The 57671-nt window shown below is 59.3% G+C and carries 52 protein-coding genes and 1 pseudogene (1 of these 53 only partly in view); 25 read left to right on the forward strand and 28 right to left on the reverse strand.

From position 1 onward, the window contains the following. Positions 1 to 166: 166 nt before the first annotated feature. The 5 genes from EOW68_RS00760 to gatC all read right to left on the reverse strand — a co-directional run bounded on the left by EOW68_RS00760 (position 167) and on the right by gatC (position 5278). Positions 167 to 2653: a heavy metal translocating P-type ATPase gene (locus tag EOW68_RS00760; protein WP_128223265.1), complete on the reverse strand. Its 2487-nt coding sequence runs from the start codon at positions 2651 to 2653 to the stop codon at positions 167 to 169. A 120-nt stretch (positions 2654 to 2773) separates the two neighbouring features. Then, the gene (locus EOW68_RS00765; protein WP_128223266.1) at positions 2774 to 3190 is read right to left on the reverse strand and encodes a hypothetical protein; all 417 of its coding nucleotides are present in this window, start codon (positions 3188 to 3190) and stop codon (positions 2774 to 2776) included. Positions 3191 to 3229: 39 nt separating this feature from the next. After that, entirely contained in the window at positions 3230 to 3652 is a 423-nt protein-coding gene (locus tag EOW68_RS00770) for a CBS domain-containing protein (RefSeq protein ID WP_431358680.1), read from the reverse strand. A gap of 69 nt (positions 3653 to 3721) precedes the next feature. Further along, positions 3722 to 4996 (reverse strand): Asp-tRNA(Asn)/Glu-tRNA(Gln) amidotransferase subunit GatA, encoded by a 1275-nt coding sequence (gene gatA / locus EOW68_RS00775; protein ID WP_128223267.1) that lies wholly within the window; start codon positions 4994 to 4996, stop codon positions 3722 to 3724. A 3-nt stretch (positions 4997 to 4999) separates the two neighbouring features. After that, a complete protein-coding gene (gatC, locus tag EOW68_RS00780; RefSeq protein ID WP_128223268.1) occupies positions 5000 to 5278 on the reverse strand; it encodes an Asp-tRNA(Asn)/Glu-tRNA(Gln) amidotransferase subunit GatC in 279 nt (92 codons plus the stop codon). A 167-nt stretch (positions 5279 to 5445) separates the two neighbouring features. Here gatC and EOW68_RS00785 point away from each other — a divergent pair, with 167 nt between their 5' ends. Continuing rightward, on the forward strand, positions 5446 to 6420 hold the full coding sequence (locus tag EOW68_RS00785; RefSeq protein WP_128223269.1) for a transcription initiation factor IIB: 975 nt from the start codon (positions 5446 to 5448) through the stop codon (positions 6418 to 6420). Positions 6421 to 7206: 786 nt separating this feature from the next. Here the strand turns inward: EOW68_RS00785 and EOW68_RS00790 are convergent. From EOW68_RS00790 to EOW68_RS00800, 3 genes are all read right to left on the reverse strand, one after another. After that, positions 7207 to 8115: an ABC transporter substrate-binding protein gene (locus EOW68_RS00790; protein ID WP_128223270.1), complete on the reverse strand. Its 909-nt coding sequence runs from the start codon at positions 8113 to 8115 to the stop codon at positions 7207 to 7209. 187 nt (positions 8116 to 8302) lie between these two features. Next, positions 8303 to 8602, reverse strand: a complete 300-nt coding sequence (locus EOW68_RS00795; RefSeq protein WP_128223271.1) for a hypothetical protein — start codon at positions 8600 to 8602, stop codon at positions 8303 to 8305. 321 nt (positions 8603 to 8923) lie between these two features. Beyond that, positions 8924 to 10288, reverse strand: coding sequence for an adenylosuccinate synthase (locus EOW68_RS00800; RefSeq protein WP_128223272.1), 1365 nt, complete (start codon positions 10286 to 10288; stop codon positions 8924 to 8926). 169 nt (positions 10289 to 10457) lie between these two features. On the opposite strand from EOW68_RS00800, the gene EOW68_RS00805 reads away from it, so the two are divergent. Beyond that, positions 10458 to 10763 carry a hypothetical protein gene (locus tag EOW68_RS00805; RefSeq protein ID WP_128223273.1) on the forward strand — a complete coding sequence of 102 codons (306 nt, stop codon included), beginning with the start codon at positions 10458 to 10460 and terminating at the stop codon, positions 10761 to 10763. 16 nt (positions 10764 to 10779) lie between these two features. Here EOW68_RS00805 and EOW68_RS00810 read toward each other — a convergent pair whose 3' ends face one another. Continuing rightward, the gene (locus tag EOW68_RS00810) at positions 10780 to 13221 is read right to left on the reverse strand and encodes a DUF7527 domain-containing protein (RefSeq protein ID WP_128223274.1); all 2442 of its coding nucleotides are present in this window, start codon (positions 13219 to 13221) and stop codon (positions 10780 to 10782) included. A 105-nt stretch (positions 13222 to 13326) separates the two neighbouring features. Further along, the gene (locus EOW68_RS00815) at positions 13327 to 15027 is read right to left on the reverse strand and encodes a methylmalonyl-CoA mutase family protein (protein WP_128223275.1); all 1701 of its coding nucleotides are present in this window, start codon (positions 15025 to 15027) and stop codon (positions 13327 to 13329) included. Between the two features lie 126 nt (positions 15028 to 15153). On the opposite strand from EOW68_RS00815, the gene EOW68_RS00820 reads away from it, so the two are divergent. The 5 genes from EOW68_RS00820 to EOW68_RS00840 all read left to right on the forward strand — a co-directional run bounded on the left by EOW68_RS00820 (position 15154) and on the right by EOW68_RS00840 (position 19960). Further along, positions 15154 to 16125 (forward strand): beta-ribofuranosylaminobenzene 5'-phosphate synthase family protein, encoded by a 972-nt coding sequence (locus EOW68_RS00820; protein ID WP_128223276.1) that lies wholly within the window; start codon positions 15154 to 15156, stop codon positions 16123 to 16125. Between the two features lie 894 nt (positions 16126 to 17019). Then, positions 17020 to 17865, forward strand: a complete 846-nt coding sequence (locus EOW68_RS00825; RefSeq protein ID WP_128223277.1) for an RAD55 family ATPase — start codon at positions 17020 to 17022, stop codon at positions 17863 to 17865. A 129-nt stretch (positions 17866 to 17994) separates the two neighbouring features. Continuing rightward, on the forward strand, positions 17995 to 18909 hold the full coding sequence (locus tag EOW68_RS00830; protein WP_128223278.1) for a magnesium transporter CorA family protein: 915 nt from the start codon (positions 17995 to 17997) through the stop codon (positions 18907 to 18909). Continuing rightward, positions 18906 to 19580 (forward strand): DUF8135 domain-containing protein, encoded by a 675-nt coding sequence (locus EOW68_RS00835; RefSeq protein WP_128223279.1) that lies wholly within the window; start codon positions 18906 to 18908, stop codon positions 19578 to 19580. Before EOW68_RS00830 ends, EOW68_RS00835 begins: the two co-directional genes overlap by 4 nt. Positions 19581 to 19639: 59 nt before the next feature. Beyond that, entirely contained in the window at positions 19640 to 19960 is a 321-nt protein-coding gene (locus tag EOW68_RS00840; RefSeq protein WP_128223280.1) for a transcription factor S, read from the forward strand. Positions 19961 to 20019: 59 nt separating this feature from the next. Here EOW68_RS00840 and EOW68_RS00845 read toward each other — a convergent pair whose 3' ends face one another. Further along, entirely contained in the window at positions 20020 to 20733 is a 714-nt protein-coding gene (locus EOW68_RS00845; protein WP_128223281.1) for a hypothetical protein, read from the reverse strand. A gap of 212 nt (positions 20734 to 20945) precedes the next feature. On the opposite strand from EOW68_RS00845, the gene EOW68_RS18355 reads away from it, so the two are divergent. Beyond that, on the forward strand, positions 20946 to 21122 hold the full coding sequence (locus tag EOW68_RS18355) for an HVO_0416 family zinc finger protein (RefSeq protein WP_431358681.1): 177 nt from the start codon (positions 20946 to 20948) through the stop codon (positions 21120 to 21122). A gap of 48 nt (positions 21123 to 21170) precedes the next feature. On the opposite strand, the gene EOW68_RS00850 is transcribed toward EOW68_RS18355, so the two are convergent. Next, the gene (locus EOW68_RS00850; RefSeq protein WP_128223282.1) at positions 21171 to 21611 is read right to left on the reverse strand and encodes a hypothetical protein; all 441 of its coding nucleotides are present in this window, start codon (positions 21609 to 21611) and stop codon (positions 21171 to 21173) included. 71 nt (positions 21612 to 21682) lie between these two features. Further along, complete coding sequence (locus EOW68_RS00855) at positions 21683 to 21952, reverse strand: hypothetical protein (protein ID WP_128223283.1); 270 nt, start codon at positions 21950 to 21952, stop codon at positions 21683 to 21685. A gap of 79 nt (positions 21953 to 22031) precedes the next feature. On the opposite strand from EOW68_RS00855, the gene EOW68_RS00860 reads away from it, so the two are divergent. Together EOW68_RS00860 and EOW68_RS00865 are read left to right on the forward strand one after the other, a co-directional pair. Then, positions 22032 to 22706, forward strand: coding sequence for an HAD family hydrolase (locus EOW68_RS00860; RefSeq protein ID WP_128223284.1), 675 nt, complete (start codon positions 22032 to 22034; stop codon positions 22704 to 22706). Then, on the forward strand, positions 22706 to 23671 hold the full coding sequence (locus EOW68_RS00865) for a phosphotransferase family protein (RefSeq protein WP_128223285.1): 966 nt from the start codon (positions 22706 to 22708) through the stop codon (positions 23669 to 23671). Before EOW68_RS00860 ends, EOW68_RS00865 begins: the two co-directional genes overlap by 1 nt. Before the next feature lie 5 nt (positions 23672 to 23676). Here EOW68_RS00865 and EOW68_RS00870 read toward each other — a convergent pair whose 3' ends face one another. Continuing rightward, on the reverse strand, positions 23677 to 24312 hold the full coding sequence (locus EOW68_RS00870; protein ID WP_128223286.1) for a cyclase family protein: 636 nt from the start codon (positions 24310 to 24312) through the stop codon (positions 23677 to 23679). Positions 24313 to 24412: 100 nt separating this feature from the next. On the opposite strand from EOW68_RS00870, the gene EOW68_RS00875 reads away from it, so the two are divergent. From EOW68_RS00875 to EOW68_RS00885, 3 genes are read left to right on the forward strand one after another with little or no spacing between them, the layout of a single operon-like run. Beyond that, a complete protein-coding gene (locus tag EOW68_RS00875) occupies positions 24413 to 24826 on the forward strand; it encodes a hypothetical protein (protein WP_128223287.1) in 414 nt (137 codons plus the stop codon). A gap of 36 nt (positions 24827 to 24862) precedes the next feature. Next, positions 24863 to 26032 carry a glycoside hydrolase family 27 protein gene (locus tag EOW68_RS00880; protein WP_128223288.1) on the forward strand — a complete coding sequence of 390 codons (1170 nt, stop codon included), beginning with the start codon at positions 24863 to 24865 and terminating at the stop codon, positions 26030 to 26032. Between the two features lie 56 nt (positions 26033 to 26088). After that, positions 26089 to 26397, forward strand: coding sequence for a cupin domain-containing protein (locus EOW68_RS00885; RefSeq protein ID WP_128223289.1), 309 nt, complete (start codon positions 26089 to 26091; stop codon positions 26395 to 26397). A gap of 125 nt (positions 26398 to 26522) precedes the next feature. Here EOW68_RS00885 and EOW68_RS00890 read toward each other — a convergent pair whose 3' ends face one another. From EOW68_RS00890 to tnpA, 4 genes are all read right to left on the reverse strand, one after another. After that, positions 26523 to 27386, reverse strand: a complete 864-nt coding sequence (locus EOW68_RS00890) for a DUF2250 domain-containing protein (protein WP_128223290.1) — start codon at positions 27384 to 27386, stop codon at positions 26523 to 26525. Between the two features lie 545 nt (positions 27387 to 27931). Further along, positions 27932 to 29137 carry an NAD(P)/FAD-dependent oxidoreductase gene (locus EOW68_RS00895; RefSeq protein ID WP_128223291.1) on the reverse strand — a complete coding sequence of 402 codons (1206 nt, stop codon included), beginning with the start codon at positions 29135 to 29137 and terminating at the stop codon, positions 27932 to 27934. 478 nt (positions 29138 to 29615) lie between these two features. After that, positions 29616 to 30974, reverse strand: a complete 1359-nt coding sequence (locus EOW68_RS00900) for an RNA-guided endonuclease InsQ/TnpB family protein (RefSeq protein ID WP_128223292.1) — start codon at positions 30972 to 30974, stop codon at positions 29616 to 29618. Then, positions 30971 to 31411 (reverse strand): IS200/IS605 family transposase, encoded by a 441-nt coding sequence (gene tnpA / locus EOW68_RS00905; protein WP_128223293.1) that lies wholly within the window; start codon positions 31409 to 31411, stop codon positions 30971 to 30973. Before tnpA ends, EOW68_RS00900 begins: the two co-directional genes overlap by 4 nt. Before the next feature lie 350 nt (positions 31412 to 31761). Between tnpA and EOW68_RS00910 the strand changes: the two genes are divergently transcribed. Continuing rightward, positions 31762 to 32469: a DUF1028 domain-containing protein gene (locus tag EOW68_RS00910; protein ID WP_128223294.1), complete on the forward strand. Its 708-nt coding sequence runs from the start codon at positions 31762 to 31764 to the stop codon at positions 32467 to 32469. Positions 32470 to 32616: 147 nt separating this feature from the next. On the opposite strand, the gene EOW68_RS00915 is transcribed toward EOW68_RS00910, so the two are convergent. From EOW68_RS00915 to rdfA, 3 genes are all read right to left on the reverse strand, one after another. After that, on the reverse strand, positions 32617 to 33471 hold the full coding sequence (locus tag EOW68_RS00915) for an NAD-dependent epimerase/dehydratase family protein (RefSeq protein ID WP_128223295.1): 855 nt from the start codon (positions 33469 to 33471) through the stop codon (positions 32617 to 32619). A 712-nt stretch (positions 33472 to 34183) separates the two neighbouring features. Further along, positions 34184 to 36256: an archaea-specific SMC-related protein gene (locus EOW68_RS00920; RefSeq protein ID WP_128223296.1), complete on the reverse strand. Its 2073-nt coding sequence runs from the start codon at positions 36254 to 36256 to the stop codon at positions 34184 to 34186. Between the two features lie 57 nt (positions 36257 to 36313). Next, on the reverse strand, positions 36314 to 36961 hold the full coding sequence (gene rdfA / locus EOW68_RS00925; RefSeq protein WP_128223297.1) for a rod-determining factor RdfA: 648 nt from the start codon (positions 36959 to 36961) through the stop codon (positions 36314 to 36316). A 528-nt stretch (positions 36962 to 37489) separates the two neighbouring features. Between rdfA and EOW68_RS00930 the strand changes: the two genes are divergently transcribed. From EOW68_RS00930 to EOW68_RS00940, 3 genes are all read left to right on the forward strand, one after another. After that, entirely contained in the window at positions 37490 to 39280 is a 1791-nt protein-coding gene (locus EOW68_RS00930) for a pentapeptide repeat-containing protein (protein WP_431358682.1), read from the forward strand. Between the two features lie 138 nt (positions 39281 to 39418). Then, entirely contained in the window at positions 39419 to 41176 is a 1758-nt protein-coding gene (pyk, locus tag EOW68_RS00935; RefSeq protein WP_128223299.1) for a pyruvate kinase, read from the forward strand. Positions 41177 to 41293: 117 nt separating this feature from the next. Beyond that, positions 41294 to 42520 carry an FAD-dependent oxidoreductase gene (locus EOW68_RS00940; RefSeq protein WP_128223300.1) on the forward strand — a complete coding sequence of 409 codons (1227 nt, stop codon included), beginning with the start codon at positions 41294 to 41296 and terminating at the stop codon, positions 42518 to 42520. A gap of 53 nt (positions 42521 to 42573) precedes the next feature. On the opposite strand, the gene eno is transcribed toward EOW68_RS00940, so the two are convergent. Together eno and fba are read right to left on the reverse strand one after the other, a co-directional pair. Next, complete coding sequence (eno, locus tag EOW68_RS00945; RefSeq protein WP_128223301.1) at positions 42574 to 43776, reverse strand: phosphopyruvate hydratase; 1203 nt, start codon at positions 43774 to 43776, stop codon at positions 42574 to 42576. 142 nt (positions 43777 to 43918) lie between these two features. After that, entirely contained in the window at positions 43919 to 44911 is a 993-nt protein-coding gene (gene fba / locus EOW68_RS00950; protein ID WP_128223302.1) for a class II fructose-bisphosphate aldolase, read from the reverse strand. Between the two features lie 199 nt (positions 44912 to 45110). Here fba and EOW68_RS00955 point away from each other — a divergent pair, with 199 nt between their 5' ends. The 3 genes from EOW68_RS00955 to EOW68_RS00965 all read left to right on the forward strand — a co-directional run bounded on the left by EOW68_RS00955 (position 45111) and on the right by EOW68_RS00965 (position 47938). Beyond that, a complete protein-coding gene (locus tag EOW68_RS00955) occupies positions 45111 to 45503 on the forward strand; it encodes a CBS domain-containing protein (RefSeq protein WP_431358683.1) in 393 nt (130 codons plus the stop codon). A 140-nt stretch (positions 45504 to 45643) separates the two neighbouring features. Next, positions 45644 to 46654 (forward strand): type I glyceraldehyde-3-phosphate dehydrogenase, encoded by a 1011-nt coding sequence (gene gap / locus EOW68_RS00960; RefSeq protein ID WP_128223304.1) that lies wholly within the window; start codon positions 45644 to 45646, stop codon positions 46652 to 46654. 69 nt (positions 46655 to 46723) lie between these two features. After that, complete coding sequence (locus tag EOW68_RS00965; protein WP_128223305.1) at positions 46724 to 47938, forward strand: phosphoglycerate kinase; 1215 nt, start codon at positions 46724 to 46726, stop codon at positions 47936 to 47938. 8 nt (positions 47939 to 47946) lie between these two features. Here the strand turns inward: EOW68_RS00965 and lpdA are convergent, their stop codons facing one another. Beyond that, positions 47947 to 49362 (reverse strand): dihydrolipoyl dehydrogenase, encoded by a 1416-nt coding sequence (gene lpdA / locus EOW68_RS00970; protein ID WP_128223306.1) that lies wholly within the window; start codon positions 49360 to 49362, stop codon positions 47947 to 47949. A gap of 312 nt (positions 49363 to 49674) precedes the next feature. Between lpdA and glpK the strand changes: the two genes are divergently transcribed. Next, positions 49675 to 51210 carry a glycerol kinase GlpK gene (gene glpK, locus EOW68_RS00975; RefSeq protein WP_128223307.1) on the forward strand — a complete coding sequence of 512 codons (1536 nt, stop codon included), beginning with the start codon at positions 49675 to 49677 and terminating at the stop codon, positions 51208 to 51210. A gap of 210 nt (positions 51211 to 51420) precedes the next feature. Here the strand turns inward: glpK and EOW68_RS00980 are convergent. Further along, positions 51421 to 51879, reverse strand: a pseudogene (locus tag EOW68_RS00980) (helix-turn-helix domain-containing protein); the annotation flags it as partial. Positions 51880 to 52013: 134 nt separating this feature from the next. Here EOW68_RS00980 and EOW68_RS00985 point away from each other — a divergent pair. Next, complete coding sequence (locus tag EOW68_RS00985) at positions 52014 to 52601, forward strand: DUF302 domain-containing protein (RefSeq protein ID WP_431358684.1); 588 nt, start codon at positions 52014 to 52016, stop codon at positions 52599 to 52601. Between the two features lie 15 nt (positions 52602 to 52616). Here EOW68_RS00985 and EOW68_RS00990 read toward each other — a convergent pair whose 3' ends face one another. After that, positions 52617 to 52973, reverse strand: a complete 357-nt coding sequence (locus tag EOW68_RS00990; RefSeq protein WP_128223309.1) for a 4a-hydroxytetrahydrobiopterin dehydratase — start codon at positions 52971 to 52973, stop codon at positions 52617 to 52619. Between the two features lie 39 nt (positions 52974 to 53012). Beyond that, positions 53013 to 53792 (reverse strand): SDR family oxidoreductase, encoded by a 780-nt coding sequence (locus EOW68_RS00995; RefSeq protein ID WP_128223310.1) that lies wholly within the window; start codon positions 53790 to 53792, stop codon positions 53013 to 53015. Between the two features lie 301 nt (positions 53793 to 54093). On the opposite strand from EOW68_RS00995, the gene EOW68_RS01000 reads away from it, so the two are divergent. Continuing rightward, positions 54094 to 54732 (forward strand): RNA 2'-phosphotransferase, encoded by a 639-nt coding sequence (locus EOW68_RS01000; protein WP_128223311.1) that lies wholly within the window; start codon positions 54094 to 54096, stop codon positions 54730 to 54732. A gap of 121 nt (positions 54733 to 54853) precedes the next feature. Here the strand turns inward: EOW68_RS01000 and EOW68_RS01005 are convergent, their stop codons facing one another. Beyond that, positions 54854 to 56440, reverse strand: coding sequence for a class I adenylate-forming enzyme family protein (locus EOW68_RS01005; RefSeq protein ID WP_128223312.1), 1587 nt, complete (start codon positions 56438 to 56440; stop codon positions 54854 to 54856). A gap of 394 nt (positions 56441 to 56834) precedes the next feature. Between EOW68_RS01005 and EOW68_RS01010 the strand changes: the two genes are divergently transcribed. Both EOW68_RS01010 and EOW68_RS01015 read left to right on the forward strand, forming a co-directional pair. After that, positions 56835 to 57143 (forward strand): hypothetical protein, encoded by a 309-nt coding sequence (locus EOW68_RS01010; protein ID WP_128223313.1) that lies wholly within the window; start codon positions 56835 to 56837, stop codon positions 57141 to 57143. A gap of 99 nt (positions 57144 to 57242) precedes the next feature. Beyond that, positions 57243 to 57671 carry the 5' end (the start) of an alpha/beta fold hydrolase gene (locus tag EOW68_RS01015; protein WP_128223314.1) on the forward strand. The gene runs 447 nt beyond the window's last position, so only the first 429 of its 876 coding nucleotides appear in the window; it begins with the start codon at positions 57243 to 57245; the stop codon falls past the right edge of the window.

Genomic DNA, 57671 nt, shown 5'->3' on the forward strand with positions numbered 1-57671 from the left:
GGTGGGTTTTCTCTATAACACACCCCCATCTTTGTGTGGGGGCGGCCCCCCCCCCCCCCCCCCCCCGCTCCTCGAGAAACGTGGGCGAAAAAGGCTGCGCCTCGCTTTGCTCGGCGCAGGGAACCACGCTCACTTCGTTCGCGCGGATGCTTCTACCGGCGGAATATCACTCCGACAGCAACGGCCGCGAGGAGTTGAAGACGACGAGCAGACTCGAAAAGCCCATCGCGACGGCCGCAAAGAGCGGGTTGAGCAAGCCGGTCACTGCGAGCGGGATCGCGATCGCGTTGTAACAGAACGCCCAGCCGATGTTCTGCTTGACCCGGCTGTTCGCTGCCGCAGCCAGATCGAACACCGTCTCCAGTGAACCAAGCGAGTTCGTGGTGATCGCCACATCTGCCGCGTCGGCGGCGATTGCAGTGCCGCTTCCGAGGGCGATCCCGAGATCAGCCGTCGCGAGTGCTGGCGCGTCGTTCGTCCCGTCTCCGACCATCACAGTCTGCTTGCCCGCACCGTACCGACGGACAGTTTCGGCCTTCGCCTCCGGCGGAACGCCCGCGAACACCTGGTCGACTGCCGGATGGTTTGCGAACTGCTTCGTCGCCGTCTCGTTGTCGCCCGTGAGCACGGCAATCTCGACGTCCTGCTCGTCGAGGGTTTCGAGTGCCTGCTCCCATCCCTCGCGTGGTTCGTCGCCGACGACTGCGACTCCCTCGGCAGCGCCATCGGTTCCGACGACGACAGCCACGTTGCCCGCGTCTCTGGCCGTCGCTGCCTGTGCTTCGATCGCTTCCGGTACTGTCCAGCCCTGCTCGGTGAAGAGATCGACCCGTCCGACGAGCACCTCGGTCCCGTCGACTGTCCCCTCGACACCACTCGCGTGGCTTTCGAATCGCGTCACTCTGCTCTCCCTCGGAGCGGGCTCCGGTTGCGCAGACTCTTGGGACGCCTGGGGGCGATCGGCCACACCGCCATCGGTCTGTGCCTCGGCGGTGTCTTCCTGTTTCGGGCGGAACTCCTCGGCGATCGCCTCGGCAACCGGGTGTGCAGATCTACTTTCGAGTAGCGCTGCTTTCTCGAAGACGTCAGTCGGCCCGCTGGCCTCCTTGACTCGCATCTCACCGGTTGTGAGCGTCCCAGTCTTGTCGAAGATAACCACGTCGACATCGCGCAGTCGCTCGAAGATGGTCTCGTCGAAGACGACGATCCCCTTTTCGAGGGCTTCCCGGACACTCGATGCGATCGCGAGCGGCGTCGCAAGTCCGAGTGCACATGGACAGGAGACGATCAGCACAGTCAGCGCGACGAGCAGCGTCTCCGAGAAGGAAGCACCGAGGACGAGGTTCGCGACACCGACGACGGCGGCGAGGACGAGCACGAGCGGGACGAAGACGGTTGCCAGGCGGTCGGCCAGCTGCTGAATTCCGTGGTTCGCACTCTGGAGATTCCAGACCATATCCGTGATCCGGTCGACACTGCTCGTTGCACCCTCGCCGACCGCGACGACCAGCGACCCCTCCTGCAGAACCGAACCGCCGATCACCTCGTCACCAGCCCGCTTCCCGACGGGCATCGACTCGCCCGTGACGACCGCCTCGTCGACAGTCCCCTCACCCTCCGCGACGGTGCCGTCGACTGGAACGCGTTCTCCTTCCCGGACCAGGATCTCGTCACCTTCGACCAGTTCGGTCAGATCGACTGTCGTCGTCGAGCCATCGGTTTCGTACAGTCGTGCCTCGTCGACCTGCGCCTCGGTCAGCCCGGCGAGTTTCTCCGTCGCCTTCCCCTTGATCTGATTCTCGTAGTAGCTGCCCCCGGTGACGACGAGGATGATACCGACGGTTACGTCGTAGTAGATGTGAACCAGCCCGCTCTGGGTGATGATTGCGATAGTGCTGTACACCCACGCCGCACTCGCAGCGATCGCGACGAGCAGATCCATGTTCGGCTCGCGGGTTCGCGCACTGACGTAGGCTCCCTTCAGGATCGGTCCACCAGTGTAGAAGAGGACGATCGCCGAGACGAAGCCGACGGTGAAATAGAAGTAGGTCGCGGAGGTGCTCGCGAGCATCTCCGAGAGAAACTCTGCTGTCGCCGCGGGGTAGTACAGCCCACCGAAGTAGGTCGGATAGATGACGGCGACGTACTGCAGCATTACCATCATCCCAAAGAGGAGGCCGACGATGAGCCGCATCAGAATCTCGTCCTCCGCGCGGCGCTCTCCGAGCGGATCGCCCCGGGCGTAGGCCCGGTACCCCAGTCCGGTCAGCCGGTCGATCAGCCCGTCCTCGTCGACAGCATCGGGGTCGTGGTCGACACGGACGGTATCGGTGATGTAGCTCGCGTCGACAGCCCCAACGTCGCCGTCTTGCTGTGCGCGGGACTCGATGAACGTCTCGCAGGTCGCACAGTGCATCCCGTCGATCCGGAGGAACGTGGTCTCGTAGCCCTCCGGTGTTTCGACTTCCTCTTCCTCCAGTGCGTCCTTGATCTCTGTTTGATCTGCATCCGCGGAAAGGTCCTCACGGTCTTCGAGGGTTTCGTAGACCTGCGAACAGCCACGACAACAGAACGTCTGGCCGTCGTCGTTCGTGACAGGGGTCTTCGAGACCGGGAGATCACAGAGCGTACAGGGTTCGTGTTCAGTAACCATCTGGTGGTGTGTCGATCAGCGTTGTCTGGCGCAATCGATGCGGTCGTGTCGTCGACCGGCTTCAGTCGTTACTGGAGATTATGGGTGGATAATAAATACACTGTCGGTCCAGGGAAACACTCACACCGGCGTTTCCCGTTCAGAACTCTCCTCGTTACCGTTCCTACCGGAGAGGAAGAGGACGAGCAGATACAAGATCCCGAGCAATCTGGCTGCAGGTTCGACCCACGAACGGAGTTCGAGTTCACTGGAATTCTCGTAGGCAAACGACTGGCTGATCCGGATCAGTGGCTTCGGATACACGACTGCAACTGTGCCCGCGAGACCGAGTAGTTTGCTCGTGATCGGTGCGTTCTCGCGCCCTCGGACGAGCAGCCAGACGAAAATGACGCCCTCAAGACGAGCCAGCAGATCGGCACCAGGACGAAGAGTCGCCTCGTCTGGGTTTTCGAGCCCGATCCGTTCACACGCGTCGATCACCGCCTTCGGCAGGATAATTTCGACGACGCCGAACAGGATGAGGAGTGTGCGAATCATACACACGAAACGTCACGGAGCGGCTATAAATTAGTGCTGCTAGTTCGACCAGTCGTCCTGTCGTTTGATGTTGGCTCTGGCTTCCCGGACCTGCTCGGGCATCGTCTGTGCGATATCAGTCATCGTGACGATTCCGATCGGTTCGAAATCCTCGACGACGGGCAGTTTTTTGATGTTTTTCGTCTGCATGGTCTGGAGTGCACTCCTGACGGTGCGTGATCGCTTCGTCGTGAGCAGATCACTGGACATCGCACGCTCGACTGGGATCTCTTCGAGTTTCCCGCCTGCGTGATAGGCCCCCCGGAGTGCGTCCGATCTGGTGAGGATCCCCACTGCGTTGCCGTCGACAACGACCACGACACAGCCGACCCTGTGTTCGAGCATCTGCCCCATTGCATCGTGGATGGTCGTCTCCAGCTGGACGGTCACAGCAGGTGAAGACATCACCGCCTCGATCTGCATGATACCGTCTAACACGAACCGATACGTAACAGTTCGGGCCGTCTGTCGGTCCGGTAATGTCTCAACAGCTCAGGCGAGCGCACTCCCAGCACGGATGATCTGCTTCTCACCGAACGACTGACCGACGATCTGTAGACCGACGGGCAGTCCGGAGTCGTCACCGACCGGCACCGAGATCGCCGGCAGATTCGCCAGGTTGACAGGCGTCGTGTTCGCGTCGGCGAGGTACATCTTGAGCGGGTCGTCGAGACTCTCGCCCATTTCGAAGGGTGTGATCGGCATCGTCGGCGAGGCGAGCACGTCGGCGTCCTCGAAGGCCTCGTCGAAATCCTGCTGGACCCAGGCGCGGGCATCCTGTGCCTTCTTGTAGTATTTGTCCTGGTAGCCAGCAGAGAGTGCGTAGGTCCCGAGCAGAATCCGGCGTTTGACCTCCTCGCCGAAGCCCTCTTCCCGGGACCGGGCGAACGATTCGTTCCAGTTCCCGTCGTAGCCACCCGATTTGCCGTAGCGGACGCCGTCGAACCGGGCGAGATTCGAGGAGGCCTCGCTCATCGCGATCACGTAGTAGGCCTCGACAGCGTGTTCGAGACTCGGCAGGCTCACCTCGTGGTAGCTGGCACCCTGCTCTTCTAACTCTTCGACCGCGGCCCAGAACTGTTCGACGACGGTATCTTCTGCCCCATCGAGCAACTCCGTCGGAACGCCGATTTCGAGTCCCTCGACATCACCGTCTGCTGCGGCCGCGAACTCGTAATCAGTTCCGTGGTCGCGGGCGTCGTGAGTGGTGCCGTCGCGTTCGTCCGGGCCGGCGATCACTTCGAGCAGTTCGGCAGCATCCTCGACAGTCGGGGCGATCGGACCGATCTGTTCGAGACTGTTCGCGTAGGCGATCAACCCGTAGCGCGAGACGAGCCCGTAGGTTGGTTTGATGCCGACGACACCGCAGAACGCGGCCGGACATCGGACCGAACCTCCGGTGTCGGTCCCGAGTGCGAGATCGGCATCACCCGCGGCGACGACGGCAGCCGAACCGCCCGAGGAGCCACCAGGGACGTGACCCGGTGCGGCAGGGTTCTCTACCGGACCGAACGCCGAGGTTTCCGTCGTCGTTCCCATCCCGAACTCGTCCATGTTGGTCTTGCCGGGGATCGTCGCACCGGCATCGAGCAGGTTGTCGACAACGGTCGCGTCGTACGGCGGGACGTACTCTTCGAGCATCGCCGAGCCACAGGTCGTCCGGACGCCCTCCGTGGAGATATTGTCCTTGACGGCGACCGTCTTCCCGGCGAGTGGGCCATCCTCGCCGGCGATCTCTTCTTCTGTTATGTAGCCGTTGTGACTCATCTATCAGGACACCCGTGGACCCTTGAACTGCCCATCTTCACTCTCCGGTGCGTTCTGCAGTGCCTCTTCCTGGTCGAGACACTCCCTCCGTTCGTCCGGCCGCATCACGTTCGTTAGCTCGGGTTCCCGGTCCGTCTCGGGAACCTCGTCGAGCGTCTCGAAATACGAGAGAATATCGGCGAACTGCTCGGCAAACAGGGCTCGTTCCTCCTCGTTCAGTTCGACCCGGGCGAGTTCGGCGATGTGTTCGACCTCGTCGGGTCCGACGTCAAAATCGCTCATGCCTGTCGGGAGTGTTCACCGCCCACTAAGCGTTTCGATACAGCTTTGTGTTTCACAAAAAATAGCTGTTGTCAACAAACAGATTTTGCCGATAGTTTTAAGTTGCTCGGCATCTAATATAAATACACCGAGGGCATTTTCCCGCTTCCACCCTGGCCGAGACCAACATGACTGATACGACCACGAGACGGTACACACGCGAACGTGACGAAGAGGAAAACGAACAGTCGACGGAGGACGAGACGCTCGTCTGTCCGGAGTGTGGTGGCAAACTGGCATCTGACAGCGAACACGGCGAGACAGTCTGCAAGGAGTGTGGGCTCGTCGTCGAGGAAGACGAGATCGATCCCGGACCGGAATGGCGCGCGTTCGACTCCAAAGAAAAAGACGAGAAATCCCGTGTCGGTGCACCGACGACGAACATGATGCACGACAAAGGGCTGTCGACGAACATCGGCTGGCAGGACAAAGACGCCTACGGCAACGCTCTCTCCAGTCGCCAGCGCGAGAAGATGCAGCGACTGCGCACCTGGAACGAGCGGTTCCGAACCCGTGACTCCAAAGAGCGAAACCTCAAACAGGCACTCGGCGAGATCGACCGGATGGCCTCCGCACTCGGACTGCCGGAGAACGTCCGCGAAACCGCGAGTGTCATCTACCGCCGCGCGCTCGAAGAGGACCTCCTCCCGGGACGCTCCATCGAGGGTGTCGCGACGGCATCGCTGTACGCCGCAGCACGAAAGGCTGGCACGCCGCGCTCGCTCGACGAGTTGACGACAGTTTCGCGGGTCGAGAAAGACGAGATTGCCCGCACGTATCGCTACGTCGTCCGAGAACTCAATCTGGAGATCAAACCCGCAGATCCAGAGAGCTACGTTCCAAGATTCGTTTCGGATCTCGACCTCTCCGAGGAAGTCGAGCGCCGGGCACGCCAGCTCCTCCAGAACGCCAAACAAGAGGGCGTTCACTCCGGTAAATCACCGGTCGGACTCGCCGCAGCGGCCGTCTACGCGTCGTCGCTGCTCACGAACGAGAAGGTGACCCAGAGCGAGGTCAGCGAGGTCGCCAACATCTCGGAAGTGACGATCCGAAACCGGTATCACGAACTCCTCGAAGCCGAAGAGAGCGTCCCTGGACTGTAGCTGTTTTTTTAGCTGATTACAGGCGCGAAGCCCCCGTCCTCACGGAGCGAACGAAGTGAGCGAGTAGGGCGGGGATACAGCGTCCCCAGAAATCTTAGATTTCTGGTGTGCGAACGAATCGCTCCGCGATTCGTCCACGCCGTCATCGTTTAATATTCACTGCACTGCATAGCCTTACTACCCCTGCGGCCGATGTCGGTAGTACGATGCTCGCCACGCTTCCGATGGTGTGCAAGCGCGACAAGAAGCGCGCACTGTCGGTTGTGGCCGAGTGTCCACTCGGTAGGAGTGGGACACTCCGTACCGCCTGTGAAGGGAAGTCGCCTGCAGAGTCTGGAATCCCTCTGCCCACGTCGGGTATAAATTCCGACACAGAAACAGGAAGCCCTGTCCTCAACAAGCGAGGGGCAGGTAGCCCCGAGCGCGGTAGGTCAGGGTAGTTCACCCGAGCTTACGGTCTTCATCCTCGGGGTCATTCAAAAATCGAAGATTTCTGTGGACGCTGTATCCCCGTCCGACTGCGCTCCTTGTCCGCTGGCGTGGACTGCGGTGCTCCTTGAGGGAGGGGGCTTCGTGCCTGCAATCAGCTTTCGGTGTTGTGATACTGGTGGCTGTAAGAAATGAACGAATTTCGACCCGACGTGGGGTGGAATATTTGTCCGAATTGACAGCCACCAGTATGAGTGCTACGACGAACCCCTTGCCAGACGGAATATCGACAAACAGGTGACGAGTTGGATCGAGGACCGCGAACAGCACCGGGAGAGATTCGTTCGTGCTGTGGTTTCACGCTCCATCTGCGTTCCAATCCTCGGGGACGTACTGCTGGAAGTTGGGATCCTCCGAGACTGCCTGGGGGAAAAACAGCTGTTCACCCTCGACTGTGTACTCTTCGATTATTTTCTGTCCCTCACGGGAGGTCAGGAATCCGATGTACGCCATCGCGAGATCGTAGTTGACGTTTTCGTGAACACCGGGATTGACAGCGATGACCCCATATGGGTTCGCGAGGAGTTCGGGGCCGCCCTCGATCGGACCCTGGACGTAGATCGAGAGATCGAGTTCGGATCGCTGGGAGAGAAAGGTTCCCCGGTCGGACAGCGTGTATCCAGGTGTCAGATTCGCCTGGTTGAGCACCTGACCCATCCCTGAACCGGCTTCCCGATACCACTCACCGCCGGGGTCGACCCCTGCACTCTCCCAGATCGCGAGCTCTTTGGTATGCGTTCCGGAGTTGTCACCGCGTGAAATAAAGACAGATTCGCTGTCCGCAATCATCCGGAAGGCGTTCGTGGCCTCACTCATTCTGTCGATGCCAGCGGGGTCGTCCTCGGGCCCGACGACGACGAAATCGTTGAACATCAGATCCCGTCGGTTGATCCCGTTGCCGTCCCGCATGAATTCGTCTTCGAGAGAGCGGGCGTGGACCATGACCACGTCCGAGTCCCCCCGCCTGGCTGTTTCGAGTGCTGCTCCCGTCCCCTGTGCCACTGCTTCGACAGCTGCACCGAATCGCTCCTCGAAGGCAGCGTTGACCTCGTCGAGTAGTCCTGTATCGTAGGTACTCGTCGTGGTGGTGAGTGTCAGTGTTTCGTCGAGGATATCTGCACGCTGTTCCTGACCACTCCCGAGACAGCCCGCAAGCACGGTCGCAACCCCGCCAGTAGCAGCAGCGAGAAATGAACGCCGTTGCATGAGTTACGACATAACCAAAATACGTAACAAACTTAATTATTTTCCCGGCAATGTAACGATAATACGTCACACAACTCATATTTTCTACTCATCTTCGTTAACGTAACTGGTACTGGTTACAATGCATCAAAACGGAATACAAAAGTGGGCTCCCCGTCGCGGGTGGACGGTGGATCGAGGAACAACATCATTCGTCGTCCTCGTAATAGGAGAGTTCACGCCACGGTTCTTCTTCGTCCGGGTTGCGATAGGTGAAAAACGAATAGGATATAAAGGCGAGCATGAGTGCGAGATTCAGAACGAGGAGACCGAAACCAGCAGAAAAGTCCAGTGACGGGTTGTCTACCTGATACTCGTCCCACGTCTGCTGGTGATCGGTCTGTTCAGGAATCAGAGTCGGCCCCGGACCAGCAGGGACGATGACAAGTACTGCAACTGCCAGGACCACGAGCGCGAGGATCCCAATTACAGGCGTCGAGTCAGCCATTTTTTCGAATGGCGCTTTCTTGTTCGATCATGTGGGTATCTACCGTATCTCAGTGGACGATACCCCAACAGGATTTCGCTTGTGACGACGGAAAAACAGATCAATCGGCTGTATGCGGTAAACAGAGCCTTCTAGAGATGAGACGGGTACGATGGTGCCACTCGAATTATCAAACGTTCTGTCCATCGGTATCGCTCGGGCGATGTAGCGGCGATCAGAGTCAAGCAGTATCACCGATACTGTTAGATCCACCGTAGCGGCCCGATCAGGCAGAAAAAGGCCGCTTACGTCGACAGCGTGGCGTCCTGTCGCCGGCTACTATCATTCGAAGGGGTGTTCGACGACGATCGTCTCCTCTCGGCTCGGGCCGACACCGACGGCGTAGACCGGTGTGTCGAGTTCGTCACTCACGTAATCCAGATAGATACGTGCGTTCTCTGGAAGGGCGTCGTAGCCTTCCGAGGCTGCTGCTTCCCAGTCGATATTTTCCCAGCCGTCGAAGCGCCGGTAGTTCGGCTCGCAGTTCGCCCACTGCTCGGTCGTCGCCGGGACTGTCTGCAACTCATCGCCGTCGAGTGTGTAGGAGTGACAGATTTTCAGTTCCTCCAGCCCGGCCAGTGTGTCGACGTGGTTGACTGCCAGGCCGGTAAACCCACTCGCTCGGGTTGCGTGACGCAGGATCGGCATATCGAGATAGCCGACACGTCGTGGGCGGCCAGTCACAGTGCCGTACTCGCCACCCTCTTCACGGATGAACTCCGCGAGTTCCTCTTCCTGCTCTCCCGCCTCTCCCTCGTAGCCGGGCGTATCGCCTTCGACGCCGGCGAGTTCGGTCGGCATCGGGCCACTGCCGACCCGCGAGAGATACGCCTTCACGATCCCGATCACTTCACCGCCACCGACGACGCCGGGACTGATCCCAGTTCCCGTGGCAGCACCGCCTGCGGTCGGATTCGAGGAGGTGACGTAGGGGTAGTTGCCGTGGTCGATGTCGATGATCGTCCCCTGTGCTCCCTCGAAGACGACCTTTTTTCCGTCGTCGAGGGCGGAGGCGATGAAATCGCCCGCGTTGACCAGCATCCCTTCACGTTCGAGACGGTTTCCGTACTCGCGGTACTCCTCGTACAGCGCCTCGATATCGAACGCCTCGCCGGCCTCCACACCGAAGACATCCTCCGCGAGTGCCCGTTTCTGCGGGACAGCGTACTCCAGACGCTCCTTCAGTATATCGGGGTTTGCCAGATCACCGGCCCGGACCCCCCGCCGACCGGCCTTGTCCTCGTAGGTCGGACCGATCCCGCGACCGGTCGTTCCGACCTCCTGATCGTCCTCGCTTTTGGCCTCTTCTTCGATCCCATCGAGTCGGCGGTGGTACGGAAAGATAATGTGTGCACGCCGTGCGACCCGGACGTCGGGGTCGAGCCCGCGCTCCTGCAGCGCATCGATCTCCTCGAACAGCGTCCGGGGGTTGACAACACAGCCGTTGCCCAGCACGCCGGTTTTCCCGCGGACGACGCCGCTTGGAACGAGTGATAGTTTGTACTCTACATCATCGTGGACGACAGTGTGCCCGGCGTTGTCGCCTCCCTGGTACCGGGCAACGATGTCGGCGGGTTCGCCATATAGATCGACGATTCCGCCCTTGCCCTCGTCGCCGAGTTGTGCGCCGACGATTGTAACGGTCATCAGGGCCTAATTTCCGCCATTGCGGTAAACCCATTTCGGTCCGCTCTCGCCGAAGCTTTTATTACTGCTATCGACGAATCCTCTGCTCGTAGGCTGACCGCCGAATTCTCTCTGTTGTCCCGATCCGACAACAACCTTTAAATCCACCCATCACAAGTTAACAATTGCCATGATAGACAGACTCGAAAAAGAAGTGGATATGCTGGAACGCCATCTGCAGGTACTGCGGATGGTAATCGAAAACGAGCCGATCGGCATCGTCAAAATGTCCAACGAGACTGGCTACCCACACCACAAGGTTCGCTACTCGCTTCGCGTCCTCGAGGAAGAAAACCTCATCGAGCCGTCGAGCCAGGGTGCGATTACGACAGAGGATACCGAGGATTTCGTCGGCGATCTGGACGGCAAGATCGACCACATCGTCGAGAAGCTCGACGACATGAAAATCGACGAAGTTGCCGAAGTAGAAGGCTAACTGTCAGTCTTTTGCCTCAGAGTTCGGGCACGGCGAGATGGAAGTTTTCGGAGCGCGCCTCGACCAGACAGAGGTGATAGCCCTGTTTGCGCGACAGGTTGACGAAGCTTTTCCGTTTGTCACGGCTCAACAGCCCACCCTGTGTCGCCTGACTCGTCACTTCGAGCGCACCGGGGTCGAAAAAGCTCTCCGTCACGAGGAACGCACCCGAGAAGTCGTCGTTCGCCTGGCCGACACGTTCGGCCGAGGTGATCAGCCGCTCCATCATCGCCTGGGTGGTCGCCTCCCGTGTATCGTTGAGATTCGCCGCGAGCAACGGGTGGCCCATCCGATCACGGAGCACCACGTCGAAGGTCACCTGACTCTGGGTCTCCTGGCCGTCTTCGGTGTAGGTCACCTCGATCACGCCGGATAGCTCCGCCCTGTCGATCAGCGGGAGCACGTCGTAGAGATTTCCGAGTGCCTTCTCGTGACCCGTCTCCCGGACCTCGAAGAGGAGATCTCGGACGACCCAGCGGACGAACTGGAATTCGAGTGTCCCCTCCAGGAACTCGTCGTAGGCCTGCGCGCCGACGGAGACGGCGCTGGCGTCGAACTGCGTGTGTTTTTCGAGTCGCAGGTTCTCGTTGACCTCGTCTTTTCGGGTGCTCGCGCCGTGGGCTTTCTTCAGGGTGGCTTTCCCTTTCGAACGGTACCGGACGAAGATATCGGTGCCAGCGAGTGCTTCGTCGGCCGTCAGCCGGCGTTCGGCGTCTGCGGCTGCCCCGAGTTCGTCTTCCAGCCGTTCGATCTCGGTTTCGAGCCGTTCGACTTCCTCGGCCAGTTCGTCGCGTTCGGTCCGGACCGCGTCGAGTTCTGCCTCGAGTTCCTCGCGTCGCTCGGTGGCAGTGTCGAGTTCCGTTTCGAGTTCGTCGATCGTCTCCTCTCTCTGTTCCAGTTCCGTTTCGAGTTCCGACAGGCGTCCGTCGTCGGCCGCGGGCGGTTCCCCCTCGGCTGGCTGTGTCTGACGGGTCGACTCCTGGACAGGCGGTGACTGCTGGGCCCCTTGCTCCGGCCGCGGCTCCTGCTCCGTGGGCTGTGCCCGCGGGGTAGCGGGCTGTGTGCTCGACTGAGACTGTGTGTGCGATTCCTGCAGTGGGTCCTGACCAGCAGTTCCCTGTCCGCCACTCTGGTCTGGCTCCGGACTGGAGACGACAGCCGACTGTGACGATGTCCGGGCTGTCGACGTGTCGTCGGGCACAGACGTGTTGGACGGATCGATCGACGGAATCGACCTCGTTTCGAGATCACCACTCCCGGTTGCAGCTCCGGAGCGGCTGTTTCGAGTACTGGGTGCCTGACGACCCCCGGACTGCTGGGACTTGCCAGCACGTGAGTCGGATCGTGTCCCCTGCTGCCGAGGGGATTGTTCGGCCTGCGATCTTCTATTCGTCTGTGCACCCCGGCCCGGATCGGGCTGTGTGGTTCCCCCTCTCCGGGATTGCTGTGTCGAGTCCTGCCGTGGTTCGCTCTCCGACTGCTCGGTCCGGCCGGCGGCCGTCTGTGAGTTGTCAGTCGTGTCGGTCTTGGCCGTTCCGACGTTCTCTGTCGGGGTCGTTTCGGACGCTCGCTCCGCGACGGCCGCGGGATTTGCCGCACTCTCTGCGTCGGTTGCCGGCCCGGAGTCGCGGTCTGCGGTAGCCGTCTCGCCTTCTTCTGTGGTCGGAGTCCCGGCACTGTCGTCGTCTGTGGCCGGAGTCTGTTCGACCTGTGTCTGTCCACCGCGACGATCTGTTTCCCTGTCACCGCTGTCGGCCGTCTCCGGTTCGGACGCCACCGATTCCTCGGCTGTCTCCGTACTCGGCGCTGACTGCCCGGAGTCGTCGGCTCCATCGTCAGTTCCACCGTCTGCGGGGCCGGAGCCTGCCGGCTGACTCGTTGGCTCTGGTATCTCGACCGGCTCGATATCGACCTGTCGGACTTTGAAGATGCCGACCTCGTCGTCTGCTGTTTCGAAGGCCTCGTCGTCCTGGAGGAGTTTGCCCGACTCACCGACGTAGGCGACACTCATCGATTTGCCGGCCTGGTAGACGAGATAGTAATCCCCGCTGAGAACGTTCTCGGAGAGTTCGATGTAGCCGGTGAAACCGCCATCAGAGAGGGTCTTGTCGACTTTCGAGATACTGGTCTTCTCGGAGTAGTATTTCGCCCGGACCTCCTCGCCGCGTTCCTGCATGATCGCCAGCAGCGGGAGCGGTGGTGCTGGTGCCTCGTACACCGTGCCCGACGCGTCGTCGAAATCCTCGATCTCACCCATCCGAACGCCGACGACGACACCGTGTGTCATGTACAGCTCCGCCCCGCCGGCCCGGACGACGCCGGAAAACTCCCGGTCTGCGAGGTCGTGTAACTCGCGATACCCAGCCGAGAACGACTCCTGCGTCCAGTCGTCAATCTGGTCGACTACGCGCGTGCTCATTGTTTCCCACAAGTTTGATCCGAAACATATACTTTGCGGGCGCCTGACTGTCGCTGAACTGTCAGAATAGGCGGTCGAAAGAGTGCCTGACAAGGGCCGGTCAGGTCACGAAACATGGACTGTCTCCCGGTACGAGCCGTACTGCTGTTCGAACACGCTCATGATCTCTCCCATGGTCGCGTAGGTCTTCACTGCCTCGATTACTGCGGGGACGACGTTCTCGCCCGCTGCCGCTTTCTGTTCGACCGCTTCGAGCGCCGCTTCGACTGCCGCCTCGTCACGCTCGTCTTTGACAGATCCCAGTCGGTCACGCTGGCGTTCCTGAACGTCTTTATCGACTGTCAGGAGATTGGCCTCCCGCTCTTCCTCGATCGTGTACTTGTTGGCACCCACGACAGTTTCCTCGCCTGCCTCCACCCGTTTCTGGTACTCGAAGGCCGAGTCCTGGATTTCCCGCTGGAAGTAGCCATCCTCGATCCCCTGGAGAACGCCCGCTCGCATCGAGCCATCGCCCATCGATTTGATCTCCTCGATGTACGCCATCGTTTCTTCCTCGACCTGATCGGTGAGCGCCTCGACCGCGAAGGAACCGCCGAGGGGATCGATGATATCCGCCGCACCGGATTCGTCGGCGATGATCTGCTGGGTCCGGAGTGCGACCCTGACTGCTTTCTCGCTGGGGAGGGCGAGTGCCTCGTCGTAGCTGTTGGTGTGCAGGCTCTGTGTCCCGCCGAGAACGGCGGCGAGGGCCTGGATCGTGACACGGACGATGTTGTTCAGCGGCTGCTGTGCGGTCAGTGACTGGCCGGCAGTCTGTGTGTGGAATTTCAGTTTGCGCGCGTCGTCGCTCTCTGCGTCGTACCACTCGGCCATGATCCGCGACCAGATCCGCCGGCCAGCGCGGAACTTCGCGACCTCCTCGAAGATGGAGTTGTGCGAATTGAAAAAGAACGAGAGCGTCGGACCGAATTCCTCGACATCGAGCCCGCGAGCCAGGCAGTCCTCGACGTACGCCATCCCGTCAGCGAGCGTGAATGCGAGCTCCTGAACGGCAGTCGAGCCGGCCTCGCGGATGTGATAGCCCGAGACCGAGACGGGGTTGAACTTCGGCGTCTCCTCGACGGAGAACTCGATGATATCGGTCACGAGTCGCAGGGAGGGTTCCGGCGGTACGACCCACTCCTTCTGGGCGATAAACTCTTTGAACATGTCGTTCTGGAGGGTGCCCCTGATCTGCTCGCGCGGGACACCTTTCTTGTCTGCCAGGGCGAGATACATGGCGTAGATGACGACTGCGCTGGGATTGATCGTAAACGAGGTCGAGACCTCTCCGAGGTCGATCCCCTCGAAGAGGATCTCCATGTCCCGGAGTGTGTCGACGGCGACCCCCTCTTTGCCGACTTCGCCGTTGCTCATCCGGTGATCCGAGTCGATCCCCATCAGCGTCGGCATATCGAAGGCCGTCGAGAGCCCCGTCTGGCCCTCGTCGATCAGGTAGTGAAATCGGTCGTTGGTCTCCTCCGCAGTCCCGAAGCCGGCGAACTGGCGCATCGTCCACGTCCGCCCACGGTACATCGTCGGATAGACGCCGCGCGTAAACGGGGGCTCACCGGGAAAGCCGAGATCGCCGTTAAAATCCAGATCACCCACGTCGTTCGGTGTGTACAGCCTGTCGACGTCCATATTCGAAACGGTGGCGAACCGATCCTGGCGCTCGCCGTGTTTTTCGAGCACCGGATCGAGTCGTTCCCGTTCGAACTCCCCCCTGGCCTCGCGGATCGATTCGAGCTCCGCTTCGTCGAACATACTCTAGGGATAGGCGGCCACGACTCATCAAAATACCGGCAGTATGCGTGTTCCGCGCGGACGGACAGTCCGAGCCAGGGCTATCCGGACCGACGGTCTGATACTGTGGGCCGCCAAACACGGGGTATGACGACTGTCGAGGTCGAAACCGGGGCCAGGCTCCACTTCGGCTTCCAGAATCTCTCGCTGGCCCACGAGCGGCTGTACGGAGGGATCGGAGTCGGACTCACCACGCCGAAAATCAGGGTGTCAGCCGAGCCTGCGGACGGAGTTCACTGTGACGACGCTGCTATCGAGCCGTATCTACGCGATGTCGTCGAGGTGCTCGGTGTCGATGGAGTCGATCTCACAGTGCACGACCGGTTCGAGAGACACGTCGGTTTGGGCAGCGGGACACAGCTCGCACTCGCGGTCCTCGTTGGGACGGCACGAGCCCACGATCGGACGGTCGACCCACGGTCGCTGGCTCCGGAACTCGGCCGCGGCGGTCGCAGCGGCGTCGGCGTCGGAATCTTCGAATCGGGTGGCTTCGTCGTGGATGTCGGTCATCCGACGGAGCGATTTACCACTGCGCCGCCGGGCGCTGGTAGCTGGACGGTTCCGGAGCCGATCAATACCTGGACACTGCCGGACTCCTGGCGGTTCGTCGTGCTCACTCCGGAGGCCGAACAGGGTCAGAGCGGGGAGGCCGAAGACGAGAGCATCCGATCGATCGTCGAGCGTGCCGACGCCGGGATCGCCGACGACATCGCGACACTGCTGACCCGACGACTCTTGCCCGCCGTCGTCGAGGGTAATCTCGCCGCCTTTGGTGCTGCTGTTGCCCGACTCGGCCGACTCAACGGGGCGTGGTTCGCGGACGAACAGGGTGGTGTCTACCGGCCACCTGCCGGCGCTCTCATCGACTATCTCGACAGCGGCCGGTCAATTGTTGGGGCCGGGCAATCCTCCTGGGGACCGACTGTCTACGGTGTGACAGATCAAACGCGGAGCGAGCAGGCTGTCGAGCGTGCAGCGGACGCTCTCGACGAAGCGGGCGTGGCTGGACGCGTTCGACTCGTCGCACCGAGTGACTCGGGTGCGACGGTTCGTGACTGATACTGGTGGCGATATGTTCGTGAAGATAATTGAGAGGGCGTCTGTTGCACTGTCTCCTGCCCAACGCGTGCAATGTCTACGATGTGATCTCAAAAGAAAGAGTCCATTCGTTCAACACACTGCCCTCAGACGTACGCAACTGGAGCGTTGCATCTGACGACTCACTGGGAACGCCGAAGATCAACCAGCCAGTAGCGCTACTGTCCTCCGAAAGTTCTGTTGTAGGCGGAAACAGGGGCCCACTGACTGGATCGGAGATTGCTGAAGCAAGGCCATCCGGATCGTCTTGAAAAGTGACTTGATATGGCTCCCGAGTTTCTGCGCCTACTTCCAGACTGATACTGCCGGCTGTAAGAAACTGAAGAATTGCGTCACCCCGGGGTAGCGCATATCTTCACGAATTTACAGCCGGCAGTATGAACTGTGACGGTGTGGGGAGTTGTACTTCTGTATCTGCGGTGTTTTCCGCGGAGAGCTGAATGAGGAGTGTGTGAGATCCACTTCGTGAGGTGAATGGTGTTTCCTCATCGAGGACAAATTCGTCAGTCGATTCGATGCGATCAACAGTCAGACCGATTCCACTGTCGGTTGTATAGGCATCTTGCGAGGAATCGCTCTCCTGACCAGTAAGCTCAGAACACCCAGCAAGCGCTGTTGACAGAACAAGACCCGCGTACGTTCGTCGTCGCATACCAATGGGTTTGAACACACAGTATTGAATTGCTAGTATAGTTAGTCAACTAGGTAGTAAATGAGTTCTAATTCGATCTACGGATCCGCTGTAGTCGGCATACGGTTTCTATCAGTTCTGCGGGTGTCACCGGGCCCGAATACATCTCAAACCACGCCCAGATCCACCCGATACTTTAAGCGTTCAGGTGCGCACAACCGGGTATGAAGCGGCTACCATTCGGAATCAACCGGCTCGATAGCACCATCGGAGGTGGGGCGCCGCGGGGGAGCGTCGTGTTGCTCTCCGGCGAAGCCGGGGCGGGCGCACGGGAGTTCATGTCCACGACGGCAGTGATGAACGGGCTCGCACAGACCGGCGACGATCTGTTCGATCTCCACTACGGCGACATTGCAGACAAAGCGACGCTCCCCGACGAAATCCATTACATCTCTTTTACCGCCGAAGAAGACCAGCTACACAACGAGATCGAGATGACGATGGACGGCGAGATAGCTAGACGTGGCCTCGATGCCGTCGAGTTCAAATCACTCTCGAAGAATTACTTCCACGTCAGTCCCGTCCCGCGAAACTGGTACGCCGAGCAGACGACTGATATCACGAGTCTCCGGAAACGCCACGAGGATCGTGAGGGACTGTTGAGCGCGCTCGGCGATACGCTCAGCGAACGCGCCCCCGGAAACCTGGTCGTGATCGACTCGCTGTCCGATCTCGCCAGCGCAGTCGGCGACGGCGACACCCTCCAGTGGTCGGACGTAAACTACCTGATGAAAGGGCTGGAGAAAGCCAGCCACACCTGGGGTGGACTCATCCTGGTCCATCTCAACCACGAGACGGTCTCGAAGACACAGCACGGACAGTTGATCGACGCCTGCGGCGGAACGCTCAGATTCGAGTGGGAAACAGGTGGCTCCACCCGGGCCCGAACCCTGGTCGTCAAAAACTTCCGTGGCGTCCTCTCACAGATCGAGGCCGAAAACATCGTCAAATTCGAGACCGACTTCGGTGATGCCGGGTTCGATATTAGCGACGTGCGGAAGATACGGTGACAGCGGCCGGTACGCTCTCGGACACTGACAGCTGGACCTGAGATAAATAGTACTACATTGAAACTAACTGCTATCGAAAGCTGAAATTAGCGGCAAACGCTTAACTACGTCGTGGTAAAATAGCCGACAATGGCGAGCGAGTCGAGTTCAGAGCAGACGGTGTCGATCAGACTGCCCAGTGAACTCGGCGAGTGGCTCGACGAACAGCCCGATCTCGACCGTGAGAAACTCGTCGTCCAGTTGCTGGCGTCCTACCGGACCGCGAGCGAACTCGACGACGACGCTGGACTGGAGTTTCTCCTCGGAGAGGGGGTCGTCTCGGAGGCCGTCGAAACCGAACTCTCGGACCAGCTTCCAGCGGCCATCGACGGCCAGATCGCCGGTCCTTCCGCCGAAGAACTGGAAGAAAAGATCCAGGCAGAAGTCCACAACGTTGTCGAAGAGGCGCTGGCGGGGCAGGTTTCGGAGGCGACGAACACCGTCCAGCGTCGACTCACGAACCGGATCGACTCGGTCGAAGCCGAGTTCGACGGGAAGATCACCGACGTCCGCGAGCGCGTCGTCCAGATCAAAAAAGAGACCGACAAGAAGGCCCCGGCGGATCACACCCACGAGGAGCTATCGGAGATCGACGAGCTTTCGGCCCAGCTCGCGGAGATGGAGGTCGAACTCGACGATCTCCGGACGGAGTTCGACGAGCACGTCCCGGAACACGAGGACGCGCTCGAGGACGTCGACAGCCGACTCGGGCAGCTCCAGGAGCGGATGCAAACTGTCGCCTGGGTAGTCAGCGATCTACGGGACGCCTACGAGTCCAAAGGCGGGCTCGAGACAGTCGAGCGGATCAAACGGGCTGCAGCGAAGGCGAACATCGAGCGAGCCAACTGCGAGAACTGTGGCGACGCCGTGACGATTTCGCTGCTGACCGACCCCACCTGCCCACACTGTGATGCGACGGTGTCGAACGTCGAACCGTCCAGTGGCTGGTTCGGGAGCCCCACCCTGCTGACTGCCTCACAGCTCGAATCCGGTGAGGATAGATGAGTGAGAATCCAGACGACGACTCCGAGCAACGCCGCGGCGATCCCTTCGAGAAACTCGACGAGTCGGTCGTGGATCGGGAGGGAGACCCCTTCGAGCGCCTCGACATCGAAGGGGACGATGGGGCGGAGGAGACACGATCGGCACCGACGCCCGATACCGAGTTCGACCCCGAGGAGTTCGACCCCGAGCCAGATAGCGGGGACGAGAGCGGGATGAATGACGAATACCCCGATCACGAGGCACCCCGACCGGGGACGCCGGGCGGTAACGACGACCCGGAGATGAGCTTCGGAATCGGACGCCGCGAGTCGGCCGAACCAGGCGAGACCCTCTCTTTTGAGGGCACTGCAGACCGTGAGGGAGATCCGTTCGGAAGCGTCGACAGCGCGTTCGCGGAGATGGATGTCGACCAGATCGATCCCGATACCGTCTGGCAGGAGTTGACGAGTGCGCAGTCGCGGGGATCGGTCGGCGACGTGCAGGATCGGACCTACGCAGACGTCTCGAAACACAGCTACTGCGAGCAATGCGAGTACTTCTCGGAACCGCCGGCAGTCCACTGCAATCACGAAGGGACTGAGATCGTCGAATTCCTCGATATGGAGACGGTCCGTGTCGTCGACTGCCCGGTCGTTACCGAACGAGAGAAGCTAGAAAAGAGAGACGACTGACCGGCAGCGATGGCCGGAACGGGAAAGATTGATCCGTTACGTCGGCGGAGATACGACCAATGCAATTTTGCGACGAATGCGGCTCGATGATGAAAAAACAGGACGGCGTCATGGTCTGTGATAGCTGTGGCCACAGTGCGGCCCAGGAAGGAGACGCCGAGGATTTTGTCACCACGACCGAGCAGTCCGGTGACGAACTGATCGAGACCGAAGAGGGCGCGAACTTCGAGGGGAAACCGACGGCAAACGACGTGACCTGCGACGACTGTGGCCACGGCACGGCCTGGTACACGATCAAACAGACCGGTGCCGCCGACGAACCACCGACCCGGTTTTTCAAGTGTCAGGAGTGCGGGAATCGCTGGCGAGAGTACAACTAGCCCGCCAGAAGTCCAATACCGGACGTTTCTGTGCCATAGTGGTTGTTGAGAGTCTACTATCAGGAGCCGCTGCCACTGATATCCTGGCACTGCATATCCGGTGGCTCGATCGGATCGACTTCGCCCCAGGAGTGGTAGTCGATCGTTCCCTGGTCGAACTCGACACGTCGGAGGTGGCCGGTCTGAACGCTGACGGACAGGGTAACAGTTTGCCCCTCCGAGGTGTACTCGTAGACGTACATCTCCTCGCCGTCGATCGTACCCCGGCCCGCCGGTGAGATGTCGTCCTGGCCGCTGGTGACTGCCTCCTCGTCCCGCGGGTCGATACTGTCGTCGGGTTCCGGAACCTGGCCACCGGGATTCAGGATACAGCTCCCCTGCTGGACCAGATAGGTGTCGCCGTCGACGCTGTAGATTTCGAAGGTACCCTCCTCGGTTTCGAGCGTCTGGCGGTAGTTTCCACCGTTGCTACGGATAGTTACCTCACCCACTGTCTGGCCCTCCAGGGTCATCTCTGCAATGAAGGACTCCTCCCACTGGAACACTTCCCCGAGGGTTGGGGACTCCTGGCCGGTTCCGTCGTCCCCATCGTCACTCGCTCCTCCGGTATCGTCGTCGGTCGATCCGCCGTCTGCCGATCCGTCGTCAGCCGATCCGTCGTCGTCAGTCGACCCACCGTCGGCAGAGTCGTCTTCTTCGCCGTCCCCCGAACAACCAGCCAGCCCGACGATCCCCCCGGCTGCGACAGACAACAGGAATGTACGTCTCTCCATACATGTCACCTACAGTACTCATAATTAAGTTATACACAAACTACAGATGTGTACTCGACAGAGAGAGCACACAACAGTCGGAGAGGAACCGACACGACAAATTCCTCACCGAATCACCCGACAACTCAGATATATACCGATTAGTGTGTGAATAGGCAACACTCGACTGATACCAGAAAAACTATATACTGGTGTGTCATAACATAGCATGTATGTCCCAGGCACCGGCTGAAGACGATCTGTTCGACGAGTTTCTCACGCAGCGTGGTCACGAAACGGGTGACGCGGGATGGGAAGAAAGCTATAACAAAAAGCAGTGCCCCGACTGTGGGGGGCTTCACGACCGGGGCGCGTCGAAGTGTACAGTCTGTGGCTGGACACCGGTATAGAAACGACTAACGGGTTATTCTGTTTGGGATCCGATTGTTGCCAGATCCTTAGTAGCTGATGGGTCCGCCGTGGTCACTGTCGGGCTCTTTCGGCATGATCACGTCGGCGTCGGTAAGCTCCGAAACGGTCTCTTCGACGAGTTCCGGGCAGTGTTTCGCCCGCAACGATTTACCGTCCATGAGGACTTCACAGCAGTCGTCGTCCTCGGGAATCTGTTCCTCGACTCCGTAGTTGTGTGAGGCACGCATGATGAAGTGGATATTCGGCCCCTTCCCGGCGAACACCCACATCCGGAAATCCAGCGGGTCGGGGTCTTTCGCGACCACGTAGGTATCCTGTACCTCAGACGACGCCTCGGCATCGAACTGCCAGATCCACAGCTCGTCGGTCTGGAAATCGGGCTCGCCCTCGGGCTGTCGCGGTGCTGGGTCCTCGGGCCGAATATCGTTTTGCGCCGCGTACGAATCGAGATCGTCGACACCAACCATTAGTTGTTGCTCGGACCCTGAGAAGAATATAGCTTGCGTCACGGCCGTGACTGACGAGACTCACCTTCGACTCAGTCGATGTAGCCGTCGATCTCGTCGTTTGCCAGTCGCGTCTCGGCTTCGGCCATCGTGTCGACTGTCTCACCGCTGTCCCCCGCGTCACGGGACCGCCGCTCGAAGGCGTTGACGAGGACATCGCTCGTCTCCTCGTCGACGACTCTGATAACGCGGTCGACACCCATCTCTACCAGTTCTGTCTGGGCCCGCTTGATCGACTTCGCTGCCTCGGGCGTCGGCGGCCGAAACCCCCGCAGATCGTTGACGATGTCGAACCTATTCACAAGTATTGACAATATTCTAAATTGACAGGCCAAACTTCAGTGGCGTGAAGCTTTTGTTTCAGCCGGCCAACTGAGAGCCGTGTCAGACTTCGATGCCGTCCTCTTCGATCTCGATGGGACGCTGTGCCGGCGAACGCAGGATACGGGGGCGATGTACGCGGCGGTGTTCGAGCGTGTCGGCGAGGAGCCGTTCGGTGCGCCAGCAGAGCTGTGGGCGGCACTCGACGGGCCACCGGATCACGACGACTGGATCGGCTATCTGGGCGCGGGCTTCGCACGACTGGCCGCACGACACGGCCGAACGGATGTCGACCCACTCGAACTTGCGGAGGCGCTCACGACCGTCAGCGACGAGACGGCGGTCGGGCTGTTGCCCGGGGCCAGAGAGGCCATCGACAGTGCGATCGAGAACGGCCCGGTCGGAGTCGTAACGAACGGACCACATCGGCGCCAGCAGCCGAAGCTCGATACGCTCGAACTGACTCACCTGTTCGACGTGATCGTCTACGGCGCTGATCGGGGGCGACAGAAACCGCACACCGACGCCTTCGACCACGCGCTCGCCGAACTTGGACTGCCGGCCGATCGAGTGCTGTACGTGGGTAACTCACTGGAATACGACGTTGCCGGTGCACACAACGCCGGGCTACCTGTCGCCTGGCTCCGGGATCCCGACGAGGAGCCGGGCGCGTACAGCCCCGAGTACGTGATCGAGTCACTGGCCGAGTTGTCGGGGATTCTCGGGGATGAGTAATGACCGGGGAACAACTACAGGGCGCATTCGAGAGCGAGAAACTTCGTGCGTGTGCCGAGCAGGCTCTGGCGAGGGTCGCCGAGCCAGTCCAGAACGTAGCGCGTATCGAGCGTGGCAACAGAAAGCAGACTGCGATCGCACGGTTCGCCGACCACGATCCGGTCGTCGTGCAACTGTGCACCGAGCAGACGTGGCTCCGGAGCGAGGCGACACTGCTCGCCCAGATACAGGATCGGACCACCGTACCGGTACCGCCGGTGCTGGCCTCGGGAACCCACGACGGTGTCGCGTACATGCTCACCGCGTACGTTCCCGGTGAGGACCTGCACACACGGTTTACCGGTCTGCCAGCGGCGACACAGCAGGCGCTCGTACGTAGATTCGGGAGCTATCTCGCACAGTTGCACGACCAGTTCAGCTTCGAGAGCTACGGCACGCTCGTCGTGACTGGAGAGGGACTCGCAGCCCAGCGGCCGGACTGGGGAACCTGGCTCCGGGAGTACGGCCGACGCGTCGTCAGCCGACTGCCACCGGCCTTCGAACCGATCCGAACAGAATGCAGAGAGCTGTACGCCGATCCGCCGACCGACGCCACACCGACGGCACGACTCTATCCCTGGGATTTCCGCCCCGGAAACGCACTGATCGCAGACGACGACGTGGCGGCGATCCTGGACTGGGAGGCGCCGCTTGCCGCGCCGGCGTCGCTGTCGGTAGCCAAAGCCGAGTATCTGGTGGCGGACTGGTACGTTGCCGACCCGGAACTGCTTCGTGAGGCGTTCAGGTCGGGATACGATTCGGTCAGGCCGTACCCGTCGATTCCGACGACACACCGGGTCGCTGCGATCGCCGATACCGCTGTCGATTCCAGCGGTGCTGTCACCAATCCCGGCTATCCGGAACTGGGACGTGAGGCGGCCGTCGCCTTCCACAGAGAAGCGCTCGAAGCTGCAACGGAGGCCTGACACGCTTATTCCTGGGGAACACCAACCGCCCGGACAGGAGCGCCGTCGCCACCGAGTGCGAGTGGGTAGGCGCGCAACTCGAATCTGGCGGGGAGTTGCGAAAGTCCCCGAAGGTTCTCGACGATCAGACAGTCGTCGCCGAGCAGTTCGTGGTGTGCGCGAAAGCCCGTCGGTTCGTCGTCGCCGGCCCGCGGTGACGGCGTCGGATCGGGGTTCAGCGCGTCGATCCCGACATCGTAGCCAAACTCGGCACACCGGCGGGCCGTCTCGGGGGCGAGATACGGGTGATCGAGATACTGTTCGGTACCCCAGTGGTCGTCCCAGCCAGTCTGAAAGACGACGCAGTCGGCATCTGTTTCGGGAACCAAGTCCGCTGTAATCGGCTCCCTCACGCTCAGATCCCGGCAATCGACCCGGATGGCCTGCACGACGAATCGATCGATCGGGAACGCATCGAGCGATTTTCCGCCTGGTTCCGTGTGGGCAGGAGCGTCGACGTGGGTGCCAGTGTGGCTGGCACAGCCGAGTTCGGTCACACGGTAGCCGTCGCCGTCGTACGTCGCTGCCGGGGAGAGGCTGACAGCCGGATCACCCGGAAACGTCTGCATCCCGTCTTCGATCGGGTGTGAGAGATCGAACACAGCGGAGTATTGCCGTGGCCACCCAAAAGACTGCTGTCAGGGTGGGCCTTTCCCAAACATCTTAGCCGCCAGAGCACGTACCATCGGTATCTCTCCTTCCATGCTACCACCAGATGGCCGACAGCCAGATCAGGACGATCCAGCGTCGGCGATTCCGTGTGATGACTGCCAGGCAGCACTGCGCTCGCCAGGACGAGAGACCATTTCATTCCTCCTCGTCGACGAACTGACGATCCCTCTCGCCGGCTGTGAGGAGCATCTCGACCAGTTTTCCAGCGCGTGTGAACTGACTGCACAGCAACGGTCCGATCTGCTGGATTTCCTGCCGGCCGGCGGCATCAGCTGTCCGGCCTGTCGGCTCGCTCGCCACAGCGCCGAACAGCCGGTGATCCCGGTCGACGCCGGTGCAGTCGGCATCATGGCCTGCCAGGAACATCTCTCCGAAATTCTGACCCGGTTTCAGACGGGAATACAGACACAACACCAGTTGACGACCTCGCTGGACACGTCGTAGCACGGTGTTTTTGAGCCAGGTCGGTAAAGCACTTTTATGAGTGACTCGTTGCCAGCACGAACACCGCCGCTTGGCTGGAACTCCTGGAACGCCTACAGCTGTGCGGTTACCGAAGACGACATTCGAGACGCTGCGGATGCGCTGGTCGAGACTGACCTCCGGGATGCAGGCTACGAGTATCTCGTCGTCGACGACTGCTGGATGGCCGATGAGACAGCCGACGGGGTGCTGCAGGCTGACCCGACAGATTTTCCAAGCGGAATCGAGACACTCGCCGACTACGTCCACGACCGCGGACTGAAATTCGGACTCTACTCCTCCGCTGGATCGCACACCTGTCAGGGGTATCCAGCGAGTCTCGGACGGGAACAGCGCCACGCCGAGCAGTTCGCGGCGTGGGGTGTGGATTATCTCAAGTACGACAACTGCGGGGAGCACCACGGACGGGATGCGATCGACCGCTACGCAGCGATGGGGCAGGCCCTGGAGAACGTCAACCGGGAGATCGTCTACAGTATCTGCGAGTGGGGAACGAACGAGCCATGGCAGTGGGGTCGAAACGTCGGCGGCGAACTGTGGCGTGCGACCGACGACGTCATCGCCAAGTGGCAGGCCGACGACGACGAGTTCGGGCTTGGAATTCTCGATATCATCGACCGCATGGCCGAACTGGATATCGCTGGCTTCCACGGCCCACACGGCTGGAACGATCCCGATATGCTCCAGGTGGGTAACGGCCCCGAATCCGGGCAGTCACAGCACGAACCCACGAATATCGAACGCCCGCTGACCGAGGCGGAAAATCGAACACACCTCGCGTTCTGGTGTCTGCTCGGCGCACCGCTGATGATCGGAACGGATCTGCGCTCGCTCGGTGAGGCCGAACACGAGATTCTGACCAACGAGCGATTACTGGCGATCGATCAGGACCCCCTCGGAATTCAGGGAACGCCCGACCGCCGCGAGGGTGTCGAGGAGGTCTGGAGCAAGCGCCTCGCAGATGGCGGAGCCGCCGTCGCGCTGTTCAACCGTGGCCCAGAGCGAACCGACATCCACACCCACGTTCCGAACACCGCGGCCCCAGTCGATGCTGCCAGCTACCGCCTGCGAGACTGCTGGAGCGGGTCGGAGTTCGAAACGAGTGGTGAGATATGGGCTGGCGTCGAACCACGCGACACTGCCCTATTTCGCGTGACACCGCAGTAACGAAAACCGACATTCCGTCGGCAGGTATTATAAGCGACGGCACCGACGCAGGACGTATGGATCTCTACGAGACACTCGACCCCGACGCCGGCGAGGTAATCGACACAGAAGTAGTGGTTTCAGACGACGTACTCGTGAAAGCCTTCGCGCTCGGCCCCGGCGCAGAGCTGCCCGCCCACGAACACGCGGATTCGACGAACGTCTTTCACGTCGTCGAGGGAACAGTCACGGTCATCCAGGGCGACAGCGAGGAGACGATCAGCGCGCCCGGAGTGGTCAAAAACGACCGCGGCGTCGCACACGGTGCTCGCAACGAGAGCGAGGAGAAAGCCGTGTTGACCGCCAGTCTCTGCCCGATGCCGTAGCGTCCGTGCTGACGTCATAGTGATTAGTGCGGTAATTTTCAGGACGGCAGCGAAACCGAGGCTGTTTCGGCCCTGATAGACCGGTTCTATCGGAACCCGGCGGTAACAACTCGCAATATTCACTATCAGTCGTCCAGTTCTTTCAGGAGCTCTTCTGCCCGATCAGTCGCGACGTAGTAGGTGTGTTTGCGGTGGGTCTCGTCTTTCGGTTTCAGCTTGCGTTCGGTCCCCTTGATCGTACTGCCCTCGTACTCGGTGACGAGGCCGACTTGCCGGAGCGCCCGGTAGAGATGCCGGACGTACTCGAAGCTCATTTCGAGTTCCTCGGCGGTCATCCGGGGGTAATCCGGTCCGCCGCGGGCGACCCGGCGGACGAGTCGCTGGCCGTCGGAGAGATGCCGCAGGACGTTCAGTTGCCCCTCGCGGTCTGAGAGAAATCGCAGCAAGTGATCCCCCTCTCGGCAGAGGCGGTAGTAGGTGTGGTGCTGGCGCACCTCGTCGGCCTGCTTGGCCTTGACCCGGCGTTGTTTGACCGTCCCCGATTCGACACGTTCGAGCAGCCCCGCAGTCTCCATCTCTTTGCAAAGCTTTTCGACATGCTTGCGCTCTGCGTCGAGATGGCCGGCCATCGATCTGGGATAATTTCCTTCGACAGCGTCGAGATGATAGCAGAGCAGGTACGCGACGGGATCGGCCGGGAGCGGAGCTAGCTGGCCGACGATCTGTTCTTTCCGTTCGAGTTCAGCTTCGAGTTCTTTCGCTCGTTCGTATCGTTCCTGGGCGTTGCTCGCGGTGTCGGCATCGAGATCCAGCGTGAGTTCGATTTCCTCGCCCTGCGGGGTTTCGAGGGTGACGACGAGTTCGCCCGTCTCCCAGTGCTCGCCCTCACTGGATTTCGCGTCTTCGAGTACTCGTTCGACCTGCTGGTAGCGCGTCATTATCGTGTCTGCTTCCAGCCGGAGCCTGTCGATTTCGGCCTGGGAGACCATCGATACAGAAGGTGTTCGGGACGGCGTCCAATTAATCCGTAGGATGTCATCGAAACGTTCACAGCCGATTTGTTGCGATGCAAAACGGGTGGGAAAACATGCTGACCGAGTATGAGTTCAGAAGGTAGTGCAAGATAGAGAGTGAATTCAGCAGCCAAGCGCATGGAGATAGTAACGTCATAATGAGTTTAAAAATCGATGCTGGGCGAAGAAATCAGTGCATTTTTTGCTAATTGATGCCGGTCCTCCGGGTCAGATATCAACTCAGATAAATGAGAAAATCCTGGGAGGGCTCGCTCGTCGTAGAGTCAGATTAGATAAGGAGGGATATTCACCCAGAATAGTCCCAGAACAGAAACATAAGGGAATGTTGTCGAAATCGACGTCCAATGCAGAATTGTATACGAAATCGCAATGAGATCCCATAGAGCGGCAAATTTTAATGTGTCTACTATCATAGGGTTTGAGACTCCGAACAGTCCATTTTGAACATGATGACTAATCCAGTGAGTGTTATGACCAAATCGTTCGTACATTGGTTGAGGTTATGCCGATTTCAGAGAGCTATATTCCCAAGAGTCGGTATAGGCGTCAATAATCCGTTTAATCATGCCCGTGTCCGATACTAACTGCATAGCAATGGTGGGATGCCGCAACATGCGACTAATAACGCGCGTTGGTCGCCGGGTGATGTCATCAATTGTTAGGCCTTCCAGCGCTTCAGCGACTCCTGCAAGTAGCGCTGGATCTTCATGTTCAACCCAAGCACCACGCATAAGATGAGCTAAGCGATATTCAGACTTCATCTCATCAAACAGTCGGTCCGAGTACTCTGCCTCGCGCCCATCAGCAATGAGTTCACCAAGTAAGTAAGCCGAACGGATTCCTTGGCAGATTCCCTCTCCTTGATACCTATTTGCAATGCCAGCGGCGTCACCAACTAAGAAGATATTGTCTTCGGGAATCTGTACATCGTTTGGATTGAGACTTGGGCCTCGTGGGATCGTGTATACATTCACGTCTTGTCGGTCAGGAACCGGGAAGCCATTACGTTCTGCTGCTCGCTTGAGAGCGGTCATATAATCGTCCGGTCTCTGTTCTCCTGCCCACCCGATACCGACGTTGGCATGTTGACTGGATTTTGGAAAGGACCACGAATATCCCACGTAACCTTCAAAGAAAATTCGAGGTTGATCCACATATTCGTCAAAATCCCCACTCACGGTCGCATTTAACGCAATCATATCGCCTGTGTAGTCCTCAACGGTATCTCGAACTTTATGTGTCAGTGATGGTTGGCCGGTAGCATCAATAATATAGTCATAGTCATTTACGATTTCCCAGTATTCACTCACTGTTACTGAGGTGCCTGTTTCGAATGAAACACCTTCGTCGGCAAGTGTGCTCGCCCACTGGGCCTCGACAACATCACGATCACAGATATATCCAGCTTCGCAACGCAAATTAGAGACACCCAGGGGTAACTCGTTCGAACTTCGATCCGTTCCTGTATAGACTCGAAGTTGGAATCCGTCAACATCGTTTAGAAACCCATTTTCCTCGGTCTTCGCCAGAGGAATAAGGGTTGAATCATTGATTGCCTCACCACAATCCACTCGTTTTTTATCATACTCTTGTCGCTCAAATATCCGTATCTCATCGATTTGGTCAAGTTCGTTCATCTTTGTAGCTGCTGCAAGTCCGGAGACTGCTCCACCCAATATTGCTACATCTTGTTGCTTTGTTACCATATTCAGAGTCGAAGTGTGGGTTGAGTATTATATTTTTCGTGGTGTGTTCTCGTTCGTCTTGAGCAAGTAGCGGTTGCGGAAATCGCCGGTGAGCTGGGGTTCCTTGATTTCGACTTATACTGTCGGCAGTATTATTTCACCCCGAGATTGACCGCCCGTTATATATTCTTGTCGCCCGTTCGAGAATTTGGAGTCACGGTGCCAAAGATCGAGCAAGAGCCTCCGTTGCAGACTAAGCTTGTCCCAAAAAATAGTGGCTCCCTCACTCGTGGTGATTATTATACCAGTCTACTCTTATCTGACGAGTCGTAACTCGAAAGTTCAGTCAAACTACCCCGCAGTACATTTTACGGTCATCTGAGAAATCAAAATTCCGTCGAGAGAACGTAGCCCAGTCGCTCCATTGACCTCCTCCTCCGCGTGAACGCGGAGGAATCCCACCACGGGATTTCAGGCCGAGTGTAGCGGCCTGTTGGTCTCAAGACGCATACGTTCCAAGCGTCGTCTGCTGGGTTTCAGCATCGGCGTGGCTGTCTTGTGGCCCGGTCAAAGAGGCCCCATCCGTAGCCGAGTTCTTGGAAATCGGAGATTTCCAACGGTCGAAAAATCTTTGATTTTTCTCGACATCGTCACCGGCCTTCTGCCGGGAAGTCCGGTCGCTTCGGCGGTGACTCTCTCCACTACGGTAGCGGTCTGCAATGTTTATCGCCCCGTTTACATCGGCTTGATACTCACCGACCCAACAGCCGTCGTTCGAGCATCTGAACGTTGCCTGTCGTGGCCGGGAGCCGTGTTCACCGCAAGCGTGGCACGCCTTCGACGTGTTCCGGGGATTCACCGTCTCGACGGGAATCCCCTTCTCGGCGGCTTTGTAGCGAATCTGTGCGTGGAGCTTGGCAAAGCCCCACCCGTGCAACCGCCGATTCATGTACTCGCCGTAGTCCATGTTCTCACGGATGTACGTCAAGTCTTCCAGCACCAACACTGGATTCTCGACAGACTCGGCGTAGTCCACGACCTCGCGGGTCACACGGTGGAACACATCGTCAATCTGGTCCCACAGTTCGTCACCGTAAGACTCTGCGATTCGCTCACTGCCGCGCTTCTGAAGGCGTCGCTTGGCGGTGAAGTAGGTTTTGCGGAGCCGACGAACGGCTTTGCCGTCGTCGGCCCACAGGCGGGGGCGAACCGGAGAACCAGAGCCGTCACGGTGACACACCGTGACGAGACTCGCTTCTCCAATGTCCACACCTATCGGTGTCCTGTCGAGCCCAGCGAGACAGAGCTCGCCAGACGAGTCTGGCGGCGTCCGCTCGTCGGCGGACGCCTCAGATTCGTCCTCCACGTCGCGGGCAACGGTGATGTGGAGATACCACGTTCCCTCGCGCTCGAACAGCCGACTTTCACCCATCTCGGCGTCGTCTGCGTACACCGCTTCGAGCCACTCCCGCTGTTCGGGATTGGCGCGTGCCGGAATCCAGAGGTGGTAATCCTCGTGGTGCGGGACTTTGACGTACCACTCGATATCGTTCTGTGGCTGGTGGTCAAGTTGTAGTCCCTCGTTGGTGAACCGCACCGGGTGGTCGTCGTGAAGCTCGTCGGCATCGTAGCTGTTCCCACAGAGTTGTGGGACGTACTTCTTGAGGGCGTTTTTCGCGTAGCCGCTCAGGTCGTACTCAACAACCACGTCGTTGGCCGCGGACTGTGTGTCACAGCCAGCGGCGAAGGCGGCTTGAAGTGCCTGCTGGTACGCGTCCTGTGTCTCACGAAGCTTCTGCCGCTTGTGGACGTTCGGGTCCACAAGCTTCAGTTCGAGCGTTTTCGTGAGTTCGGTCACGCTTCGGCCTCCTTGTGTCGGTTGATGTAGTTCTCGACAGTTTCGCTGGAGACGTGCCCGGCTGTTCCGGCGTAGTAGCCGCGTGCCCACCGGATTTTCTCGCCGTCGTGGTCGGCGTGGCGGTGGTTGTATTTCCGTGAGGAAATGCCCTTGAACCAGTTGGCGAGCAGTGATGGGCTGTGTTTGGGCGGGCTACTGACGAACAGGTGAACGTGGTCGGGCTGAACAGTCAGGTTTTGAATGTCCAAGCCTTTCTCGTCGGCAATTTCGTGGAGGATGGATTCTACACGGTCGGCAACCTCTCCCGTCAGTACCGCCTTGCGGTATTGAGCGGAACCCTGTTCCGCGATATCCGCAGAACCGTCGGTTCTGCGAGACTTCGGGAGCCACACTATGTGGTAGTTGAGGTTGTAGGTTGCGTGCCGTGTGGTCTTCATCCGTGCTACACACTATGTTCATGTCATGGCAAATATCTTGCGGAAACAGTGGGAAATCCAGCCCTGCAATAGAACGGTGGATTGTCACACTATGCTGTCCGCTTGACCCCCGCCTGTTCGCTCCTCGGTTCCGACAGAGCGTCGGAACACTCGTCACTCACGGGAAGGCGGGGGTATGCGCTCGTATCTCTATCAGTGGGAATCTGGTCCCACTCTGCTAGATAATGGAGACGTGAATTGACGCCGAGTCGTCACGTGGGATAGAAAATGCGTATCCGTCCCGGCACCGAGAAGCCGATTCCACCCTTGACGACCCAGAAGTTTTGATACCAGTGCTCGACACATCCGATATGACGTTCAGCATCTGTGTCAGAGAATCGTACGAAGACGACGATGGAGACGAGCAAACTCGATTCGGAGTCGCAGTCACGACTCGACTGGCTGGGGTCGGAAACCTCTGTCCGTTCGCAAACGCATACGGCGCCGTCGCGACACAAAGTTTCGTCAACACAGATCTCGGGCGACGAGGGGTCCAGTATCTCGCAGACGGCCTGGCCGTTGACGATGCACTCCAATCACTCCTGAACGCGGACGATGGGAGTCCACAGCGACAACTCCACGGGGTTGGGCGCGACGGCGAGTTCGCGTTCTCCGGCGACGAGTGCAAGGATTGGTTCGGTCACATCGTGGACGAGAATTTCACAGTCGCTGGAAATCTCCTCACGGGAGAGGCAGTCATAGCGGAAACTGCTGCTACGTACCGAGAAACGAGCGACGAGGACCGCCCACTTGCGAAGCGACTCGTCGACTGTCTCGCAGCTGGCCACGAAGAGGGCGGCGACAAACGAGAAGAACTACACGTCCACAGTGCTGCCATCGTCGTGGCCCGAACAGAGGACCTGGCCGTGACGCCTGCATACGACAACTTGCGAGTCGATGCGACGGAGACGCCAATTGCAGAGTTACGAGAAACGATGGAGCTAGCGACGGAGAGCTACGAGATGGCCCTCGAACGATACGAAGATGCCTACGAAGAAGACGAAGACAGCGGATTGTAATAGCATTGTGGCGATATAAGTCAACGGAACTTTGTGTAATTCTGTTCACGTTAGCTCGGTACTTGTGTAAAAATCAGTCACTATCGGCTCGCAGTGTGCCGAGGGTCTCGCCCATATCGTCCTCAAAGAAGACACAAATCCGGGCAATCACTTCTCGGATTGTGTTTCTGGCGGTGCGTCCCACTCGTCACCATTGTCCTGTGGCTCGTAGCCAATCGTTTCTCGTGCATGCACGAGATCGTCGAGCCAGCGGCGCTCGTTGGCGCTGACACCATAGAAGTGGCCCCACTCGACGGTCTTGTCTTGGAGACAGCACTCGACGAGGTGGGCCAGGTCGCGTCGCGACTGCCAGAGGCCTTTCATGCGGGCGACCTGTTGCTCGTACGCATCACTCCCGCGTTCCCAGCGACCCGCCTCCACGCCGCGCTCGGCGTCGCCGTATGGGTGGTCGTATTGCGACTCACGAACGGACCCGATTCTGAGCGCGTAGAAACGAACATCGTGTGCTTCCGCGGCGAGTCGTCCGAGATCCTCGCCGTAGCTCTTCGAGAGTCCGTACAGCGAATCCGGCCGATGCGGTTCGTCGTGGCCAGCGACGATTCCCTCGTCGTGATAGACACGCGGTGAGTTTCGCACTTCGACCATCCCGACTGCGTGATTCGAGGAGGCGAAAACGATCGACTCGACGCCCGCGTCGATTGCCGCCTCGTAGACGTTGTTGATCCCCTCGAGGTTAGCCTGAAGCGTGGGCGACCAGCTAACCTCCCGAGAGGTATGGCTGAACTTGCCATCCTCCTGGATCAGTGCCAGATGGACGATCGCCTCCTGCTCGTCGAAACTCGGGCGGATCACCTCGTAATCGCGAACGTCTGCCACCACCGATTCGCCCGGACCATCGGTCTCAACGACATCGAGAAGTGTGAAGTCATACGTATCGTCCGAGAGGTGGTCCGTGATCGCTGTGCCGACTGTCCCGGCCGCACCCGTGATGAGGACATCCATAATAACACCACTGATAGTTATCAGACATAGTTATATAAATTATATCTAACAAGTGTAGCGAGAGAATCTCGAGCGGCGTGAGCGAATACTTTGATCAGCGATGAAACTCGATCCTCGAATCTATTTTTGATATATTTATCACTTTCAGATATTATATCAAAACTTTAGATATTCGTGTTGACCGTCTCTGGAAGGCCGTTCACGACCGTGTACAGAAAGCAGATCTACAGCCAACCAAGGAGAAAGCGTCGAACCAGGTTACGGTCGACGAGACAGTGATTCGCATCAAAGACTAGCAGTATTAGCTGTATACAGTTCATACACTGATAAACGAATAATCCTGTTCTACAGTTTGTTTCGACGACGAATTACGCTTTGACCAAAGTTCAGCTCAGAGAATCAATAATATGTGATGCCGAAGACGCTGTCTCTCTCATTGACGGCGCGAATCACTTCCAGACTGCACTTCACCCAGCAGGGTACCGATTTGATATCCACAACTGTCGAACTCAAGATATATTGAATATCTTAATTAAATAGATATATTTACGAGATCTGTCTTTACACTACGGATGGCTGAATTTCCGTAGCAGGGTGGATGCACTTCTTTACTTTGAAAAGATCTTTTCAAGTATGTCCTTCTCACAGTATCGGTCGAATTTTCAGATCGAGAAGGTCGGTCCGGAACTCCCGGGTTCGGAGCCGCTTGCGGTCAAAATTCGGTCGTGCTGTAATCGTCGAACACACCGGCTGCTTCGACTGATTGTGCGTCTTTTGGCAACAGGGCGACACAGAGATACAGAACCTCGGTCTCCGCGTACATGTACGCGAGTAGATTCGCGAGACGCTCACCGTCGATCATTTCGACAGAATCGAGCAAGAGAAACGGCACCGCACGGTCGACATCGTGGACGATGTATCCCGCGAGTGAGACGACGAGTCCGATCACCTCCCGTTCCGACTCCGAGAGCGTCCCGACAGTGTCTTCGTACATCGAGCCATCCGCTGTTTCGCGGACGATATGCAGTTCGAACGACGACTCAGCAGCCCCCCCGGAACGCTTGCGTTCGAGCCAGACGCGGGCGATATTGCTGTATTCGAGCCGTTCGATCAGATCCTCCATAATCGAGTTGAGCGTCTCGACCAGCTCCCCCTCCAGTCGGTCGATCCGGCCCCTGAGATCCGCCAGTTCGTCAGAAATCTCGGCTCGCTCGTCTTCGGCTTCCGAGCGCTCTCTGTCGATCGCTTCGATCGCCTCGATCTCGCTGCCGACCTCGTCCAGTTGGCTCTCCAGACGGCCCCGTTTTCGTTCGAGGTGCGTGAGCTCTTTGTGCGCAGTAATGAACTCACTCGGATCCTCGGCGTCCTCTGCATCTTCGATTTCACTCTCGATTGCCTGTATCTCCTCTGTGCGTTGCTCGATTTGCCGCTGATTATCCGCACGTTCGGCCTCTAGAGCGTCGATTTTTTCGGCGTGTTGGTCGATCCGACTATCGAGTTCCTCTAACTGTCGAGTGAGCTTCTCGTATGTCTCCAGACGCTCTTCGAGCGAGGCCCGTTCGTTTTTCCGTTCGTCTACCTGCGATTCGATCTCCTGTAGCTCACTCCGGTGCTCGGTGGCGATGGTCCGGAGCGTTTCGAGCCGGTTCGTGATCGCTCCGTGCTCGACTGTACTCCCACAGGTCCAGCATTCGACTGTCTGTGACTCCGGATCGAGTTGTGCTGTCAGGTCCTGGCCCTCGAAGCCAGTCATCTCCCCGTCGAGAAACGTCTCGTTCGCGCTGATTACCGCCTGGAGATTTTCGATCGACTCCGCTAGACGCTCTTTTGTTTCGACGAGCGTGGCTATCTCGGTGCCGAGTTCGTCGATGTTCGACTCGACTCGGTCCGGATCCTCGAACTCGGCCTCCTTCGAACGGAGTCTCTCGCGCTGCTCGATCAACTCTGTCCGTTCCGAACGACGGAATTCGAGCTGTTGGTCGATCTCGTCACCACGCTGATTTACACTGGCGAGTTCTTCCCTGCGTGTTTCGAGTTTCGAGCGGAGGTGTGCCGTGTCGTCCGACTCGTCGGCTCTGGATTCGATCTCTTCGACGGTGGATTCGAGCGTTGCGATCTCTGTTTCGACGGCTTCCAGCTCCGATTCGAGACTCGCCCGTCGCTGTTCGAGTTCGGGCAGTTCGCTTTTCCGGCGCGTTCCACGCTCGATGGTCTCGTCGAGATCCGCTCGCCTCTCTGTGAGCTCCGAAATACGTCGCTGGATCTCCGCGGTATCGACTGGTTTCATCAGAATATCACGGAGGTCCGTTCCGTCTACGACGGCACGTCGGGCCGGACAATCCGCAAACAGCGCAACGAAGATATCGACGAGCTCTGACTGCTCTGTGTATGGCGTTCCTGTTTTCCGGGTTCGCTGCCCGTTTCCCGTGTACTCGCGAGTGTACGTCTCTTCGCCGACTGTCAGTTCGATTCGTCCCTCGTCGGAGTCAGTCTTTAGCTGCGCTGCCGAGTGGTCGCCCCCCAAGCCGGCAGCGAGTGACCGGAGAAACGACGTCCGGTTCGTTGCATTCCGACCGACCAGTATCGAAATCCCTGGTGTCAGATCGTACTCGGCGCTGGCGATACCGCCGAGATTCTGGATGCGGATTCGACAGCGAGTGTCTGCAGCTGCTGACTTTCCAGCTTCGGCTCCGCCATCACACCGGATCTGTCGGCCGTCGGGTGGCTGCAAACTGGTCGTTCGCTCACGGCGGTCTGGTTGATTGTCGCTCTTTTCTATCCTCATGTAGCTACACCTACAGTGACCAGTGTGTTATGTATCCCGGTTTTCTGGAGAAATAAACTACTCCTGGCAGTTGCAGCCTCCTGCATCCAGGAGTTCTTTGATCCGGAATGTCTCAGAGCAGTGGTCACACTGGATGCGTGTACTGAACACCCGAAACTCTCCCCCGTCGATCAATCCCTTGGTGCCTGCGCGTTCGAGCGCACTTTCGACTCCGTTCTCGTACTGTCGCTGATAGGCTTCGAGGGCGTCTTTGAACTCGTCGAATGTATCGAACCCGCCTCGTGAAGTCGAAACGTCCAGATGCTCGTTGAGATGCCGTCGGACCGTCTCGTGAGAGACGTATGATCCCGTCAGCAGTTCGATGTCGAGCTGTCCGGCAACAGTCGCACGGAGGTCGTCTCGTCGGGTCGCTGGGATCGTCTCCTCGCCCTGGAGTGCTGCCCTGACGGTACCTGGCTCTGTTTCGGGGGGGTTGTCGATCACCCCCAGCGCCACTGCTGTAATCCGGTCGTTGATGTAGTCGGCTAACTCGTGCAGTGTCGCATCCCCATCTTCGTAGCGCCGACGGAGTTCGTCATCGATCCCCTGCAACTGATAGGCTTCCGTGACGCGTGCCAGTTTGCAACACGCATCCGGAATATCCGGCTTCGTTCCGGACACCGGTGGTATCTGTCCGTGAGTGTCGGCCAGTTCGTCTCTGTCCATCGAGTATCCCTTTGTGAAACGATGTAATCAAAACTGCGACGCTGGTCGAGACGAAACACCCTCCTCTGGGTTGCTATCCGGACCGGGTTCGGACGCTGCGTTTGCAAGCTACTGTGCTTATCGAGGTTACTCACAAGTAACAGTCTCCTACAGGTGCTCGTCTCTACGAGTTTGCTGTAACGAGTGGGATTTTCTGGATTTGTGTTTCTCACCCGTTTCATCGGAAGTCTGGCGACAGTTCCCTCGGAAAATTCACCAAAATTATAACTGAGATCTGAATTAGTTTTTTGTTACTCCCGGTAAAAGCCGATTATAGTGTAGATGGGACTCGAAAAGAGCAGTTTCAGAATTCGAGAGTGTTACAAAAAGTTGCTTATTTGAAATATTTTCGGGGTTCTGGTCACACGATCTCGACAGGTCCATCTCCGTCCGGTTGTCCCCGGAACGTCGATCCGACGAATGCTGAATCCGAGAGTTCCAGTCGTTGGGTGGGGGTTTATACATCCTCGTGAACAAGTGCCACGAAATATGGCTGGCTCACCACACGATGTCTGTGGGTATCAGTGGCCGGCAGATCGCGCGGGGAGTGATGCAGTTCACCCGTCCTGTTGCACTCGCACGCCTCTCGAAGGCTCTGACCGGTGTCTCTGGCATACCTCGGGGGACGAAAAGTCGGGTGACCAGCTGGCGGAGGCCTGTACGACAGCCGAAATTCGAGCAAAAACGACACCCTACGCCGAGCTACTCGACGGTGCTGATCTGTCGAACTGTACGCTGACCGCTGTTTCGCTGGGGGGGACAGCGCTCCGGAACGCGGATCTTTCCGGAGCAGATCTCTCCGGTGCGACACTGAGCGAGGTGAATCTCGCGAACGCCACGCTCACCGGAGCAGACCTATCTGGGGCAGATCTGTCGGAGGCCGATCTCTCCGGTGCCAACCTGCGTGGGGCCACACTCATCGGCGCGACGCTGAAGGGTGCGACACTGACGAACAGCAATTTCAGAGATGCTGATCTGTCGAACGCGAATCTCGGCCGTGCAGATCTGACTCACGCGACACTCTACGAGGCAACCATGACGAACGCGTATCTCGGCCGTGCCAGCCTGGTCAGTGCAAATCTCGAGAGTGCCGATCTGACGGGGGCGAACTTCGGACGGGCTGACCTGACCGACGCGATCCTCGGCCGGGCCACACTCGTTCGGGCGACGCTCCAGGGAACCATCCTCACCGATGCGAGTCTCGGGCGAGCAGAGCTCTCGCGTGCGAATCTGTTCAAGGCGGATCTGACCGGCGCTTATCTCGGTCGGGCGACGCTTCGTGACACGCGATTCGAGGACGCGACGCTGACCGATGCGAATCTCGGCCACGCCGACCTGACCGATGCAAACCTTCACCACGCCGTCTTGCCGGGGTCGAACCTCGGGCGTGCTGAACTGGTCGATGCGAACCTGGAAGACGCCGATCTCGCGGGTTCGAACCTCGCAAACGCCATCCTGACTGGGGCGGATCTCGACGGTGCAACACTCTCCGGGGCGAATCTCCGTCGAGTGGATCTGACCGATGCCACCCTCGAAGGGGCCGAGTTGGCCGACGCAGACCTCAGACTTGCGACGCTCCGTAACGCCTCGCTGGCCGAGATCGCCCTCGTCGAAGCCAGCCTGCAGCGGGCTGATCTGACTGGCACGGATCTCAGGGACGGCAACCTCTCGGGCTGCGATCTCCGGGACAGCACCATCCAGGATATCGTCGTGAGCCAGGGGACACGGTGTGGGAAACAGAGCCGGGCGGAGGCGGACGCCGACGACGCCACGGCGTGGGATGCGATCGCCCGCGCGTACAACGAACTGAAAAGCACATTCAGTGCGGCCGGACTCGTCGACAAGGCGCGCCAGTACCACGTGCTGGAGCGACGAGCCCGTGGCTTCGAGGCCAGATCGAACGCCTCGATCATGGGCTATCTCCAGTTTCACGAGGGGAGCCCAGTTCCTGTCGTCTCCCGGGAACACGGCAATTTCAGATCATACGGTGTGTACGTCAGCTCACTCGCCTCACGTGTGACCACTGGCTTCGGAGTCCGACCGCTCCGACTCGTTCTCTGGATGCTGTTTCTGTTCGGAATTTCTGCAGCTCTCTATACCATCGATCCGGGAATCTCGGACAGCGTCTATCACAGTGTCGTGACGTTTACCACCGCACCGCCACCCGGCAGCGCGCCGACGATACCGGTCGTGCGGGCGGTCGAACTGATCGAGACGTTCGGCGGAACGTTGCTCATCGTTTTGCTGGGGTACGTCCTCGGCAACCGCGAACGGTTCTGAGAGCCCGCCTCCTCGCTGGCTGCTGGCGGGTCACTCCAATTCTTAACGAAAGATCATCTTTTTATAGCTACCATCTGAATGTCACTACGTGCCTAGACAACAGTACACATTCGGCCGGGTACCGGGGGAGAGATAACGATGCGAAACGCAAAGATCGTCTGTACGATCGGTCCGGCGTCAGATTCGTCGGAGACGCTCGAAGCACTCGCGGAGGCCGGCATGTCGGTGGCGCGGATGAACGCGAGCCACGGGACGCCCGAACACCGTCGCACGATAATCGATCGGGTACGCGAGGTCGACGAGAAAACCGACCGACCAGTCGCCGTGATGCACGATCTGCCAGGTCCGGAGATCCGGACCGCGCCGATCGAGGACAAAATCCAGCTCGAAGCTGGTTCGACAGTCCGGTTCGTCGAGGGGACGGAGGCGACACCGAACGAGGTGGGTGTCTCACACAGTCTCACCGCCGTCGAGCCCGGCGACCTGATACTGCTCGACGATGGCCGGATCGAGACCACGGTCCAGTCTGTCGAGGACGACGGTGTGACAGTCACCGTCAGGAACGGGGGGAAACTCGGCGGGAGAAAGGGGGTAAACGTTCCGGGTGTCGAGCTCGGGCTCCCCACCGTCACCGAAAAGGACCGGACAGAACTCGAAGTCGCCGCCGAGAAGGAGGTCGATTTCGTCGCGGCGAGTTTCGTCAGGGACGGCGAGTTCATCTACGAGATCAGCGAGACGCTGGAGGAACTGGGTGCCGACATCCCGATTATCGCGAAAATCGAACGCGACGTTGCCGTCGACAACATCGATAGCATCATCGACGCTGCCTACGGGGTGATGGTCGCACGGGGTGACCTCGGTGTCGAGATTCCGCTCGAAGACGTACCGATGATCCAGAAGCGGATCATCCGCAAGTGTGGCAACGCCGGCGTACCGGTCATCACGGCGACGGAGATGCTCGATTCGATGATCGAGGCACGCCGACCGACCCGTGCGGAAGCCTCCGACGTGGCGAATGCGGTTCTCGACGGGACCGACGCAGTGATGCTCTCCGGTGAGACAGCAATGGGGGCGCATCCACCACTCGTCGTCGAAACGATGGCCAATATCGTCGAAGATGTCGAGGACTCCCCGGAGTACCGGGAAAATCTCGAACAGCACGTCCCGGAAGCCGACCTACCACAGGCTGATGCACTCGCACGCGCAGCCAGATATCTCGCACGTGACGTCGATGCGACCGCGATCGTCGCGGCGAGTGAGTCCGGCTACACCGCACAGAAAGTGTCGAAATTCCGCCCCTCGATCCCGATCGTGGGTTCGACCCCGAGCGACGAAGTCCGGCGCAGGCTGGCACTCTCCTGGGGGATCATCTCCGAGACCACGCCGTACACCACAGAGGGGGCGAGTGCCGTCATCAACAACGCGGTCCAGACAGCACTCGAAACGAAGGCTGCAGAGAGTGGTGACACGGTCGTCGTCCTCTCCGGGATGATGACCGAACTCGACAGTGCAAACACGTCGAATACGCTGAAAATCCACGTCGCAGCGGAGACGGTCGGTTCGGGGCGGTCTGTCGTCGACGGCCTCGCCATGGGCGAGTTCCACTGGGCAGAAGACGGTGATCTCTCGGACGTTCCCCGAGACTCGATCGTGGGCATCCACAAGGACTTCGACGGTGACTTTGTCGGCGATACGGGGAAACTCGCGGGCATCGTCGACTTCCACGACGAGGTGACTGGGAACGCGACGAGTGTGGCACGCAGTCTCGACATCCCGATGATCGCCAGCGCGGATATCTCGGGCGAACTCGTGGATGGTGACACGATTACCCTCGACGCCGAGCGAGGTATCATCTACGGCGGCGAGATCCGACAGCACAAAATAGACAAGGTGTAACGCGATTTCGCTCGCTGTTTTTGATCCTAGAAACGACAGACTGGGGCCACCCGAATCACGCTTTTCCGGCCACGCGTGCTCGGTAGGTTTAAGTCAAAGTGATCCTACATTATTGTTATGCCAACTGATAGCACAGTACTGGTTATCGGCGGCGGCGCAACAGGTGTCGGAATCGCACGCGATCTGGCACTTCGTGGGGTGGATGTCACGCTCGCCGAACGGGGTGGACTTTCTAGTGGGACTTCTGGCCGATCACACGGGCTCTTGCACAGTGGTGCACGGTACGCAGAGGCTGACAGAGTCGGGGCCGAAGAGTGTATCGAAGAAAACGAGATCATTCGCTCGATCGCTGGTGAGTGCATCCGTGACAAGGGTGGAATGTTCCTCCAGTTGGAGGAGGACGACGATGCGTACTTCGAGGAGAAGCGGGATGCCTGCGAGGAGATCGGCATCCAGACAGAGGAGATCAGCGGCGAGGAAGCCAAAGAGCGGGTTCCGGGCCTCTCGGACGACGTTGTCCGGGCGATGACGGTGCCCGACGCATCGATTTATCCATCGCGACTCGGCGCAGCGAACGCAGCAGACGCCGAGGAACACGGCGCGACGATCCATCCACACGGCCCGGTCGAAGAACTGACCGTCGAGGACGGCGAGATAACCGAAGCGAAACTCGGTGGGGACGTCGACGAGACAGTAGAGCCGACGTACGTGGTCAACGCCGGCGGAGCGTGGGCTGGCGAGATCGCCGATATGGCGGGCGTCGAGGTGTCGATGGCCCCGGCACGCGGTGTGATGGTCTCGGTCGACTACGACAACCTGGATCCTGTGTTGAACCGGTGTCGCGACCCCGACGACGGCGACATCATCGTTCCCCACGACTCGGAGGCCGTGCTCGGAACGACGAGCGTGCCGGTCCAGGACCCCGACGAGTACGAGGAAGCGCAGTGGGAAGTCGAGAAATCAATCGAGGAGTGTGCGGATATGCTGCCGGCGGTCGGTGATGCGGAGGTCATCCGCGAGTGGTGGGGTGTCCGACCGCTGTACGCGCCCGACGAGGGCGAGGGAGACCGCCGTGGGATCTCGCGTGGCTACTTCACGCTCGATCACAGCGACGACGGGGTCGATAACTTCGGCAGCATCGTCGGCGGCAAACTGACTACCTACCGGCAGATGGCCGAGCAGATGACCGATATGGTCTGTGACAAACTGGGTGTCGATGCGGACTGTGAAACCGATAGCAAACAACTGCCCGGGGCGGACGACCCCGACAAACTCGACGAGTTCGTCGCACGATACGACGGGCAGGGTCCGACGGACAAGGACGTCGTCCAGGGAACCCACTAGCGGATACTCTGTCCGTTTTGTCGACTGGCCAAAAAATATCGTTTTTTAGCGGGTTAGGCCGCGCGGTCTGCGATCCGCATCAACTCGTTGAGCTTCGCCGTTCGCTCGCCGGCGACGGCACCGGTTTTGATGAAGCCGGCGTCGGTCGCGACCGCGATGTGGGCGATCGTCGTATCCTCGGTCTCGCCCGACCGGTGGGAGATCACCGTCTCGTAACCGTTGCGAACCGCGAGTTCGATCGCGTCCATCGTGTCCGACATCGACCCGATCTGGTTGGGTTTGATCAGGATGGTGTTGCCGGCACCCGTATCGATCCCCTCCTGCAGCCGTGAGACGTTGGTCACGAACAGATCGTCCCCACAGAGACGGCAGTCTGTGTCACTCACTGCCTCGGTCAACTCGGCCGTCCCCTCGAAGTCGTTCTCGTCGAGTGGGTCCTCGCAGTAGATGAGGTCGTAATCCTGGATAAGATCGGCCATATACTCGATCTGCTCTTCGGGGCTTCGCGTGGTGTCACTGTAGACGTACTCACCGTCTTCGTACATTTCGGATGCGGCAACGTCGAGCCCGAAGCGGATCTCGAAGCCGACGTCCTCTTCGACGCGCGTGACTGCCTCCTCCATGATCTCGAAGGCATCTGCGTCCGAGATCGGCGGGGCCCACGCCCCTTCGTCACCCTTCCCGGCACCGACTCCCCGCTCGTCGAGAATATCGCCGACTGTGGCGTGCAGGTTCGCGTTGGCGAAGACGGCATCCTCGATGGTCGGTGCACCGACTGGTGCGCCGAGGAACTCCTGGATGTCGGTCGCATCCTTGGCGTGTTCGCCCCCACCGATCACGTTCCCGAACGGAATCGGGAAGTTCTCACCGCGGAACGCGCCACCGAGATGTTTGTACAGCGGGACGCCGTTCGAATCCGCGCCGGCTTTCGCTGCAGCCATGCTGATGGCAACGGCGGAGTTCGCACCGATCTCCGAGAAGTTGCCCGTGCCGTCGGCCTCGTGGAGTGCGTTGTCGACGTCGCGCTGGTGGTTGACGTCCACCTCCCCCTCGAGGTGTGGCAACGCGTGTTCGGTCGTCTTCTCGATACTCTCCCTGGCTGGCAACTCGATGGCCTCGTATTCGCCGGTCGATGCCCCGCTCGGTGCAGCAGCACGGCCGAAGCCGCCGTCTTCAGTCGTGACGTCGGCCTCGACTGTCGCATTCCCTCGTGAATCCAGTACGGGTCGAAGTTGAACGTCTGTGAGTAGCGTCATCTGTAATACCACCTGGCAACGGTACGGAATGATTGCAGGACATATATACTTATTTATAATCATATTGCTATGTTTCAGGATCGTTCACATATCTGTCTCATCAATCCCCAGAATCGGCCGTCGATCACCGGTGGAGGACACCCTACACGTATCGACTCTGTCCGGCGCTGCCAGACGTATGCGCCAGTTCGCCGTACACTTCCCCGATCCGGTTGCGGATCTGCCGGCCAGCGACACGCGGGTCGAAGTAGTCCTTGTTCGGCGACCACTCGACGTCGTTGAAAAACGACTTGCGGTCGCCACCGGCACCCTCCGGTGGGACGATCGATTCGTCGTTGTTCCGGTAGAGATCGTAGGCAGTTCGGGTGTACTCGTACTGGTACCGGGTGTCCTTGTTGATCTTGCAGATTCCGTGTTCGATCATTCGCTGGAGCTGTTCGGACTGGATACCCGAGGCGCCGTGTAACACGAGCGGCGTGTCGAGTCCGTGATCTCGCAGTGCGGTCCGGATCTCACCCGCGAGATCGGGGCGCAGTTCCAGATCTGCACCCTTGGCGACGCCGTGCTGGGTGCCGACCGAGATGGCCAGCAGATCACAGCCCGTCCGGTCGATGAACTCGACTGCTTTCTCGGGATCGGTGTAGAAAGCCTCCTCGGCGACGATCTCGTCTTCGACACCTTTGATCGTTCCCAGTTCTGCCTCGACGAGGATATCGGCTCCGGCGGAGTCGATCATCTCGACAACTCGTTTGCTCCGTGTGACGTTTTCCTCGAACTCCTCGTGGGAAGCGTCGATCATGATCGAGGAGGGGATATCCAGTTCGACCTGTCGCTGGATCGTATCGAGGTCTGTCTGGTGATCCATGTTCAGAAAGACGCCGATGTCGTACTGGTCTGCGATCAGTTCGATGTAGTTGCCCATCGCCTGCAGCCCTGCGATCGGATCACCGTTGCCTGCGAAGGTACAGGCACCGTTGCTCATCTGCAAGAGCAGATCCGAGTCGACGCGCGCGGCCCCCTCGATCAACCCGATCAACGTGTTCGGTTCGGCGACGTTGCTCGCGATCAGCCCGAACTCCCCTGCAAGCGCGTCCTGGTATACCGATGCTAGTTCCGTTCCTCCGTGATAACCCACTGTCTTTCACCTAACCCAGATTGCATGCCAGCATTGTTAAACCCTCTCATGGTCGGTGCTCCGTTACGGTGTGTATCCAGCGTCCGTCTTTCAGGGACGACGGCGACAACTGACGGCAAGAGTATCTCTGATATTCTGGTACGAATTCTGAACAGGAGGGACCATTAATTATTAATGGTTAATGTCCGATACTGCTGACATGGACAGAGAAGGTGTTCCAACCAGACAGCTGATGACGCCCGACATAATCACCGTCACTCCTGCCACGCCAATCGATGAGGCGGTCAACACACTGATAGAGAACGACATCAGCTCGCTGATCGTCGTCGACGACCACAACAAACTGGCTGGCGTCATAACGAGTAACGATATCCTGAGCGTCGTCGCGGACGACGACCACGGCACAGATGGGACTGTCGAAGAGTACATGACAGATGAGGTGGTCACGATCGATCCGGACGACGACATCCAGACTGCAGCCGCGAGAATGATCACGAACGGTATCTCACATCTCCCGGTTGAAGACGACGATGGGATCATCGGGATGCTCTCGACGACGGATATCACGGCCTACTCGGTGTCGCGCGCGTAACCCGACCCGGACCCACTGCCGGTTTCGGCCGCAGATAGTACCTACGACGGATATTACTGGTAGTACTATCTCTCGTAGCAGTATGCACGCACCGAAATACCTTTGTTGGTGTCTGTTATACTGTCACACGGAGAACTATTATGAGTGCAAATGATCCAGTCCGGCTCGGAATCAACGGGTTCGGTCGAATCGGGCGGTGCGCGTTTCGGTATGCATTGAACAACGACGACGTCAAAGTCGTCGGCGTCAACGACGTGATGAACTTCGAGCAGATGGAGTACCTGGCGAAGTACGACACGAACCTCGGTAATCTGCCGGCAGAGACGGAACTCGACGGGGACCAGCTCCACGTCGACGACGAGGTCGTATCACTGTACAACATCCAGAGTCCGGCAGAACTGCCGTGGGACGACCTGGACGTCGACGTTGCCGTCGAGTCGACAGGAATCTTCCGGACGAAAGACGAGGCATCGGCCCATCTGGACGCCGGGGCCAACAAGACGCTGATCTCGGCACCACCGAAAGGTGACAAACCCGTTCCGCAGTTCGTCTTCGGTGTCAACGAAGACGAGTACGACGGTGAAGATATCGTCTCGGGTGCGTCGTGTACCACGAACAGCGTCGCACCGCCGATGTACGTCCTGCTGGAGGAGTTCGGTGTCGACTCGGCGGAGATGACGACCATCCACGCCTTCACGGGGTCACAGGCAATTGTCGACGGCCCCAAGAACAAGGTCCGTCGGGGGCGGGCTGCCTCGGAGAATATCGTCCCGACGACGACCGGCGCGTCGACCGCGACGACGGATATTCTGCCCGAGTTGCAGGGGAACTTCGAGGCGATGGCCGTCCGCGTGCCGACAGCGGCCGGTTCGATCACCGAGATCGTCGCCGATCTGGACGGCAACCCCGGGCCGGACGAGATCAACGACGCGATGGAAGAGTACGCCAACGGCGAACTCGAAGGTTCGATGGGAGCGACCGACGACGAGATCGTCTCTAGCGATATCGTCGGCTGGGAGTACGGCTCCTGTGTGGACATGAAACAGACCAGCACGGTCGAAGGTGGCGATCTGGCGAAGATCTTCGCCTGGTACGACAACGAGATGGGGTACACGAGCCAGATGATGCGACTCGCCAAGTACATCGCCTGACCGTCCCGACCGTTTTTTGTACCGCGAACAGATAGCGCGCCCTGATTGCCCCCAAGCAGTTAACAACAGATGCCCGAATACAACACACTCGACGACCTCGACCCCGGCCAGCGCGTACTCGTCCGACTGGATCTCAACTCGCCGGTCGAAGACGGCACAGTGCAGGACAACAACCGGTTCGACCGGTACAGCGAGACTGTCCGCGCGCTCGCCGACGACGACCACCGTGTCGCGGTGATGGCCCACCAGAGCCGACCCGGCAAAGACGACTTCGTCTCGCTCGAACAGCACGCCGCCATCCTCGAAGACCACGTCGACCGGCCAGTACAGTTCGTCGCCGACACGTTCGGCGAGGCGGCCAGAGATGCGATCGAGGATCTCGACGCAGGCGAGGTTCTCGTGCTCGAAAACACCCGGATGACCGACGACGAGTTACCCGAAAAATCCGCAGCAGAACACGCCGAAAGCGAGTTCGTCCAGACGCTCGCACCGCTTTTCGACGCCTACGTCAACGACGCCTACTCGGTGGCTCACCGGGCACACGCATCGACAGTCGGCTTCCCGCCCGTTCTGCCGGCCTACGCCGGCCTCGTGATGGAACGGGAGTACGAGTACAACACGAGCGTCGCCCAGCGGGCCTTCGACGGCCCCGTCACGATGGTCGTCGGCGGGAACAAATCGAAAGACGTGATCAACGTCGCCAACAACCTCGGTAAAAAGGTCGACAACTTCCTGCTCGGGGGGCTGCCCGGTGAACTGTTCCTGCGTGCCGAGGGGTATCCGGTGGGACACGATGTCGGCGAGATGGCGATGCTCGACGACCAGTTCGAAGCGACCGAGGAGACGCTGGAATCCTTAGTCGAGAACCGACGCGACGAGTTCGGACTCCCGTCGGATTTCGCCTACGAGGCCGACGACGGGGGCCGCGCCGAGATCGCACTCGACGAGATCGAACAGAAAGACGATCCGTATCTCGACATCGGACACCGGACCATCGATTCGTACGTTCCCGTCATCGAGGAGTCAGAAGCTGTGTTCGTGAAGGGGGCGGTCGGCGTCTTCGAGGACGAACGGTTCGCCGACGGCACAGTAGAACTGATCGAGGCGATCGCCCGGACCGACTGTTTTTCGGTGATCGGCGGGGGTGACACAGCCCGGGCGCTCGATATGTACGACATCGACGAGGACAGTTTCGATCACGTCTCGATCGCAGGTGGTGCCTATCTCAACGCGCTTACCGGGAAAGAACTCACAGCAGTCGAAGTGCTCAAATCCTACGCCTGACCGTCTGTTCAGTGAGTGTGGATCGCTTCCCCCTTCGCGTCTTCTGCGGCCTCTGCTAGTGCTTCCGGGAAGGTCGGATGAGCGTGGATCGTGTTCGCGAGATCGTCCAGGTGTGCCTCCATCTCCATGGCGAGTGTCGCCTCGGCGATCGAGTCAGATGCGCGGGCGCCGACGATCCGAACGCCGAGTAGTCGCTCGTCCTCGTCGGCGATCACTTTGACGTAGCCCGCAGTCTTGTTGGCGGTCTGGGCACGCCCCGAGGCCGTGAACGGCACGCGTCCGACCATGACGTTGTAGTACTCCTCTCTGGCCTCTGTCTCACTCATGCCGACGACGGCGACCTCCGGATCGGTGTACATGACCGCGGGGATACACCTGTTGTCCATCGACGTCTCCTCGCCGGCAGCGGCTTCGGCAGCGACTTTCCCCTCTCTGTACGCGACGTGTGCCAGATGGGGCTGGCCTGCGGCGTCGCCGATACAGTAGATGTGCTCGTCGTCCGTCTGCATCTGGTCGTCCGTGTCGATGAACCTCCGTTCGGTCAGTTCGACGTCGGTCGCGTCGATGTTCAGCGGGCCGAAGGCACTCTCGGGTTCCCGACCTGCTGCGACGATGATGTAGTCTGCCGAGAGCCGCAACTCCTCATCCTCGTGGTCGGCAACCAGGACCGGTCGTCCGTCCTCGTACTCGACGTGGTCGGCCATCGTCGAGGTGTAGATGTGCTCGCTGTACATATCGCTCGTCTCCTGGATGGAGTTGACGACCTCTTCTTCGAACATCGTCAGCACACGGTCGCGTGCCTCGACGACCTTGATCGTCGACCCGAACTTCGCGAACTTCGTGACCGCTTCCATCCCGATGTACCCCCCACCCACGACGACGAGTTCCTCTGGAACCTCTGGGACCTGTAACACCTCTCGTGAGGAGATGACTCGGTCCTGTTCGAACTCCAGTCCGGGAATTTCGATCGGTGTCGAGCCGGTCGCGATGACTGCGTTGTCACAGGAAACCTGCTCGGTTCCCCCATCGTTTTTGTCGATGTCCACTGTCGTCGAATCGACGAAGCTGGCAGTTCCCTCGACGTACCTGACGTCGTGGTGATCGAGACTCCGCAAAATCCCGTCGTCGAGTGTTCTGATGACGTCGTTTTTCCACTCCTGTACCTCCTGGAAGTTGACGCCGATCTCCCCCGTCTCGATGCCGATATCGTTCCAGTGTGCGATATCTTTCTGGAACCCGGCTGCGTGGATCAGCGCTTTCGCCGGAATACAGCCGTGGTTCAGACAGACACCGCCGACGGTCTCCTTTTCGACGAGTACGACATCGAGCCCCTTCTGTGCCCCCCGGATCGCCGCCGTGTAGCCACCCGGCCCTGCACCGATGACGACCAGATCTGTCTCCGTGGTGTTGTCTCCGTCTACCATGTTAGTTCACGAACATTCTGTCTGTTCTTCACTTCTTTCGCTCACCCGACGCATAAATCTAGTGGGTAGCTCACGTATCACACTCCGTCGGAGAGCCAGATGGAGCTATCGGCGACGAGCTCAGTTATCTCAATCCTATTTTCGCCCCCGTAATTCATAAAAAATAATTAAATATAACTATCGAACTCTATAGTTTCATATCTGTTTGTATCTCGAACAGACATTGCACATACCATTATCAATTTAAGACCCTACGGGGTTAGGCGAGGGGGGCCGGAACTGAGTCCCCAGTCTCTAATAGAGTTGATTACAATGGCAGACAACACATACGTTGGTGCGATCGATCAGGGAACGACAGGAACGCGGTTTATTGCCTTCGATCACGGCGGAAAGGTGGTCGGAAGCGCCTACAAGAAACACGAACAGATCTATCCGGAGCCGGGCTGGGTAGAGCACGACCCGATAGAAATCTGGGAGAATACCAAGGACGTCGTCAAAGACGGACTGGTAGATGCGGGAATCAGCGCGGAGCAACTGGAAGCGATCGGGATCACCAACCAGCGTGAGACCACGATCGTCTGGGACGCGGAGACGGGGCAGCCGGTGTACAACGCGATCGTCTGGCAGGACCGACGGACGACGGATCGTGTCGAGGAGATCCAGGAAGAGGACAAAGTCGAGTGGATCCGTGACAAGACGGGGCTGGAGTGTGATGCGTACTTCTCGGCGACGAAAGCCGAGTGGATCCTCGACAACGCCGATCCGATCAAACAACAGCGCGCACGGCCGAAGGACGTGCGTGAGCGCGCCGAAGCCGGCGAGTTGATGATGGGAACGCCGGATACGTGGGTCATCTACAATCTGACGGGCAACCAGATCACCGACGTGTCGAACGCATCGCGGACGATGCTGTACAACATCGAGGATCTCGACTGGGACGACGAACTGCTCGAAGAGTTCGACGTTCCACGTGAGATGCTGCCGGAAGTTCGCCCATCCTCCGACGAGGAGACCTACGGCTCGACCGACGCGGACGGCTTCCTCGGCGCAGAGGTGCCGGTTGCCGGCGCGCTGGGTGACCAGCAGGCTGCACTCTTTGGCCAGACCGGATTCGACGTGGGGGACGCGAAGAACACCTACGGGACTGGGTCGTTCTACCTGATGAACACCGGCAACGAGGCCGTCGCATCCGACCATGGACTGCTGACGACCATCGGCTTCCAGCGGTCTGGTGACGAAGTCAAGTACTGTCTGGAGGGCTCGATCTTCATGACCGGTGCAGCCATCGAGTGGCTGGAAGATATGGAGCTAATCGACGACGCAGCCGAAACTGCGGACATGGCACGCTCCGTCGAGGGAACAGATGGTGTCTATCTCGTCCCGGCCTTTACCGGCCTCGGTGCCCCGCACTGGGACGGTCGCGCACGGGGGACTATCGTGGGGATGACTCGCGGGACCCGGAAAGAGCACATCGTGCGAGCGACGCTCGAATCGATCGCCTACCAGACACGCGACGTCGCCGAAGCGATGGAGGCCGACTCCGGCGTAGACACGACGAGCCTGCGTGTCGACGGTGGTGCAGTCAAGAACAACTACCTCTGTCAACTCCAGGCAGATATCATCCAGACGGAGATCGTCCGACCGGTCGTCGACGAGACGACCGCGCTGGGCTCGGCCTACGCGGCCGGACTCGCCGTCGGCTACTGGAGTGATCTGGACAGCCTGCGAGAGAACTGGCAGGTCGACCGCGAGTTCGACGTGCAGATGGATCAGTCCGAGGCAGACCAGCTCTACAGTCGCTGGGACGACGCCGTCGAACGCTCGCTCGACTGGGCCACCGAGGAGTAACTCCCTCGCGCTGTTCGAACCCGACGGCGACCATTCTCGTTTTTTATTGGAATCGTTCGCTTCGACGATTTCCAGATCGCTCTCCCCTTGACAGTAGAAGTAATTACTCGTCTTGTATATCGATTCCGTCCCGAGGCTGACCCAATCCATACCGGTCTCGGTCCCGCGTTACTGTGGTCTCCATCGACCCGACTGTCCCGTCTGTCGCGTGTCAGCTTCAGCATCTCTCGGCGGCTCTGATCGCTCGTAGCGGAGTCCGGCTTCTTTCATCAACCGCCGACAACTCGGCTTGGAGTACTCCACACCGAACCGATCCGCCAGGCACTGCTGGACGAGCGCCGGTGTCCACGACTCCCTGTCGTATCCTGCAGCTTCCGGCGACTCCTGGAGCAGTTCGGTCAACTGCTCGTGCTGGCCCGGATCGAGTTTGCGAGGGCGACCGCTCCGGTCCCCGTCGTAGACGGCATCGACGAGCGAGCCCGATTCGAGACGCGTGAGCCAACTGTAGATCGTTCGCCGCTGGACGTCGTACCATTCGGCAAGCTCCGTCTGTGTAATTCCGTTTTTGTACGCGATCGCTGCCGTCAGGCGTACTGTGGCCTTTTTGCCCTCGACGTCTTCGAGGGCCCGTTGCAGTTGTTCGACCGAGACGTCCGTGAGATGCTCCATCGTACTCTCCTACAAAATATGAGTAAGTAGTTCTAACGCTAGTGTGGTGATTCTTCCGGGTTGTTCAGGAGAGTCCAAATTGATTCGACATTCCTGACGCCAAATTTTAGGTTTGTCTCCTGTGGAGTAAACATGTGGACCGAAGAACAGTACTCGCATTCGGTGGCGTCGCTACCGTCGGTTCGCTGGCCGGTTGTCTCGGGAGCGACGACGACGGCAACGGAACCGAGGCAAACGAGACAGAACTGAACGAGACAGAGACGAACGGGACGGAGATGAACGATTCAGAAACGAACGATTCGGAGACCGATACCGATATGACTCAACCAGAGGACACAGGCGTCGTGACTGTACAGGCCGACGAAGACAGCGTCGATGCGGCGTTCGATCGTATCAGATCGACGATCGAGGACAACGAGGGACTCGGCGTCGTCGCCGAACTCGATCACCGTGAGAACGCTGCGAGTGTCGACATGGAGTTGCCACCAACACGCGTCATCTTTTTCGGAAATCCACAGGCTGGAACGCCGCTGATGCAGACCTCCCAGCGGGCGGGGCTGGATCTCCCCCAGCGGATGCTCGTCTGGGACGACGACGGCGAGATCAAAATCTCCTACAACGATCCGGAGTACATCGCCCAACGCCACGGAATCGAGGGGCAGGCGGATCTACTGGACAACATCGCCGGTGCGCTCGAAGGGATCGCGACGGGCGAAATGTAGCCTCGAGAATCCGTTTTATTCGTCGGGTGCGTACTCCTCGTGCATCCGGTCCATCCGGGCTGCCATCACGAAATCAGTCTTGTGGAGGCCGTCGATCTTGTGGGTCCACATCTCGATGCGCACCTCGCCCCACTGCAGGTGAATATCCGGATGATGCCACTCCTCCTCGGCCAGTTCGCCGACCTCGTAGGTAAACTCTAAGGCGTCGCGGAAGTCCTCGAACTCGTAGGTCCCCTCCAGATGGTGTCCGTCGACGACCTCCCAGACCGACTGTTCGATCTCGTCGAGATACTCCGTGTACTCGGCTTCGGTCAGCGGTTCGTCATCTGACGTGCACGCCTCACACGCCTGGTCTGCTAGTGCTTGTGACATTACGTGACTGTACTGGGGCCTCCTGCTTGTAGGTTTGTGTCATCCGGTATTGGTCAGACCACCGTCGACGAGGATCGATTCACCGTTGACGAAGCTACTCAGATCACTCGCCAGAAAGAGCGCAACGTTCGCGATCTCCTGGGTCTCGGCGTACCGGCGCTGTGGGGTCATCCGTCGCAACACCTGATCCTGAATACGGCCGCGGATTCCATTGCCGAGGCCGGACTCGGCCATCATCTGTGTCTCCGCGAACCCGGGGTTGATCGAGTTGACGCGGATTCCTTCCGGCCCGAACCGGTCCGCGAGCGCGTAGGTGAGCAGCCGCACTGCCCCTTTCGACGTACAGTAGGTCGGAAATCCGCTCGCGCCACTGTAGCCCGCAGCACTGGACATGTTGATGATCGTTCCGTCTCCCCGTTCGACCATTTCGCGGGCCGCAGCCTGCGCACCGAAGAAGACTCCTTTGACGTTGACGTCCATCATCTGGTCGTACTCCGCTTCCGTCACCTCCAGAAACTCCTCGGTCCGGAACAGGCCGGCGTTGTTGACCATGATGTCGATCCCACCGAGTTCGTCGGCAGCCTCCACCGCGACTGCCAGATCGTCTGCACTCGTCACGTCACAGTCGACGTGGTAGGCATGCTGGTCCGTCTCCTCTCGGATCAGTTCGTGTGTCGGCCGCCCACCCTCTCGGGGGTCGGTCCGGATGTCGGCGACGATGACGTCCGCTCCATTCCGAGCGAAGGTTCGACTGATCGACCGACCGAAGCCACTCGCTGCTCCCGTTACGACTGCTGTCTTCCCGTCCAGTAACGCCATGCCACCACTGACAGCGGCCGCTTTGTTAAGAGCTATCCCACCTGTCGTTTCAGTATGAGAAACTCCGTCTCTCCGTCTGAGACGGTCCTCCATCGTATTTACACTTCCACCGTCAACACACTCGTATGCGCCCAAGCAAGACGCAACTCGCAAGCATCGTCGCAGCAACAATCGTTCTTTTCGGCCTCTACCGTGTGCGGAGTCGCAGTGGCGACTCGGCCTGATCAGGTGAGGCCAGTTCGATCCCGAGTAGCAACGTCTTTGCTACACCAGCGCCGAGTACAGACAACTGGACGCGTCGATGACAGACCCAATCTACCGCTGCTCGGACCACGGGTTTCAGACAGCACAGCACTGTTCGGAGTGCGACGAACAACTACCGCAGGTACTCTCCGGCTCCCGGCGACGACAGCTCTCGAAGTTCATGAGCGGCGCACTTCGTCACTTCCCCGAGGATGTCGGGCTCACAGTCGACGACTACGGCTGGACGCCCACGTCAGAGCTGATCGCCGCTGTCGGCGACAACTACGACTGGGCTGACAGCCAGACAGTCGAGGCAGTCGTCTCCCAGGACCCGAAAGGGCGTTTCGAACGCCGAGGCGAGCAGATCAGAGCCGCCTACGGCCATTCTGTCGACGTGACGATCGAGCGGGGGGCAGTCGACGTCCCCGACACGCTGTATCACGGAACTGCCCCCGACAATATCCCGTCGATCGAAGCAGATGGGCTCCGCTCGATGAACCGCCAGGCTGTTCATCTCACCGACAGCGAAGACGAGGCACGAACGGTCGGCGAGCGCCACGCTGGCGATCCGATCGTTCTTCGGGTCTCCTCGAAAGCACTGCAAGAGGAGGGACTGGAGATATCGAAAGACGGGAAGTTCATCTACACAGTCGATCACGTTCCGCCAGCGTGTATCGAGAACCTTCCCAAATACTAGGGCAGCGACTCATAGTGATTGTTGCGAGTCTGTACCGCTCTAGCGACGCAAATTCTGTGTTACACGCCGTGACACGTCGATATCCGTGACTCGGTCACGAAAATAACCGCAACAATCACTATCACTCCGAGCCGTACGCCTCGGTGAGTTGCTGGCGATCGATCTTCCCCGGTCCACTCGTCGGCATCTCGTCGACGAAGACGAGTGCTTTCGGAACTTTGAATCTGGCGAGTCGATCCGCTACGAACGCCTGTAGCTCTTCGAGGGTGAGCGAATCGTCGCCTTCGATAACTGCCCTGCCGACCTGCCCCCACGTCTCGTCCTCGATAGGAACGACGATGGCCTCCGTGACTTTCGGGTGGTTAGTGAGCACGTCTTCGACTTCGGGCGGGTAGACGTTCTCGCCACCGGAGACGAACATGTTCTTCTTGCGCCCCTCGATGGAGTAGTAGCCATCCTCGTCGACGCGGGCGAGATCACCCGTCGACACCCAGCCCTCACGGAAGGTTTTCTCGCTCTCGTCGGGACGTCGCCAGTATCTATTGCTGGCGTGCGGGCTCGCCAGTTCGAGTTCGCCTACCTCCCCCTGGGGCAGTTCGTTGCCGTCGTCGTCGACGATCCGGGCGTCGACGTAGAGAGCTGGCTGGCCGATCGTCTCGGTTTTCTCCCGTGGGTAGGAGTCGGGCATCGCGAAGTTGTTCGGGCCACACTCTGTCAGCCCGTACCCCTGCGAGGGCGTGATACCGCGTTCACGCCAGGCGTCGACGACCGACTCCCGTGCGGGTCCCCCGCCACTTTTGACCAGCCGGAGCGAGGAGAGGTCGGTCTCCGCCCACTCGTCGTGGTCGGCCATAAATCGGAGGATCGCGGGGACGGAGACCAGCACCGTCGCGCTGTGCTCTTCGACGAGAGTGAGTACCTGCCCGGCGTCGAACTCGCGTGCGATAATAACCGTTCCGCCGAGATGGAAGAAGGGAATCGTCAACACGTTCCAGCCGCCGGTGTGGAACATCGGAAACACCATCGGCGTCACGTCGTTGTCACGCAGTCCCCAGGAGAGAATGGTGTTGAATGCGTTCCAGATGATCCCCCCGTGGCTCAGGACGACCTGTTTGGGGAGGCCCGTCGAGCCGCCAGTGTGCAAGAACAGATGCGGATCGGAGAGCGCGATGTCGGCACGCTCGACCGGAGAGCTGTCGTCCGGGAGCCGTTGCTGGTACCCGGTCCACTGCACCGGGTCGGTCTCGTTTTGCTCCGAACCATCCTCTGCCGGCAGTATCAGGATCGTCAGCTCGTCAGAAGCGATGTCGCTGTCGTCGAGAGCGTCCTGAATCTCCGCGGCGAACCGTGGTTCGACGACCAGCAGCTGCGGTTCGATATCCGCGAGCATCTCGGCCAGTTCCCGCGGTGAGAGCCGAAAGGAAAGCGGCGCGAGGATGGCACCCACCTTCGCGGTGGCGAAGTACAGATCCACGAGTTCCGGCCGGTTTCGCGAGACGACTGCGACCCGATCCCCGCTCTCGACGGCTGTCTCCCCCAGCAGCCGGGCTGTCCGGTTCGCCCGCCGGTCGAGGTCGGCGTAGCTGTACTCCTCGCCCGTATCGGCGTCGACGAGGCCGATCCGATCCGGGGTGAGCCGTGCTCGCCGCTCACTCAACCCACCGATCCACTCGTAGGGTCGATCACTGTGGTCGTGAACTACTGTCATGATGATCTCTTTGCCCACAATGGGACAGCGTACCCAGAACTGTGGGGCCCGTATTCATTGGTTTTTGGGTCGGCTGAACCGCGAGACAGAATCGACTCGTCTCGAATTCCGACAGAAACCACTCGGTCGCAATACAGCTACGACGGCGGCGACTCTGATCGTGATTACTGCGGTTATTTTCGTGCCCATGCCGCAGATTTCGATGTCTCGAGGCGTGTAACACTCGTGTTCGGTTTCGACGGCGGTAAAGACTCGCAGTAATCACTATGAAAGTAAACTGTTAGCCAATCTTAGAAAAGTAAATATACACTCCATATTTTAGCTAACTCCAGATAATGTTTGGAATCTTTTGATCATGATTGAATTAATATCGGTAATAGATAATTATAATCCGGTGGTTCTGTCGAGCCGGTTTACTGTCGCAAATGCACAGCGTACTGTCCTCGCGTTTTATGCACTCGTCTCTTTCGGCGTGTTTGTCCAGTTTCTCAGGTACGCGGTTGTCATCCCGCTGTGTCTCAGGATCGGAGTTCTCGAACGGGAAGTTCTCATGACCTGTGGCACGTGTGGCTGTTATCACGGTGTGTCAGTCACAGAGGTCGTCTGCGAGGAGCAGAGCCCGTGCTGTAGGACGGAGCTGAACCCACCGCCCGAAGAGTGTGAAAACGGTGAACTGTACGAGAAGTGGAGCGGCAAACGATAACTGCCAGGATTCGAACCGGACAGGATGCTTGCGGGTCGCCAGCGGAATCACCGAGGGATCCCACAGCATTATGTCACTCCTGTGAGTTAGTGCTGTCAAATGCCACGAGTGACACGCGACGGCGTTTCGCTGTTTTACGAGTACGACAGCAACGGCCAGGACGATATCGTCTTCATCGAGGGGCTGGGTGTCGGCCGGTGGCTCTGGCACTGGCAACGTGCGGGACTCGGCGACGAGTTCGGCCTCGTCCTGCCGGATAACCGCGGCACTGGCAACTCCGAGGCCGGTCTGCCGCCACTCGTCCCGCGACTGCCTCGGATCCTCCGGGTGTTGATCTTTAACAAACTCTTGAGCTACTCGATCGAGCAGTTTGCGGCCGATCTCGACGCGATACTCGCGGATGCAGGCGTCGACGACGTCCACGTCGTCGGAGCCAGTATGGGCGGGATGATCGCCCAGCAGTACGTGCTGGACTACGACCGGGCACGCTCAGTGACACTACTCTGTACGACCCACGGCGGCCCGGAC

The organism is Halovenus amylolytica (genome assembly GCA_004015825.1).
In the GTDB taxonomy this organism is placed as follows: Archaea; Halobacteriota; Halobacteria; order Halobacteriales; family Haloarculaceae; genus Halovenus; species Halovenus amylolytica.

What these genes read in the sequence shown, in the direction of transcription:
- EOW68_RS00940 (WP_128223300.1), top strand. Translation starts at nt 41,294, where the DNA reads ATGCCAACTGATAGCACAGTACTGGTTATCGGCGGCGGCGCAACAGGT.
- gatC (WP_128223268.1), bottom strand. Translation starts at nt 5,278, where the DNA reads ATGAGCGATTTTGACGTCGGACCCGACGAGGTCGAACACATCGCCGAA.
- glpK (WP_128223307.1), top strand. Translation starts at nt 49,675, where the DNA reads ATGGCAGACAACACATACGTTGGTGCGATCGATCAGGGAACGACAGGA.
- EOW68_RS00850 (WP_128223282.1), bottom strand. Translation starts at nt 21,611, where the DNA reads ATGGTTGGTGTCGACGATCTCGATTCGTACGCGGCGCAAAACGATATT.
- EOW68_RS00830 (WP_128223278.1), top strand. Translation starts at nt 17,995, where the DNA reads ATGGCGAGCGAGTCGAGTTCAGAGCAGACGGTGTCGATCAGACTGCCC.
- EOW68_RS00880 (WP_128223288.1), top strand. Translation starts at nt 24,863, where the DNA reads ATGAGTGACTCGTTGCCAGCACGAACACCGCCGCTTGGCTGGAACTCC.
- EOW68_RS00885 (WP_128223289.1), top strand. Translation starts at nt 26,089, where the DNA reads ATGGATCTCTACGAGACACTCGACCCCGACGCCGGCGAGGTAATCGAC.
- EOW68_RS01000 (WP_128223311.1), top strand. Translation starts at nt 54,094, where the DNA reads ATGACAGACCCAATCTACCGCTGCTCGGACCACGGGTTTCAGACAGCA.
- EOW68_RS00910 (WP_128223294.1), top strand. Translation starts at nt 31,762, where the DNA reads ATGACGTTCAGCATCTGTGTCAGAGAATCGTACGAAGACGACGATGGA.
- EOW68_RS00965 (WP_128223305.1), top strand. Translation starts at nt 46,724, where the DNA reads ATGCCCGAATACAACACACTCGACGACCTCGACCCCGGCCAGCGCGTA.
- gap (WP_128223304.1), top strand. Translation starts at nt 45,644, where the DNA reads ATGAGTGCAAATGATCCAGTCCGGCTCGGAATCAACGGGTTCGGTCGA.
- EOW68_RS00800 (WP_128223272.1), bottom strand. Translation starts at nt 10,288, where the DNA reads ATGACCGTTACAATCGTCGGCGCACAACTCGGCGACGAGGGCAAGGGC.
- EOW68_RS00815 (WP_128223275.1), bottom strand. Translation starts at nt 15,027, where the DNA reads ATGTTCGACGAAGCGGAGCTCGAATCGATCCGCGAGGCCAGGGGGGAG.
- EOW68_RS00930 (WP_431358682.1), top strand. Translation starts at nt 37,490, where the DNA reads ATGGCTGGCTCACCACACGATGTCTGTGGGTATCAGTGGCCGGCAGAT.
- eno (WP_128223301.1), bottom strand. Translation starts at nt 43,776, where the DNA reads ATGACGCTACTCACAGACGTTCAACTTCGACCCGTACTGGATTCACGA.
- EOW68_RS00895 (WP_128223291.1), bottom strand. Translation starts at nt 29,137, where the DNA reads ATGGTAACAAAGCAACAAGATGTAGCAATATTGGGTGGAGCAGTCTCC.
- rdfA (WP_128223297.1), bottom strand. Translation starts at nt 36,961, where the DNA reads ATGGACAGAGACGAACTGGCCGACACTCACGGACAGATACCACCGGTG.
- tnpA (WP_128223293.1), bottom strand. Translation starts at nt 31,411, where the DNA reads ATGAAGACCACACGGCACGCAACCTACAACCTCAACTACCACATAGTG.
- EOW68_RS00820 (WP_128223276.1), top strand. Translation starts at nt 15,154, where the DNA reads ATGACGACTGTCGAGGTCGAAACCGGGGCCAGGCTCCACTTCGGCTTC.
- EOW68_RS00835 (WP_128223279.1), top strand. Translation starts at nt 18,906, where the DNA reads ATGAGTGAGAATCCAGACGACGACTCCGAGCAACGCCGCGGCGATCCC.
- EOW68_RS00995 (WP_128223310.1), bottom strand. Translation starts at nt 53,792, where the DNA reads ATGGCGTTACTGGACGGGAAGACAGCAGTCGTAACGGGAGCAGCGAGT.
- EOW68_RS00920 (WP_128223296.1), bottom strand. Translation starts at nt 36,256, where the DNA reads ATGAGGATAGAAAAGAGCGACAATCAACCAGACCGCCGTGAGCGAACG.
- EOW68_RS00825 (WP_128223277.1), top strand. Translation starts at nt 17,020, where the DNA reads ATGAAGCGGCTACCATTCGGAATCAACCGGCTCGATAGCACCATCGGA.
- EOW68_RS00770 (WP_431358680.1), bottom strand. Translation starts at nt 3,652, where the DNA reads ATGCAGATCGAGGCGGTGATGTCTTCACCTGCTGTGACCGTCCAGCTG.
- EOW68_RS00990 (WP_128223309.1), bottom strand. Translation starts at nt 52,973, where the DNA reads ATGTCACAAGCACTAGCAGACCAGGCGTGTGAGGCGTGCACGTCAGAT.
- pyk (WP_128223299.1), top strand. Translation starts at nt 39,419, where the DNA reads ATGCGAAACGCAAAGATCGTCTGTACGATCGGTCCGGCGTCAGATTCG.
- lpdA (WP_128223306.1), bottom strand. Translation starts at nt 49,362, where the DNA reads ATGGTAGACGGAGACAACACCACGGAGACAGATCTGGTCGTCATCGGT.
- EOW68_RS18355 (WP_431358681.1), top strand. Translation starts at nt 20,946, where the DNA reads ATGTCCCAGGCACCGGCTGAAGACGATCTGTTCGACGAGTTTCTCACG.
- EOW68_RS00890 (WP_128223290.1), bottom strand. Translation starts at nt 27,386, where the DNA reads ATGGTCTCCCAGGCCGAAATCGACAGGCTCCGGCTGGAAGCAGACACG.
- EOW68_RS00875 (WP_128223287.1), top strand. Translation starts at nt 24,413, where the DNA reads ATGCTACCACCAGATGGCCGACAGCCAGATCAGGACGATCCAGCGTCG.
- EOW68_RS00810 (WP_128223274.1), bottom strand. Translation starts at nt 13,221, where the DNA reads ATGAGCACGCGCGTAGTCGACCAGATTGACGACTGGACGCAGGAGTCG.
- EOW68_RS00805 (WP_128223273.1), top strand. Translation starts at nt 10,458, where the DNA reads ATGATAGACAGACTCGAAAAAGAAGTGGATATGCTGGAACGCCATCTG.
- EOW68_RS00785 (WP_128223269.1), top strand. Translation starts at nt 5,446, where the DNA reads ATGACTGATACGACCACGAGACGGTACACACGCGAACGTGACGAAGAG.
- EOW68_RS00865 (WP_128223285.1), top strand. Translation starts at nt 22,706, where the DNA reads ATGACCGGGGAACAACTACAGGGCGCATTCGAGAGCGAGAAACTTCGT.
- EOW68_RS01005 (WP_128223312.1), bottom strand. Translation starts at nt 56,440, where the DNA reads ATGACAGTAGTTCACGACCACAGTGATCGACCCTACGAGTGGATCGGT.
- EOW68_RS00765 (WP_128223266.1), bottom strand. Translation starts at nt 3,190, where the DNA reads ATGATTCGCACACTCCTCATCCTGTTCGGCGTCGTCGAAATTATCCTG.
- EOW68_RS00845 (WP_128223281.1), bottom strand. Translation starts at nt 20,733, where the DNA reads ATGGAGAGACGTACATTCCTGTTGTCTGTCGCAGCCGGGGGGATCGTC.
- EOW68_RS00955 (WP_431358683.1), top strand. Translation starts at nt 45,111, where the DNA reads ATGGACAGAGAAGGTGTTCCAACCAGACAGCTGATGACGCCCGACATA.
- EOW68_RS00915 (WP_128223295.1), bottom strand. Translation starts at nt 33,471, where the DNA reads ATGGATGTCCTCATCACGGGTGCGGCCGGGACAGTCGGCACAGCGATC.
- EOW68_RS00840 (WP_128223280.1), top strand. Translation starts at nt 19,640, where the DNA reads ATGCAATTTTGCGACGAATGCGGCTCGATGATGAAAAAACAGGACGGC.
- EOW68_RS00790 (WP_128223270.1), bottom strand. Translation starts at nt 8,115, where the DNA reads ATGCAACGGCGTTCATTTCTCGCTGCTGCTACTGGCGGGGTTGCGACC.
- EOW68_RS00760 (WP_128223265.1), bottom strand. Translation starts at nt 2,653, where the DNA reads ATGGTTACTGAACACGAACCCTGTACGCTCTGTGATCTCCCGGTCTCG.
- EOW68_RS00795 (WP_128223271.1), bottom strand. Translation starts at nt 8,602, where the DNA reads ATGGCTGACTCGACGCCTGTAATTGGGATCCTCGCGCTCGTGGTCCTG.
- gatA (WP_128223267.1), bottom strand. Translation starts at nt 4,996, where the DNA reads ATGAGTCACAACGGCTACATAACAGAAGAAGAGATCGCCGGCGAGGAT.